The sequence below is a fragment of the Allobosea sp. LC85 genome, assembly GCF_000735605.1.
Classification (GTDB): Bacteria; Pseudomonadota; Alphaproteobacteria; order Rhizobiales; family Beijerinckiaceae; genus Allobosea.
In genome coordinates this window covers 114,244-168,752 of the sequence record NZ_JPKG01000028.1, presented here as the reverse complement: position 1 = coordinate 168,752, position 54,509 = coordinate 114,244, and the positions used below count along the sequence as shown (strand labels likewise).

At 65.7% G+C, this 54,509-nt stretch carries 59 protein-coding genes, 2 tRNA genes and 1 pseudogene (2 of these 62 only partly in view); 35 read left to right on the top strand and 27 right to left on the bottom strand.

Annotated elements, in window-relative coordinates:
- From FG93_RS14395 to FG93_RS14365, 7 genes are all read right to left on the bottom strand, one after another.
- Positions 1-1,207: the 5' portion of a tripartite tricarboxylate transporter permease gene (locus FG93_RS14395; protein WP_043235409.1), read on the bottom strand. The gene continues 311 nt to the left of window position 1, outside the view; 1,207 of the gene's 1,518 nt are visible here — the first part of the coding sequence; it begins with the start codon at positions 1,205-1,207; its stop codon lies off the left edge, out of view.
- Positions 1,204-1,701: a tripartite tricarboxylate transporter TctB family protein gene (locus FG93_RS31230; RefSeq protein WP_052513761.1), complete on the bottom strand. Its 498-nt coding sequence runs from the start codon at positions 1,699-1,701 to the stop codon at positions 1,204-1,206. Before FG93_RS31230 ends, FG93_RS14395 begins: the two co-directional genes overlap by 4 nt.
- Positions 1,692-2,660: a tripartite tricarboxylate transporter substrate binding protein gene (locus FG93_RS14385; protein ID WP_043235611.1), complete on the bottom strand. Its 969-nt coding sequence runs from the start codon at positions 2,658-2,660 to the stop codon at positions 1,692-1,694. Before FG93_RS14385 ends, FG93_RS31230 begins: the two co-directional genes overlap by 10 nt.
- Positions 2,661-2,671: 11 nt before the next feature.
- Entirely contained in the window at positions 2,672-3,316 is a 645-nt protein-coding gene (locus FG93_RS14380; RefSeq protein ID WP_052513760.1) for a 2-hydroxychromene-2-carboxylate isomerase, read from the bottom strand.
- On the bottom strand, positions 3,303-4,772 hold the full coding sequence (locus tag FG93_RS14375) for an NAD(P)-binding domain-containing protein (protein WP_043235407.1): 1,470 nt from the start codon (positions 4,770-4,772) through the stop codon (positions 3,303-3,305). Before FG93_RS14375 ends, FG93_RS14380 begins: the two co-directional genes overlap by 14 nt.
- On the bottom strand, positions 4,769-5,755 hold the full coding sequence (locus FG93_RS14370; RefSeq protein ID WP_052513759.1) for a LysR family transcriptional regulator: 987 nt from the start codon (positions 5,753-5,755) through the stop codon (positions 4,769-4,771). Before FG93_RS14370 ends, FG93_RS14375 begins: the two co-directional genes overlap by 4 nt.
- 120 nt (positions 5,756-5,875) lie before the next feature.
- Positions 5,876-6,592 carry a FadR/GntR family transcriptional regulator gene (locus tag FG93_RS14365; protein ID WP_043235406.1) on the bottom strand — a complete coding sequence of 239 codons (717 nt, stop codon included), beginning with the start codon at positions 6,590-6,592 and terminating at the stop codon, positions 5,876-5,878.
- Between the two features lie 231 nt (positions 6,593-6,823).
- Here FG93_RS14365 and FG93_RS14360 point away from each other — a divergent pair, with 231 nt between their 5' ends.
- The 12 genes from FG93_RS14360 to FG93_RS14305 all read left to right on the top strand — a co-directional run bounded on the left by FG93_RS14360 (position 6,824) and on the right by FG93_RS14305 (position 18,677).
- The gene (locus FG93_RS14360) at positions 6,824-8,341 is read left to right on the top strand and encodes an ABC transporter substrate-binding protein (protein ID WP_043235404.1); all 1,518 of its coding nucleotides are present in this window, start codon (positions 6,824-6,826) and stop codon (positions 8,339-8,341) included.
- Positions 8,338-9,294: an ABC transporter permease gene (locus tag FG93_RS14355; RefSeq protein ID WP_043235401.1), complete on the top strand. Its 957-nt coding sequence runs from the start codon at positions 8,338-8,340 to the stop codon at positions 9,292-9,294. The genes FG93_RS14360 and FG93_RS14355 overlap by 4 nt, the downstream gene beginning before the upstream one ends.
- Positions 9,291-10,094 (top strand): ABC transporter permease, encoded by an 804-nt coding sequence (locus FG93_RS14350; protein WP_043235400.1) that lies wholly within the window; start codon positions 9,291-9,293, stop codon positions 10,092-10,094. Before FG93_RS14355 ends, FG93_RS14350 begins: the two co-directional genes overlap by 4 nt.
- Positions 10,095-10,159: 65 nt before the next feature.
- Positions 10,160-10,984 carry a creatininase family protein gene (locus FG93_RS14345; protein ID WP_043235399.1) on the top strand — a complete coding sequence of 275 codons (825 nt, stop codon included), beginning with the start codon at positions 10,160-10,162 and terminating at the stop codon, positions 10,982-10,984.
- A 129-nt stretch (positions 10,985-11,113) separates the two neighbouring features.
- Positions 11,114-12,175 carry an extracellular solute-binding protein gene (locus FG93_RS14340; protein ID WP_043235396.1) on the top strand — a complete coding sequence of 354 codons (1,062 nt, stop codon included), beginning with the start codon at positions 11,114-11,116 and terminating at the stop codon, positions 12,173-12,175.
- A gap of 19 nt (positions 12,176-12,194) precedes the next feature.
- The gene (locus tag FG93_RS14335) at positions 12,195-13,250 is read left to right on the top strand and encodes an ABC transporter ATP-binding protein (RefSeq protein WP_043235394.1); all 1,056 of its coding nucleotides are present in this window, start codon (positions 12,195-12,197) and stop codon (positions 13,248-13,250) included.
- Entirely contained in the window at positions 13,247-14,089 is an 843-nt protein-coding gene (locus FG93_RS14330; RefSeq protein ID WP_052513756.1) for an ABC transporter permease, read from the top strand. The genes FG93_RS14335 and FG93_RS14330 overlap by 4 nt, the downstream gene beginning before the upstream one ends.
- Positions 14,086-14,874, top strand: a complete 789-nt coding sequence (locus FG93_RS14325) for an ABC transporter permease (protein WP_043235393.1) — start codon at positions 14,086-14,088, stop codon at positions 14,872-14,874. Before FG93_RS14330 ends, FG93_RS14325 begins: the two co-directional genes overlap by 4 nt.
- A gap of 9 nt (positions 14,875-14,883) precedes the next feature.
- On the top strand, positions 14,884-15,561 hold the full coding sequence (locus FG93_RS14320) for an RraA family protein (protein ID WP_043235392.1): 678 nt from the start codon (positions 14,884-14,886) through the stop codon (positions 15,559-15,561).
- Between the two features lie 11 nt (positions 15,562-15,572).
- The gene (gene ggt / locus FG93_RS14315; protein WP_043235390.1) at positions 15,573-17,252 is read left to right on the top strand and encodes a gamma-glutamyltransferase; all 1,680 of its coding nucleotides are present in this window, start codon (positions 15,573-15,575) and stop codon (positions 17,250-17,252) included.
- Between the two features lie 28 nt (positions 17,253-17,280).
- On the top strand, positions 17,281-18,246 hold the full coding sequence (locus FG93_RS14310) for a 2-hydroxyacid dehydrogenase (protein ID WP_043235387.1): 966 nt from the start codon (positions 17,281-17,283) through the stop codon (positions 18,244-18,246).
- Positions 18,247-18,278: 32 nt separating this feature from the next.
- Positions 18,279-18,677: a methylglyoxal synthase gene (locus FG93_RS14305; protein WP_043235386.1), complete on the top strand. Its 399-nt coding sequence runs from the start codon at positions 18,279-18,281 to the stop codon at positions 18,675-18,677.
- Positions 18,678-18,871: 194 nt separating this feature from the next.
- Here the strand turns inward: FG93_RS14305 and FG93_RS31840 are convergent, their stop codons facing one another.
- Both FG93_RS31840 and FG93_RS32895 read right to left on the bottom strand, forming a co-directional pair.
- Positions 18,872-19,192 carry a hypothetical protein gene (locus FG93_RS31840; RefSeq protein ID WP_081881546.1) on the bottom strand — a complete coding sequence of 107 codons (321 nt, stop codon included), beginning with the start codon at positions 19,190-19,192 and terminating at the stop codon, positions 18,872-18,874.
- Positions 19,193-19,388: 196 nt separating this feature from the next.
- Positions 19,389-19,550, bottom strand: coding sequence for a hypothetical protein (locus tag FG93_RS32895; RefSeq protein WP_161783821.1), 162 nt, complete (start codon positions 19,548-19,550; stop codon positions 19,389-19,391).
- A 490-nt stretch (positions 19,551-20,040) separates the two neighbouring features.
- On the opposite strand from FG93_RS32895, the gene FG93_RS14300 reads away from it, so the two are divergent.
- The 6 genes from FG93_RS14300 to FG93_RS14275 all read left to right on the top strand — a co-directional run bounded on the left by FG93_RS14300 (position 20,041) and on the right by FG93_RS14275 (position 25,971).
- A complete protein-coding gene (locus FG93_RS14300; RefSeq protein WP_043235384.1) occupies positions 20,041-20,643 on the top strand; it encodes a nitroreductase family protein in 603 nt (200 codons plus the stop codon).
- A 9-nt stretch (positions 20,644-20,652) separates the two neighbouring features.
- A complete protein-coding gene (locus FG93_RS14295) occupies positions 20,653-21,519 on the top strand; it encodes an ABC transporter substrate-binding protein (protein ID WP_043235382.1) in 867 nt (288 codons plus the stop codon).
- A gap of 130 nt (positions 21,520-21,649) precedes the next feature.
- Positions 21,650-22,780: an LLM class flavin-dependent oxidoreductase gene (locus FG93_RS14290; RefSeq protein WP_043235379.1), complete on the top strand. Its 1,131-nt coding sequence runs from the start codon at positions 21,650-21,652 to the stop codon at positions 22,778-22,780.
- 3 nt (positions 22,781-22,783) lie between these two features.
- Positions 22,784-23,098, top strand: coding sequence for an NIPSNAP family protein (locus FG93_RS14285; protein ID WP_043235378.1), 315 nt, complete (start codon positions 22,784-22,786; stop codon positions 23,096-23,098).
- A gap of 18 nt (positions 23,099-23,116) precedes the next feature.
- Positions 23,117-24,985 carry a TRAP transporter large permease subunit gene (locus FG93_RS14280; RefSeq protein ID WP_052513755.1) on the top strand — a complete coding sequence of 623 codons (1,869 nt, stop codon included), beginning with the start codon at positions 23,117-23,119 and terminating at the stop codon, positions 24,983-24,985.
- Positions 24,985-25,971: a TRAP transporter substrate-binding protein gene (locus FG93_RS14275; RefSeq protein ID WP_043235376.1), complete on the top strand. Its 987-nt coding sequence runs from the start codon at positions 24,985-24,987 to the stop codon at positions 25,969-25,971. Before FG93_RS14280 ends, FG93_RS14275 begins: the two co-directional genes overlap by 1 nt.
- A 19-nt stretch (positions 25,972-25,990) precedes the next feature.
- On the opposite strand, the gene FG93_RS14270 is transcribed toward FG93_RS14275, so the two are convergent.
- Positions 25,991-26,818 carry an IclR family transcriptional regulator gene (locus FG93_RS14270; RefSeq protein ID WP_043235374.1) on the bottom strand — a complete coding sequence of 276 codons (828 nt, stop codon included), beginning with the start codon at positions 26,816-26,818 and terminating at the stop codon, positions 25,991-25,993.
- 176 nt (positions 26,819-26,994) lie between these two features.
- Between FG93_RS14270 and FG93_RS14265 the strand changes: the two genes are divergently transcribed.
- From FG93_RS14265 to FG93_RS14235, 7 genes are read left to right on the top strand one after another with little or no spacing between them, the layout of a single operon-like run.
- On the top strand, positions 26,995-28,068 hold the full coding sequence (locus FG93_RS14265; RefSeq protein WP_043235603.1) for an ABC transporter ATP-binding protein: 1,074 nt from the start codon (positions 26,995-26,997) through the stop codon (positions 28,066-28,068).
- Complete coding sequence (locus FG93_RS14260) at positions 28,065-28,922, top strand: ABC transporter permease (protein WP_043235372.1); 858 nt, start codon at positions 28,065-28,067, stop codon at positions 28,920-28,922. The genes FG93_RS14265 and FG93_RS14260 overlap by 4 nt, the downstream gene beginning before the upstream one ends.
- Positions 28,923-28,927: 5 nt before the next feature.
- Positions 28,928-29,722, top strand: a complete 795-nt coding sequence (locus tag FG93_RS14255) for an ABC transporter permease (RefSeq protein ID WP_043235370.1) — start codon at positions 28,928-28,930, stop codon at positions 29,720-29,722.
- Positions 29,723-29,732: 10 nt separating this feature from the next.
- Entirely contained in the window at positions 29,733-30,023 is a 291-nt protein-coding gene (locus FG93_RS14250) for a (2Fe-2S)-binding protein (protein WP_043235369.1), read from the top strand.
- Positions 30,020-31,408, top strand: a complete 1,389-nt coding sequence (locus tag FG93_RS14245; protein ID WP_043235367.1) for an NAD(P)/FAD-dependent oxidoreductase — start codon at positions 30,020-30,022, stop codon at positions 31,406-31,408. The genes FG93_RS14250 and FG93_RS14245 overlap by 4 nt, the downstream gene beginning before the upstream one ends.
- Positions 31,405-32,601, top strand: coding sequence for an FAD-binding oxidoreductase (locus FG93_RS14240; protein WP_043235365.1), 1,197 nt, complete (start codon positions 31,405-31,407; stop codon positions 32,599-32,601). The genes FG93_RS14245 and FG93_RS14240 overlap by 4 nt, the downstream gene beginning before the upstream one ends.
- Positions 32,598-33,650 (top strand): ABC transporter substrate-binding protein, encoded by a 1,053-nt coding sequence (locus FG93_RS14235; RefSeq protein WP_043235363.1) that lies wholly within the window; start codon positions 32,598-32,600, stop codon positions 33,648-33,650. The genes FG93_RS14240 and FG93_RS14235 overlap by 4 nt, the downstream gene beginning before the upstream one ends.
- A 73-nt stretch (positions 33,651-33,723) precedes the next feature.
- Here the strand turns inward: FG93_RS14235 and FG93_RS14230 are convergent, their stop codons facing one another.
- From FG93_RS14230 to FG93_RS14185, 9 genes are all read right to left on the bottom strand, one after another.
- Positions 33,724-34,101: a winged helix-turn-helix domain-containing protein gene (locus tag FG93_RS14230; protein WP_043235361.1), complete on the bottom strand. Its 378-nt coding sequence runs from the start codon at positions 34,099-34,101 to the stop codon at positions 33,724-33,726.
- 134 nt (positions 34,102-34,235) lie between these two features.
- A complete protein-coding gene (gene modC, locus FG93_RS14225) occupies positions 34,236-35,330 on the bottom strand; it encodes a molybdenum ABC transporter ATP-binding protein (protein WP_043235359.1) in 1,095 nt (364 codons plus the stop codon).
- Positions 35,327-36,025 carry a molybdate ABC transporter permease subunit gene (gene modB / locus FG93_RS14220; RefSeq protein WP_043235357.1) on the bottom strand — a complete coding sequence of 233 codons (699 nt, stop codon included), beginning with the start codon at positions 36,023-36,025 and terminating at the stop codon, positions 35,327-35,329. Before modB ends, modC begins: the two co-directional genes overlap by 4 nt.
- Complete coding sequence (modA, locus tag FG93_RS14215; protein ID WP_052513786.1) at positions 36,022-36,774, bottom strand: molybdate ABC transporter substrate-binding protein; 753 nt, start codon at positions 36,772-36,774, stop codon at positions 36,022-36,024. Before modA ends, modB begins: the two co-directional genes overlap by 4 nt.
- A gap of 321 nt (positions 36,775-37,095) precedes the next feature.
- Positions 37,096-37,614 carry a cupin domain-containing protein gene (locus FG93_RS14205; RefSeq protein WP_043235351.1) on the bottom strand — a complete coding sequence of 173 codons (519 nt, stop codon included), beginning with the start codon at positions 37,612-37,614 and terminating at the stop codon, positions 37,096-37,098.
- 52 nt (positions 37,615-37,666) lie between these two features.
- Positions 37,667-38,458 (bottom strand): ABC transporter ATP-binding protein, encoded by a 792-nt coding sequence (locus FG93_RS14200; RefSeq protein ID WP_043235349.1) that lies wholly within the window; start codon positions 38,456-38,458, stop codon positions 37,667-37,669.
- A gap of 7 nt (positions 38,459-38,465) precedes the next feature.
- Complete coding sequence (locus FG93_RS14195) at positions 38,466-39,458, bottom strand: ABC transporter substrate-binding protein (RefSeq protein WP_043235346.1); 993 nt, start codon at positions 39,456-39,458, stop codon at positions 38,466-38,468.
- Positions 39,459-39,526: 68 nt separating this feature from the next.
- A complete protein-coding gene (locus FG93_RS14190) occupies positions 39,527-40,351 on the bottom strand; it encodes an ABC transporter permease (RefSeq protein ID WP_081881543.1) in 825 nt (274 codons plus the stop codon).
- On the bottom strand, positions 40,348-41,199 hold the full coding sequence (locus FG93_RS14185) for an IclR family transcriptional regulator (RefSeq protein WP_052513784.1): 852 nt from the start codon (positions 41,197-41,199) through the stop codon (positions 40,348-40,350). The genes FG93_RS14190 and FG93_RS14185 overlap by 4 nt, the downstream gene beginning before the upstream one ends.
- A gap of 117 nt (positions 41,200-41,316) precedes the next feature.
- Here FG93_RS14185 and FG93_RS14180 point away from each other — a divergent pair, with 117 nt between their 5' ends.
- Both FG93_RS14180 and FG93_RS14175 read left to right on the top strand, forming a co-directional pair.
- Positions 41,317-42,015, top strand: a complete 699-nt coding sequence (locus FG93_RS14180) for a hypothetical protein (RefSeq protein ID WP_043235596.1) — start codon at positions 41,317-41,319, stop codon at positions 42,013-42,015.
- Positions 42,015-42,794, top strand: coding sequence for an SDR family NAD(P)-dependent oxidoreductase (locus FG93_RS14175; protein ID WP_043235344.1), 780 nt, complete (start codon positions 42,015-42,017; stop codon positions 42,792-42,794). Before FG93_RS14180 ends, FG93_RS14175 begins: the two co-directional genes overlap by 1 nt.
- A 121-nt stretch (positions 42,795-42,915) precedes the next feature.
- Here the strand turns inward: FG93_RS14175 and sseA are convergent, their stop codons facing one another.
- The gene (sseA, locus tag FG93_RS14170) at positions 42,916-43,773 is read right to left on the bottom strand and encodes a 3-mercaptopyruvate sulfurtransferase (RefSeq protein ID WP_043235342.1); all 858 of its coding nucleotides are present in this window, start codon (positions 43,771-43,773) and stop codon (positions 42,916-42,918) included.
- A gap of 39 nt (positions 43,774-43,812) precedes the next feature.
- Positions 43,813-44,529 (bottom strand): alanyl-tRNA editing protein, encoded by a 717-nt coding sequence (locus FG93_RS14165; protein ID WP_043235340.1) that lies wholly within the window; start codon positions 44,527-44,529, stop codon positions 43,813-43,815.
- A gap of 199 nt (positions 44,530-44,728) precedes the next feature.
- On the opposite strand from FG93_RS14165, the gene FG93_RS14160 reads away from it, so the two are divergent.
- A complete protein-coding gene (locus FG93_RS14160; protein WP_043235339.1) occupies positions 44,729-45,526 on the top strand; it encodes an SDR family NAD(P)-dependent oxidoreductase in 798 nt (265 codons plus the stop codon).
- Here FG93_RS14160 and aac(3) read toward each other — a convergent pair.
- Both aac(3) and FG93_RS14150 read right to left on the bottom strand, forming a co-directional pair.
- Positions 45,495-46,343 (bottom strand): aminoglycoside 3-N-acetyltransferase, encoded by an 849-nt coding sequence (aac(3), locus tag FG93_RS14155; RefSeq protein ID WP_052513754.1) that lies wholly within the window; start codon positions 46,341-46,343, stop codon positions 45,495-45,497. The two genes, FG93_RS14160 and aac(3), sit on opposite strands and share 32 nt — an antisense overlap.
- A 59-nt stretch (positions 46,344-46,402) precedes the next feature.
- Positions 46,403-46,603 (bottom strand): hypothetical protein, encoded by a 201-nt coding sequence (locus FG93_RS14150; protein ID WP_152579438.1) that lies wholly within the window; start codon positions 46,601-46,603, stop codon positions 46,403-46,405.
- A 72-nt stretch (positions 46,604-46,675) separates the two neighbouring features.
- Between FG93_RS14150 and FG93_RS14145 the strand changes: the two genes are divergently transcribed.
- Together FG93_RS14145 and FG93_RS14140 are read left to right on the top strand one after the other, a co-directional pair.
- Positions 46,676-46,936 carry a hypothetical protein gene (locus tag FG93_RS14145; RefSeq protein ID WP_152579437.1) on the top strand — a complete coding sequence of 87 codons (261 nt, stop codon included), beginning with the start codon at positions 46,676-46,678 and terminating at the stop codon, positions 46,934-46,936.
- Positions 46,923-47,930 (top strand): DUF2891 domain-containing protein, encoded by a 1,008-nt coding sequence (locus FG93_RS14140; protein WP_043235334.1) that lies wholly within the window; start codon positions 46,923-46,925, stop codon positions 47,928-47,930. Before FG93_RS14145 ends, FG93_RS14140 begins: the two co-directional genes overlap by 14 nt.
- Positions 47,931-47,978: 48 nt before the next feature.
- On the opposite strand, the pseudogene FG93_RS14135 reads toward FG93_RS14140, so the two are convergent.
- The 3 genes and pseudogenes from FG93_RS14135 to FG93_RS14125 form a co-directional block, all read right to left on the bottom strand.
- Positions 47,979-49,227: pseudogene (locus FG93_RS14135) on the bottom strand (class I SAM-dependent methyltransferase).
- Between the two features lie 279 nt (positions 49,228-49,506).
- Positions 49,507-49,803, bottom strand: coding sequence for a hypothetical protein (locus FG93_RS14130; protein WP_043235333.1), 297 nt, complete (start codon positions 49,801-49,803; stop codon positions 49,507-49,509).
- 156 nt (positions 49,804-49,959) lie between these two features.
- Positions 49,960-50,033, bottom strand: a tRNA-Cys gene (locus FG93_RS14125).
- Positions 50,034-50,223: 190 nt separating this feature from the next.
- Between FG93_RS14125 and FG93_RS14120 the strand changes: the two genes are divergently transcribed.
- From FG93_RS14120 to FG93_RS14105, 4 genes are all read left to right on the top strand, one after another.
- Positions 50,224-50,298: transfer RNA gene (locus FG93_RS14120), tRNA-Asn, on the top strand.
- A 347-nt stretch (positions 50,299-50,645) separates the two neighbouring features.
- Positions 50,646-51,287, top strand: coding sequence for a protein-L-isoaspartate O-methyltransferase (locus tag FG93_RS14115; protein WP_043235331.1), 642 nt, complete (start codon positions 50,646-50,648; stop codon positions 51,285-51,287).
- Positions 51,288-51,447: 160 nt separating this feature from the next.
- On the top strand, positions 51,448-52,848 hold the full coding sequence (locus tag FG93_RS14110) for a TolC family outer membrane protein (protein WP_052513753.1): 1,401 nt from the start codon (positions 51,448-51,450) through the stop codon (positions 52,846-52,848).
- A 241-nt stretch (positions 52,849-53,089) separates the two neighbouring features.
- Positions 53,090-53,698 (top strand): PopZ family protein, encoded by a 609-nt coding sequence (locus FG93_RS14105; RefSeq protein WP_244448617.1) that lies wholly within the window; start codon positions 53,090-53,092, stop codon positions 53,696-53,698.
- Positions 53,699-53,833: 135 nt separating this feature from the next.
- Here the strand turns inward: FG93_RS14105 and FG93_RS14100 are convergent, their stop codons facing one another.
- The gene (locus tag FG93_RS14100) at positions 53,834-54,061 is read right to left on the bottom strand and encodes a hypothetical protein (RefSeq protein WP_043235330.1); all 228 of its coding nucleotides are present in this window, start codon (positions 54,059-54,061) and stop codon (positions 53,834-53,836) included.
- A 209-nt stretch (positions 54,062-54,270) separates the two neighbouring features.
- Between FG93_RS14100 and dps the strand changes: the two genes are divergently transcribed.
- Positions 54,271-54,509, top strand: partial view of a DNA starvation/stationary phase protection protein Dps gene (dps, locus tag FG93_RS14095; protein WP_043235328.1) — the 5' portion only. 241 nt of this gene lie beyond the right edge of the window; 239 of the gene's 480 nt are visible here — the first part of the coding sequence; its start codon is at positions 54,271-54,273; its stop codon lies beyond the right edge, outside the window.

Genomic DNA, 54,509 nt, shown 5'->3' with positions numbered 1-54,509 from the left:
CGACGGTGACGAAAAGCAGGATCACCGGCGCGAGCACGATGCGCGGCAGCCGCAGCACCTGGCCGAAGATCCGCGTTGCCGCGAGACCGCCGACGATGGCGAGCAGCAACGACGTCACCAGGAATTGCAGCATGAAGCCGTAGACGATGTCCGGATGCTCGCGAAAGAGCTGCGGGCCCGGCCTAAGGCCGTGCACGAGCAGGCCGCCGAGGATGACCGCGGCGACGCCCGAGCCCGGAATGCCAAGCGCCAGCGCCGGGATCAGGGACGCGGCGTTGTCAGCGCCGTTGCCGCATTCGGAGGCTGCGACGCCTTCCGGATTGCCATGGCCAAAGGTCTCCGGATTGCGGGCGACGCGCTTGGCCTCGTTATAGGCGAGGAAGGACGACATGCTGCCACCCGCGCCCGGCAGGATGCCGATGATGATGCCGATGATCGAGCTGCGGATCCAGACCGGCGTGAAGAAGCGCCATTGGCTGAGCGCCGAGCCCTGGCGGTGCAGTTTGAGCTTGTCGCCGCTCATGCCGGTCTTCACCGCTTCTTCGACAATCTGCAGCACGGGCGGGACAGCGAAAAGCCCGGTGAGCAGCACAATGGCGCTGAAGCCGTCGAGCAGGTCGAGCTGGCCGAAGGTGAAGCGCTCGGTGCCATTCGAGATATCCTGGCCGACGGCGCCGATCAGCAGGCCGATGCCGCACGCGATGAGCCCCTTGGGCAGATCGTCGCCGAGCAGCGAGGAGACCGTCGCAAGGCCAAGGATGCCGAGCCAGAAATACTCGATCGGCCCGAACATCAGGCTGAAGGAGACCAGCGGCGGCGAGAGCAGGATGAGCGAGATCGAGGACAGGACGCTGCCGATGACGCCGGACAGAAGCGCCACCTGAAGCGCGTAGGCTGCCTGGCCCTTCTGGGTCATCTTGTAGCCGTCGAGCACGGTCGCGACAGAAGCCGGCGTGCCCGGTACCCGCATCAGGATGGCCGGAATGGCGCCGCCATAGGAACCGCCATTATACATGCCGGCCATCATGCCGAGTGCGAACATCGGATCGAGCCCGAAGGTGAGCGGGATCAGCACCGCAAGGCCGGTGACGACGGTCAGACCCGGCAGGCAGCCGACGATCAGACCGGCGATCAGGCCGATGAACATCGCAAGGATGTTCATCGGAGCGAAGACAAGCGGAACGGCGTGGAGGAGGGCGTCGATCATTTGAGCCGTCCCAGATATGGGGAGAGGACGTCCGGCGGGATCGGGCGTTCAAGCGCGTAGACGAAGATCGCCAGGATCGAGATCACGCAGACCACGGCGACGACGACCGAGAGGCGCCAGCGCTGGAAACCGACGGCGGCCGGCAGCAACACGCAAAGTGCGAGGCTCGGCAGGATGAAGCCGATGAGGCTGACCGCCGCGAAATAGGCGACAAGCGCCGCGACACCGATGGCGAGGCGAGGGGCGTGCTCGGCGAAACTGCCTTGCATCGGATTGCCCCGCTGCCGTCGCAGGATTTCGCGTAACGCGATCCAGCAGCCGATCACGGCCATGCCGATGCCGATCGCGACCGGGTAGGCCGCGCTCTCCGCCGGGTAGGTCGAGGCAGTCGTGATCACCGCGACGGAGGTCGCCACCAGAATGGTGGCGAATCCGATTTCCGCGAGGCTTCGCGACCGCCCCTGTGGGGCGGATGCCTCGGGCGTCACTTCCATGGCGTTGCCTTCCAGGTGGCCTCGAGATCGGTCGAGGCGCGGTCGAGGAAGGCCTTGAAGTCTGACGAGGCGAGATATTGCAGCGGAATCTCGGCCTTCTTGGCGGCATCGAGATATTCGGGATCCTTCAGCGCCTGGTCGATCGCCTTTTCCAGCTTGGCGATGACATCGGCCGGGATGCCCTTCGGGGCTGCGATGCCGCGCGAGGCGCCGACGACAACGTCATAGCCGCCTTCGCGGAAGGTCGGTGCCTCCGGCAAATAGGACGAGCGCTCGGCGCTCATCACGCCGATGACCTTGATGGTGCCTTCGCGTGCGATCTGCAGCGCCTCGCTGAGATTCATCGTCGCGGCCGGGACATGGCCTCCGAGCACGGCCTGACGCACCGGCGCCGTGCCACCAAAGAAGGCCGGGGTGAATTTGGCATCGGCGAGGCGCTGGAAGTTCAGGAGCGCGATATGCTCCGAGGAGCCGCTCGCGCCCGAGGTGCCGATGACGACTGCGCCCGAAGCCTTCTTGGCTGCGTCGACCAGGTCCTTCAGCGAGGAATAGGGGCTATTTTTCGGCACGACCAGGACGCCGGGATCGTAGACGAGATTGGCGACGGGCTGGAAGTCGCTCATCCTGAACTTCGCCTTGCCCTCGACGACGAGGGCGTTGATCGCCGGCGCGTTGATGAAGCCGATGGTGTAGCCGTCGGCCTTGCCCTGGGCGACCGAGGTCCAGCCGATCTCGCCGCCGGCGCCGGGCTTGTTGACGACGCCGATACGGGCGCCCGGCCCGAGATATTTCTCCATGTAGCGGGCAATCGAGCGGGCGGCGACGTCGGTGCCGCCGCCGGGGGCGAAGGCAACGATCATCTCGATCGGTTTGTCGGGATAGTCGGCACGGGCCGGGGCGCCCGCTGCGGTGACGAGGAGCACGGTTCCTAGGGCGGCAACGATCGACAACGACTTCATGGTCGACTCCTTCAAGGGGCGGGGGCAAGGGGCGGGGCAGGCATTGGAGAGACGGTCAGCAATGCGCGTTCGACGAAATCGAGCCTGTCCTGGCCCCAGAACAGTTCGCCGTTCACGACGTAGGTGGGGGTGCCGAAGATGCCGAGACGCTCGGCCTCGTCGAGATTGTCGTTCCAGGCAGCGACAATCGCTGGCTGCTGGGGTTTGGAGACGAGCGGTACCGCGTCGTCGCCAAGCGTATTGCGGGCGATCGCCTTCAGCGTATCGAGATCGGCAATGTCCCGCTCTTCGGCCCAGAGGGCGCGCTGGATGGCAAAGGAGAAGCTGCGCGCATCGAGGCCGGCACGGTCGATGGCGATCACGGCCTGCGCTGCCGGTTCGATCGTCCGGCACGGGTAGAAGCGCGGCTTCAGGTTGAGTTCCATGCCGAGCTGCCGGCGCCAGCGGTCGAGCTCGACTGCATGATAGGCCTGACGCGGATCGGGGCGGGTCCGCAGCGGAATGCCGCCATTCGCTTCGATGATCCGGATCGGCCGGAGCCGGAGACGTGCGCCTGTGCGTTCGACGATGTCGTAAAGCCTGGGCGCGCCGAAATAGGCCCAGGGCGAGGAGATGCCGTAGAAGGCCTCGACCAGCGGGCGCTCACGTGCCGGCATGGCTGGCCTCCAGTTCGGCATCTGCATCCTGCCACTCGTCGCCAAGCAGCTCGGGCGTATCATAGGCCATCAAGGCCCGGTAATGCGTCTCGCGATCGGCGACGAAAAGTGCGCGGGCGATGCCGCGGGCCAGCCGCTCCGCGCCGTCGCTGACCGCCGGGATGTCGCCCGAAAGCTTTCCGTGGCTCAGCATCGCGGGATAGTTGAAGCAGTGTATGCGCGAGAGGGCCGGGCAGGTGCCCGCTGCTTTCTCCTGGAATTCGAAGGCGGGGCCGAGATCGGGTGCGTGCAGCAACTCGGCGCTGTCGTGCCCTGGCGGCGGCGCATAGCGGTCCTTCCAGAAGCGGATGAAGGGGGCGACCGCCGTGAGCTCCGGCCGCAGGTCGGAATCGACCGAGAAGCCTGTCGCGAAAATCAGAAAGTCGAGATGATGCACGCCCTTCGGCGTGGTCAGCACGAGATGGCCATCCTGTTCCGCGAGATCGAGCAACGGGCTGCCGAGATGGAAGCGTGAATTGGCATGGCGCGAGACGCGCAAAGTGCTGTCGCGCGGCGGCGGTGTCTGCGCCTTCAGCGCGTAGTCGAGGAAGCGCCATTTCCAGTCATCGGGCAACCCCGCGAAGCCGTGCACAACGCCCTGGCTGCCGATGCCGGTGAATTTGTTGATCCGCGGCAGATCCTTGCGGCGCACGATCAGATCGAGACTGGCAACCCCATGCTCCAGCGCCGTCGCAGCATTGTCCATGGCGGAGGCTCCGGCACCGATCACGCCGACCCGCAGGCCCTTCAACGCCGCAAAGTCGATATCGTCCGCGCTATGGGCCCAGAATTTGCGGTCGATGCCATGCACGATCGGTGGCACCCAGGGGCCGCCCAACCCGTCGCGGCCGGTGGCAAGCACCAGATGCCGCGTGAGGATGGTGCGTGCTCCTTCTGCATCCGAGATGTCGAGGGCCAGGATGTCATCGGCCAGCGGCCTCACCGCGTCGAGCGAGGTTCCGTTCGTGATCGGGAGGCTCAGCACGCGGCGATACCAGATGAGGTAATCCATCCACATGGGGCGCGGAATCTTGCCGAGGGCGTTCCAGGCCGCGCGGCCGAACTGCGCCTCATACCAGGCGCGGAAGGTCAGCGCCGGCAGGCCGAGCGCGGGGCCGGTGAGCTGCTTGGGCGAGCGCAGGGTTTCCATCCGCGCATAGGTCATCCACGGGCCTTCCTGGCCGGCGGGAGCGCGATCGAGAATGGTCATGTTCGAAAGGCCGAGCCCCTTGAGCGCAGCTGAGGCTGCCAGACCGCACATGCCTGCTCCGATCACGACGACGTCGCGAACACGCATGCCATCGAACTCGCGCCGCGGCACCCAATCCTTCGCCGGCCATTCCAGCCATTCAAGGTCCTGACGGAGGCGCTGCTCCAATGCGGGGAGGCCCATCGGGGCCGGCAATGCGGCATTCATGCCGTTCTTCCGATCGTTCTGGCAGCGGCTGGCGCCGGGCCGAAGATATCGGCCAGCAGGCGGTCACGCGCCGTGGGAGGGTGTTTGACGAAGCCGGGCAGCGTCTCGCGCGCGACGGCCTCCAGCGCGCCGACCAGCCCTTCGACGAGGGGCGTCAGTGGCCGGCCGTAGGGTGTGACCACGCCCCAGAAGAAGGCGATCGGCACGTCGAGCTTGCGGATAGCGACGCCCTCGAGCGGCATGCCATAGGCGATCACCGGTTCGAGGATGGCGATGCCGAGCCCGGCACGCGCCGCCATCAGCGCCGTGTTCGAGGTGTTGGCGTCGAGGACCGAGGCCGGCCGGACGCCAACCTGTTCGAGCGCGATGTCGACGCGCCTGCGCCAGCGGAACGGGTTGGCCATCGTGATCAGGCGGCGTCCCTCGACCGAGGCCAGTGGAATCGTGTCGGAAGCCGCAAGGGGATCGTCGGCGCGGACAGCGGCAACACATGGCGCTTCGCCGATCCAGTGGATTTCGAGGGCGGGATGATCGACCGGCAGGCTGGTCACACCGATCTCGGCGACATGGGTCGCGACCGACTGGACGACCTGCTCGGCCAGCGCTGCACGGATATGGACTTGTTCCGGCAGAGCATTCTGGCCGAGCCGCGCCAGGGCTGCGGGCAGCATGCCGGCGGCGAAGGAGGCGATCGCTGCGATCTCGAGCGAGCGCGGCTTGTCGGCGGCGATGGCCTCTGCCCGCTCGCGCAGGTGACGAAGCCAGGTGATGACAGGCTCGACTTCCTGGTGAAAGCGCAGCCCGCGCTCCGTGGGAGTGACGCGCGGGCCGCTGCGATGAAGCACGCTGAAACCCAGTGTCTCCTCGAGCTCCTGGATCAGGCGGGTCAGGGCAGGTTGCGAGCGGCCGAGCAGCCGCGCTGCGCCGGTGATGCTCCCGGCGGACATGACGGCGGCAAACGCTTCAAGCTGGCGCAGATCCATCTGACGGTACCATTCCCATTTTGAATGCTAACTATGCCATGATGCGCGTCAAGCATGAAAGCGAGCGCGAGAATGCGATCCCCAGCTTGAGTGAGCCCGAGGCTCCTTCCTGGTGGATCTTCAGAACTGGATGCCGTCGAACACCCGTTCCTGGGCATTGCGGATATGGGCCTGCATGGCCTCGCGCGCCCGGACGCCGTCGCCGTCACGGATGGCCTCGAAGACAGCCGTATGCTCGCGCTGAACCATGGCGAGGTGCTCGGCCGATTGCAGGACGGAGAAGCTGCGCGCCAGGTCGATGACGAAATCGACCTGCGGCCTCACCGCGGCCAGGGCGGCCTCGAAATAGGGGTTCTGGGTTGCCCGTGCGATCGCCGCGTGGAAATCGCTGTCCTGCTGCACGCCGATTCTGCCCGTCTTGATCGCGAGGTGGATCGCGTCGAGCTCCCTCTGGATCGCGACGATATCCGCCTCGCTGCGATGCAGCGCGGCTGCATAGGCAACCTCGCCTTCGAGCGCGATCCGGAACTGATAGACACGCCTCACATCCGAGATGGTTCGAATGCCTTCGTCCTTGCTCACGGGAGGGCGGGGCGGCGGTGAGGGCTGCTGCGGCTGTACTGCCGCGACGAAGCTGCCGGCACCTTGCCTGGAATGGATCAGGCCGTCATCGCGCAGGCGCCGCAAGGCCTCGCGCACGGTCGGGCGCGAGACGCCAAACTCCTGGCTCAGTTCATTCTCGGAGGGCAGCTTGCCGTCGGCGAAGACTTGGCCGCGTCGAAGGCGCTCCAGCATGTCCGCATAGAGAACGTCGCTCAGTTTCGGGCGGGGAGACACGGGCGCCTTCTGTTCCTGGCCATCACGAACTTGGCAAGTTCACTTGTAAACAGATTTACATACTTTGCTGCACCTGCAAAGCGACCTTGTGCTACGACTATCGGATCGCGCTATTTTTGAGCGTGACAGGGCGCATAATCACGCAGGGCGCGCGTTGACAGACAAGTTTTCAACTCGCTACTTGTAAAGAGACCGGCGACCTTCGAAGGCCCGGTTCGGGGAGATCGTTTCATGACCACGACGCGTCGTGCCATCCTCCAGGCCGGGCTTGCCCTGCCGTTCATGTCGATGCCGGGGCGCGCGCAGCGTGCGAGCGGTATCCTCCGCTACGGGCTTTCCGCCTTTCCGCCCAATCTTCAGCCCTGGGTCAGCACGGGAGCCTCCGCCGGTACGGTGAAGATGCTCACGAATCGCAGCCTCGTCTCCTATAGCAGCAAGGGCGAGTTGCGAGGCGAGCTCGCCGATTCCTGGTCGCTGGACGGCGATGGCGCCTGGGTCTTCAAGCTGCGGCAGGGCTGCGTCTTCCACAATGGCGAGCCGGTCACGGCCGAGGACGTGAAGTGGTCGATCGAGCAGATCGCCGGCGAGAAGTCGACCGCCTATATGCGCACCCAGTTCCAGGGTATCGAGCGCGTCGAGATTCCCGATCCGAAGACCATCCGGCTCGTCACCAAACTGCCGCAGGCGACGTTGCCGAGCTGGTTCGGCAACTACAACACCTTCGTGATCTGGCGGAAATCGGCGCCGAACGAGCCGGTCGGAGCAGGTCCCTTCAAGCTGATCGGGCAGGAGCGCGGGACCTCGCTCGATCTCGTCGCCTTCGACAAGTTCTACAAGCCGGGCTTTCCGAAGCTGAAGGGCATCAAGTTCGTCGTCTATGCCGACGAGAACCTGCGCTTCGCCGCGCTGCAATCCGGCGATGTCGACATGATCGAGTATGTGCCGTGGCAGTCGATGTCCGCGGTCGAGGCCGACCCCAGGCTGAAGCTCGATTCCGTCGAGGGGCCGTTCATGGACATCCTCTTCAACGGCACCAAGCCGCCCTTCAACGATCCGCGCGTGCGCCGGGCCATCGCCCATGCCGTGAAGCGCGACGATATCGTCAAGGCCGCCTTCTTCGGGCGCGGCAAGCCGCTTGAGGGCCTGCCCATCGTCGAGGGCACGCCCTGGTATGACAAGGAACTGGCGCATGGCTGGAACTATGATCCAGCCCGCGCCAAGGCCCTGCTCGCCGAGGCGGGGTTCGCCAATGGCTTCCAGTCGACGCTGCTCGCGACCTCGCAGTTCGGCATGCACAAGGACACGGCCGAGGTGGTGCAGCAGCATCTCGCCGCCATCGGCATCCAGTGCGAGCTGCAATTGCCGGACTGGTCGACCCGGGTGAGCCGTGGCACGCGCGGCCAGTACGACATGGCAATCCACGGCGTCTCGTCGGACAATAACGACCCTGACGGCCTCACCGTGGTGCTCGACACCTCGTTGTCACCGACCCATGGCCGCTCCTTCAAGGTCGACGCGCCGCGCACGATTGCCGCGCTCGCCAAGGGGCGTTCCGAGTTCGATCAGGCCAAGCGGGTCGAGATCTACAAGGAGATGCAGCGCGCGGCGCTCGAGGAGGTGCCCCTGGTCGGCCTCGCCTGGCGCTCGCAGGGCTATGGCATGGACAAGCGTGTGATGGGCTTCACCAACCTGCCGGGCGCCCTCACCACCTCGTCCGGAGCGACGCTCGAAGAGACCTATTTCGGATGAGCGCGACCTGGTTCGCGCGCCGCCTCGCGGTCTCGCTCGGCCTGGCCTGGGTCGTTGCAACGATCGTCTTCCTCGCCCTGCACATGGTGCCGGGCGACCCTGCCGAACTGCTGCTTTCGACGGGTGGGATCTCGCCCGATCCGGCGGCTGTCGCCGAGTTGCGTGAAAAGCTTGGACTCGAGCGGCCGTTGCTCGCGCAGTACGGCGCATTCCTCGCTGGCCTCATGCAAGGAAATCTCGGACATTCCCTGGTCGATGATTATCCGGTGCTGAGCGAGATCGCGCTACGCCTGCCGCGGACGCTGGAGCTCATTCTCGCCGGTACCTTGATCGGCATCGCCGTCGGTGTGCCCTCCGGCGTCTATGCGGCCCTTCATCGGGGCGGGCGCTTCGATCGCATCGCCTCGGGCGTCACGGCGCTGCTGCTGGCCGTGCCGGTTTTCGTGGTGGGCACGCTGCTCGTGCTGCTGATGGCGCAGACCTTGCGGCTGATGCCCGCCGGCGGGTTCGTGCCGTTCACGCAGGACCCGGCCCAGCATCTCAAGCTGCTCACGCTGCCGGCCCTCGCGGTCGGCAAGGGCCTGGCCGCGATCCTGTTCCGCATGACGCGCGCCTCGATGCTGGATGCTCTGGCCAATGACTATGTCCGCACCGCCCGCGCAAAGGGCCTGTCGCAGGCGCGCATCCTCGTCGTCCATGTGCTGCGCAATGCGCTCAATCCGGTCCTGACCGTGCTCGGCCTGCAAATGGGAACCTTGCTGGGCGGCACCGTACTCGTCGAATACGTCTTCAACTGGCCGGGCCTGTCGACGCCGCTGCTGCGCGCCGTCGAGGCGCGCGACTATCCGATGGTGGTCGGAATCATTCTCACCATCTCGGTGTTGTTCTTGCTGATCAACCTTGTGGTCGAGATTCTTCATGCGATCGTTGATCCGAGGGTGCAGGCGGGATGAAACGGCTCTGGCTTCCCGGCGCCTTTGTCGCGCTGATCATCCTCGTCGCTCTCGCCGCCCCGCTTCTCGGCCTGCCGGACCCGGTCCGGCAGGACATCGTCCAGCGACTCGCTCCGCCGACCACAGGGTCCTGGCTCGGCCGTGACGAATTCGGCCGCGATGTGCTGTCGCGCTTGATCTGGGGGGCGCGCACAAGTCTGGGCGTCGCCTTCGTTGCGGCGTTGGTTGCGGGGGCGGTGGGCACCGCGATCGGCCTGATCGGCGGCTGGGGCAAGGGGCTTGGTGCGTTCCTGACCGTGCGCAGCGTCGAGATCATCATGTGCTTCCCGCCGGTGCTGCTCGCCCTGCTCGTCGTCACCTTGCTCGGGCCGGGCGCGGCGACGCTGATCCTCGTCCTGTCGGTCCTCTATCTGCCGGGCTTTGCGCGCGTCGCCTATGCCGAAGTGCTTGCGGTGCGGTCGCGCGAATATGTCGAGGCGGCGCGGGCGTTCGGCGCCACGCCCCGCCGCATCCTGCTCCGCACCGTGCTTCCCAATATTGCCGGTCCGCTCCTGGTGCAGCTGTCGCTGACGGTTGCGGCCGCGGTCGTCATCGAAAGCGGCCTGTCCTTCCTCGGGCTTGGTGTCGTTCCGCCGGCGCCGTCCTGGGGGCTGATGATCAGGGGCGCGCGCGCCACGATGGAGCAGGCGCCGCTCCTGCTGCTCTGGCCTTGCGCGGCGCTGACGCTGACCATCCTCGCCATCAATCTGCTCTGCGATGCCCTGCGCGACGCGGTCGATCCCCGAACCGCCGACCGCTGAGATGCGGGGCGCCTTTCAATGACTATCCTCACCGCGAACTTCCTCGCATATCCAGGATGAAGCCAATGGCCACCAAGACAACTCCCCTCGTTCACATGGGCACGATCACCGGCGGAGAGGCACGGGAGATCCTCGAAGAGAACCCCGTCATCCTGCTGCCGATGGGCAGCCATGAGGATCAGGGCCCGCACGCGCCGATGGGCGACTATCTCCTCGCCGAGAAGATCGCCGAGCTCGCGGCCATCCGCGCCTCGGAACGCGGCGTGCGCACGCTGGTTGCTCCGGTCCTGCCCTTCGGCGGCGCCGACTGGTTCGGTGCGATGGTCGGCGGCATCGCCATCTCGCAGTCGACCTTGACGGCCGTGATCGCCGAGATGGTGGATTCGCTGCATCGCAATGGCCTGACCCGCATCATCGTGATCAACGGCCATGGCGGCAATGTCGGCCCGATCTCCGATGTCGCGCGCGAGCTTTACCAGCGCGAGCAGATCGTCCTGCCGAGCCTCTATCTCTGGCGTATCGCCTACGGGCTGCTGCCGGGCATTCTCGGGGCGGAGAAGGCGGCGGCGGTGGCCGGACATGGTGCCGATCCGCTGACCAGCCTCGGGCTGCACCTGTTCCCGGAGCTGATGCGCAAGGACCTGATCCCGGCCGGCCAGCCGCTGAAGCGCGATCCGGTGCTCGACCTGCAGTTCACCGGGCTTGGCACGGCGAGTTTCGAGGGCGCCGAGGTGGCGATGCCCAACGAGTATGACGAGGTCTACAATCTCGGCGTCGCCAAGGGCGATCCGAAGCTGTGCTCGGCCGAGACGGGGGCTGCGCTCTCCGAGAAGCTCACCGAGATCTGCGCCCGCTTCGTGGCTCATTTTGCCAGCAAGGTCGACGGCTGAGCCTGACTCGATAATGTCCAGACGGCGGCGCATGGGTCTCCAGCGCCGCCGCGCCATGACAAGCCAGCGGGTGCTGGCTACGACAGTGCGGCCGCCTCGAATGTGGCCATGACAAGAGGGGAAGCTTCCATGCCGACACGTCGTCTTGTTCTCCAGACCGGGCTTGCGACGCTTGCTGCCCCGGCTCTCGTCAGGGCCCAGGGTCTCAGCGGCCCGATCACGCTGATGTCCTATGCCGGCATCTTCCAGGACAATTATGTGAAGGCGGTGGTCGAGCCGTTCCAGCAGGCCTTTCCGGGCGTGAAGGTGAACTATGTGCCCGGCGGCACCTCGGCCCAGATGGTCGGCAGCGTCCGAGCCCAGAAGGCTGATCCGCAGGTCGATGTCGCGATCATGGACGTCACCACGTCCAGCATCGGCAATATCGAGGGGCTGTTCGAGAAGCTGACCCCCGCCGAAGTACCATCGCTGAACGAACTCCACCCGGAGGCCCGCGCGGCCGGAGGCGATTACGGCCCGGCCGTGACCTTCGACCATCTCGTGCTCGTCTATGATACGCAGAATCTGAAGCCGCCGATCGAGAAGCTCGCCGACCTCTGGCGGCCGGACCTCAAGGGGCAGCTCGCGATATCGGCGCCGCCGAACATCCAGGGCCTCGCGCTCACCGCGATGGTCGAGAAAATGGAAGGCGGCGACTACCGCAAGTCGATCGATGCGGCGATCAAGAAGCTGCGTGCCCTGGCGCCTTCGGTGAACACCTTTGAGCCCAACCCGGATGGCTATTCATTGATCCTGAACGGGGTGGTGAAGGTCGCGACCGGCTGGAACGCGCGTGCGCAGCTCTATGGCGATCAGACCGGCGGCAAGATCGGCGCGTTGTTGCCGCCCGAAGGATCGGTCTTCCAGATCAACACCATCAATCTGACTGCCGGTTCGAAGAACCGGGCCGCCGCGATCGCCTTCGTCAATTTCGCGTTGGCGCAAGGCGCGCAGAAGGCCTTCACCGAGCGGATGTTCTATGCGCCGACCAACGCCAAGGCGGCGGTCGACGCCAAGGCGCTGGCGCGCACCGCCGCAGCCCCCGAAAGCCGGGGCCGCATGATCGGCGTCGACTGGAACGAGGTCCTGAAGATGCGCGACCAGTGGAACAATCGCTGGCGGCGCGAAGTCATCGCGGCGGCAGGTCGCTGAGCCGGGATCGCAGCCTGCCATGAGCTATCTCGAACTCGCCGGCCTGCAGAAGCGCTATCGCGATTCCGTCGCCGTCGACGATGTCGCGCTTTCGGTCGAGAAGGGCGAGGCCGTCGCTCTCCTCGGCCCCTCCGGCTGCGGCAAGACCACGACGCTGCGCATGCTTGCCGGCCTGATCGATCCCGACGCAGGTTCGATCCGCCTCGACGGCGCCGAGATCACGCGCCAGCCGGCGCACAAGCGCAACATGGGCTATGTCTTCCAGTCCTATGCGCTGTTTCCGCATCTGAACGTTGCCCGCAATGTCGGATTCGGCCTCGAGGAAAGGCGGGTGCCGCGCGCTGAGACGTCCCGCCGTGTTGACGAGGCGCTCGGCATGGTGCGCCTTGCCGGCCTCGAGGGCAGGCGCCCACGCGAATTGTCCGGGGGGCAGCAGCAGCGTGTGGCGTTGGCGCGGGCGCTCGTCATTCGTCCGTCCGTGCTGCTGCTCGACGAATCCCTGTCCAATCTCGATGCCAAGCTGCGCGACGCGATGCGCCACGAGATCCGTGACATCCAGCGCTCGCTCGGCATCACCACGCTCTTCGTCACTCACGACCAGGTCGAGGCGCTGACGATGTGCGATCGGATCGCGGTGATGAAGCGCGGGCGGATCGAACAGATCGGCACGCCGGAGGATATCTACGAGCGGCCTGCGACCCGCTTCGTCGCCGATTTCGTCGGGCGCGCCAATGTGCTGCCGGCCATGCGGGATGGGGCAGGCGCCGTCAGCGTCTGGGGCGTGCCGCTGCCGGCCAAAGCTCCGGCCGGCGGCGACGTCGACGTCTTCGTACGGCCGCAGCGCATCCGGCTGGCCGCAACCGGCGAGCCGGCGGGCGAGGGCATGGTTCGGCTGACCGGCCGGGTCCTGCGCAGCGTCTTCGTCGGGGATCATGTCGAAATCATCGTCGAGGGGGCAGGGGGGCAGCTCAGCGTCGAGATGCAATCCGGCACGAAGCCCCCAGCGGATGGCACCGAGGTCGCCGTGCTCTGGCAGGCCGGAGACACGCTGCTCTTCCCGCGCGAGGCAGCATGACCGCCGGCATGCGCCTGCCACTGCTGGTTATCCCGGCGGCGCTCTTTCTTCTCGCCGTCTATCTGTGGCCGACGCTGGGTCTGTTCCGCACCGCCTTCAACGAGGTTGGGCCGACGGGGGCGATGATCGAGGCCTGGTCGCTCAAGACGACCGGTGAAGTCCTCGCCGATTCCTTCACGATCGAACTCACGCTCAACTCGCTCTGGCTCTCGCTGAGCGCGACGCTGATCGCGCTGTGCCTAGCCTATCCGGTCTCTCTGTTCTTGTTCCGAACGCAGTCACGCTTTCGCGGTCTGCTAGCCGTGATCGCGATCATGCCGATGCTGGTCTCCGGCGTGGTGCGCGTCTTCGGCTGGCTCGCCATCCTGGGGGATCGCGGGCTCGTCAACTCATTTGCTCAGTGGTTGGGGCTGATCTCGGCGCCGATGCGCCTCGTCTTCAACTGGACGGGCGTCACCATCGGTCTCGCCGAGAGCATCATGCCCTATATGATCCTCGCGCTCCTCGCCGGTTTCGGCCGGCTGGACCGCACGCTGGAGGAGGCCGCGCGCAGCCTGGGCTGCACGCCGCTCCGCACTTTCCTGCGGGTCACCTTGCCGCTGAGCCTGCCGGCGCTCGCGCTCGCGGCGGGCCTGGGCTTTGTGCTCTCGATGTCGGCCTATATCACGCCGAAACTGCTTGGCGGCGGTCGCGTCTTCGTGCTGGCGACGGAGATCTTCGAGCAGGCCACGACGAACACCAACTGGCCTGTCGCCGCCGTGTTGGCGATCTATACGCTCATGCTGCTGCTGGCGCTGCTCGTGCTCACCAATGTCGCGGCACGGAGACTGCAGGGATGAATGGCGCCGGCCCCGTCCTCTCGACCCTTGCGGGCATCGTCTACGCCCTGATCCTGGCGCCGATCGTTGTTGTCGTGGCACTCGCCTTCTCGGCGGACAATTTCATCCTGTTCCCGCCGTCCGGCTATTCGCTGCGCTGGTTCCGGCAACTCGCCTCGAACACCCCGCTCCTGAACGCCGTCGTCCTCAGCGCGCAGATCGCCTGTGTGGTCACGGCACTGTCGCTGCTGCTTGGCGTGCCGGCGGCGCTGGCGTTGGACAAGGGGCGGTTCCGTGGCCAGGAGGCGCTGAAGAACTTCTTCCTCGCGCCGTTGCTGCTGCCCACCTTGATTGTCGGCCTCGCGCTTCTGCTGTTCTTCACGCCGCTCAGGCTGACTGCGACCTTGCCCGGACTTGTGCTCGGCCACATGACCGTGACGCTGCCCTTCGTGATCCGGATGATGACGACGGCGTTCTCGACGTTGCCGGATGATATCGAGGCGGCTGCCGCGACATTGGGGGCCAAGCCCTGGCGCGTGATCTGGCGCGTGACGTTGCCGCTTGCCACGCCCGGCCTGATTGCCTGCGGCGCCCTGTCCTTCCTGCTCTCCTTCGACGAGACCGTGATCTCGCTCTTCCTCTCTGGTCCGCGCGCTTCGACGCTGCCGGTCGAGATGGTGCGCTATGTCGAGGGACGCACCGATCCACTCGTCGCGGCCCTGTCGGTGATCCTGATCGTCGCGACCCTCATCATCGTCGTTCTGGTCGAACGTCTCGTCGGCGTCGCGCGCGCCGTCGGCCAATAGGAGAAAGCCATGCCCGACTACCGCATCGAACCCATGCCGCCGCAGATCTCGCCGGCACTCGCGGAGAAGCTCAGCCGAGTCGAAACCGCCACCATCGGCCATTCCCAGCACTGGGGGTTCATGGACCGCGGCATCCAGCCCTTGCTGCGCAACAAGCGCATCGCCGGCGCGGCCGTGACGCTCGCCATTCCCGGCCAGGATTCGACGCTGCTGCATCACACGCTCGGGCTTCTGCGCCCTGGGGACATTCTCGTGGTCGACCGGCTCGGCGATGACAAGCATGCCTGCTGGGGCGGTGGCGTCACCGTGGCGGCCAAGGCGGCCGGCGCGATCGGTGGCATCGTCGATGGTCCCTGCACGGATCTGACCGAGATCGAAGACAGCGATTTCCCGATGTGGTGCCGCGGCATGTCGCCGATCACGACCCGGCTCTACAATCTCGGCGGCACGCTGAACCTGCCGATCTCCTGCGGCAATGTCGCGGTGAAGGCCGGAGACATCATCCTCGCGGACGAGTCCGGCGTGCTGGTGCTGCCGGCAGGAGAGGCCGAAGCGATTGCCGATGCGGCATTGGCCCGGCAGGAGCGCGGCGAGCGCAGCCAGGCGCGCGTCAAGGCCGGCGAGAAGCTCGGCGACATCTCCGGCGCCACCAGGATGGTGCTCGAGGCGCTGAAGCAGAACGGCTGAGGACAAGCACGATGAACGCCCAGCTGCGCGCCCCGCGCGTCGCCAATTTCACCTGCGAGAAGCTGTCGGCCACCGGCTCGCGCGGCATGGTCGTCACCAATCACCCGCTCGCCTCGGCAGCGGGATCGCAGATGCTGCTCGCGGGCGGCAATGCCATCGACGCGGCCATCGCCTCGCTGTTCGCGTTGACCGTCGTCGAACCGATGATGGTCGGCGTGCTCGGTGGCGGCGTTGCCCATATCCGGCTGGCTGATGGTCGCCATCTCGTGCTTGACGGGCTCTCGACGGCGCCCGGCAAAGCCAGCGCCGACATGTATGAGGCGCTGTCGCACGAGGTCGGCAAGGCGCGCGATACGCGTGACCGCGAGAACCTCGTTGGCCCCAAGGCCGTCGCGGTTCCCGGTGCGCTCGCCGGCTGGTGCGAGGCTTTGGCGCGCTTCGGCACGCTGCCGCTCGCCGATGTGCTCCAGCCCGCGATCCGACTGGCCGAACGCGGCTTCGTGGTTAGCCCCTATCTCTCCGATTGCATCGCGGACTGCGCGCCGGATCTCGCACGCGATCCAGGCCTCGCGAAACTGTTCCTGCCCGGCGGCAAGGCGCTGCCGGCGGGTGAGCGCCTGGTTCAGGGCGATTATGCCGCAAGCCTGCGGCTGATCGCCGAGACCGGTCCCTCCGCGCTCTATGACGGCCCGCTCGGCTCGGCGCTGACCTCCTTCATGGCGGCCAATGGCGGGTTGATCGACCAGGCAGACCTCGCCGCCTTCAAGGTGATCGAGCGCGAGCCGGTGCGCGGTCGTTATCGCGGCTTCGAGATCCTCGGTCCGCCGCCGCCATCCTCGTCCGGCGTCCATGTCGTGCAGATGCTGAACATCCTCGAGGGCTACGATATCGGTGCGCTCGGCTTCGGCTCGAGCGATGCCGTGCATCTGGTCGCCGAGGCCTTGAAGATCGCCTTCGCCGATCGGGCGGTGGCGACCGCAGACCCGGCCTTCGTCAAGGTGCCGATCGAGCGCCTGACGGCCAAGGCCTATGCCGATGAGCGCCGCGCCGATATCGACATGGCCCATACCAAGGCCTGGGCGGCCGGTCTGAGCGCTGGGGAATCCGCCAACACCACCCATGTCACCGTGGCGGATGCGGCTGGCAACGTGGTTGCGACCACTCAGACGATCAACGGCCTGTTCGGCGCCTGCACCCAGATCCCCGGCACCGGGATGCTGACCAACAACTACATGTATAATTTCGATCCGCATCCCGGCCGCGCGCTCTCGATCGCGCCAGGCAAGCGGGTCTTCACATCGATGGCGCCGATGATGGTCCTGCGCGACGGCAAGCTTGCCTTCGCGCTCGGCCTGCCGGGCGGCTTGCGCATCTTCCCCTCGGCACTGCAGGCGATCGTCAACCTGATCGACCACGGCATGAGCCTGCAGGAAGCCGTCGAGGCGCCGCGCGTCTGGACCGAGGGTGGGGCGCTCGAGCTCGAGAGCGCCATTCCGGATTCTGTGGCCGGCGAACTTGCGGCGCGCGGCCACCAGATCGCTCGTGTGCAGCGTGTCGCTGGCGGCATGAATGCCATCGGCTTCAATTCCGACGGAACGCTCACCGGCGCTGCCTGCTGGCGTGCCGACGGCACACCCGTCGCGATCTCCGGCGGACTGGCGCGCGCCGGCGTCCGCTTCACCATCGCCTGAATTAGTTCAAGCCAATCGGACCATCATCATGTCAGAAACCATCGTCGTCCTCGATCCCATGGCGCCCGAACGGGCCGACAAGCTCAGGGCGCTGCTGCCGCCCGGCTTCGTCCTCACGCACGGCACGGCGCGCGGCGACGATCACATGAAGGAGATCATCGCCGAGGCCGATTACGCGATCGCGGGACAGGTCGGCGTCAATGCCGAGGTGCTGAAGGCGGCGAAGAAGCTCAAGCTGCTGCATAAATGGGGCGTCGGCGTCGATAATCTCGACACCCAGACCGCGCAGCAGCTCGGCATCAAGGTCGCTCGCACCACGGGCAGCAATGCCGTGCCGGTTGCCGAGTTCACGCTCGGCCTGATGCTCTCGGCCCTGCGTCACATTTCCTTCGGGCATGCCGAACTCAAGAAGGGCGATTGGCGTGGCGGGCGCCTGCCCGGCGATACGTTCACCCTGTCCGGCAAGACGGTCGGGATCGTCGGCTTCGGCGCCATCGGGCAGAATGTCGCGAAGTTGCTGAAGGGTTTTGGCTGCACGATCCTGTATTCGAAGCGCCAGCCGCTCTCCGCGGCCGAGGAAGCCGAGCTCGGCGTGAAGCACGCGTCGCTGGCAGAACTGCTGGCGAAGTCCGACGTGGTCTCACTGCATTGCCCGCTGACACCGGAGACGGCGAACATGATCGACAAGGCCGCCTTCGCTGCGATGAAGAAGACGGCGGTCCTCGTCAATGTCGCGCGCGGCGGCGTCGTTGCCGAGAACGACCTGATCGAGGCTCTGCGCGCGCGGGAAATCGCCGGCGCCGCGATGGACGTGTTCGAGATCGAGCCGCTGCCGGCCGACAGCCCGTTGCTCGGGCTGGACAATCTCGTGGTGACGCCGCATCTGGCAGCGATCGCTTCCGACAATTTCGCACCGACGGTGAAGCGGATGTTCGACAACATTGCTCGCGTCGCGCGCGGCGAGCCCGTGCCCGAGCGCGACAGCGTCGTCTGAGCGCGAGCGAGGCTGGAGCAGGGAAGGCTGACATGACGAAACGGCTCGGCATCGGCCTGATCGCCCATGACCGCAAGAAGCCCGATCTTGCGGCCTGGGTGACGCGCAACATCCAGGTGCTGAGCGCGCATCGGCTTGTCGCCACGGCGACGACGGGCTCCGTGCTGAAGCAGAGCCACCCGGATGCCAGCGTCGAGACGGTGAAGAGCGGCCCGCTGGGCGGCGATCAGCAAATCGGCGCGATGATCGCCGAGGGCAAGATCGACGTTCTGATCTTCTTTCCCGATCCGCTCGCCGCCATGCCCCATGACGTCGACGTCAAGGCGCTGCTTCGCCTTGTCCTCGTCTACGATATCCCGGCCGCGTTCAGCCCGAGCACGGCCGATGCGTTGATCATGTCGGACGTGTTCTCTCCGGCACGGCAGCGGTAGCGGGTTTGGGGTTCGCCCATCTTGCGATAGTCAGGGCCTTCGACAGCCGCTCCATGTAGAGAAACAGCACCGGCGTGATGAAGAGCGTCACACCTGCGAGACCGCTGACCACCGCGATGCCGAGCGGCTGACGCAGCCCGGCGCCGGCGGCATTTCAACGTTGCGGTCGTGGAGATTTGAAGCCGAGGCCGATGTCAGGGAGCAGGATGGGGAGGCTGCGGCGCCCGGGTCGGCTTCGACTGCCCGACATGACATGCCAACTCCGAGAAGGAGAGCGGGGCGTCCCCGGTATTTCTCAGGGCGGCGCTGAGAAAGCGTACCGGGAAAGTGACGGCGTCGGCATTGCTGTCCCGGAGTTGGCCCATGCGTCGATGGTCGGAGCGGAGGCTCGCTTCCGCGCGGTCCAGCGCCCACTCGACCTCGGCTTCCTCGACAAGCCCCTTGCGAACAAGCAGGCGCGTGAGTTCTGCTACGGCGACGAGCAGGCCTTCTAGCTGCAGATTGGCTGTATTCATCGCGAACTCCCATCTGAACAGTGGGGCGCGAGGCCGACGGCGCGCCGCCACCTCAGTCCGGTCGAGATCCGCCGCATGCCGGCGACAAGGCTCGGACAGCGCAGACAACACTACGCTCAACTCTGGCCCGTGCGAAGCCGTAAGCTGCGAGAGCCCTCGTAGGAGAGGGTTTTCTCACGCCAGAACAGGAGAGGATTCAGCTGGAGGCTTCGGTGCCGGCGATGGTGATCAGCCCTGCCAGCGCGAGTCCTGACCAGACAAGTTCCGCGATGAAGCCATGGGTGGGAATACTGCCGGTGAGGATCGAGACCATGCCTCCGCACAGGAAGACTGCCGAGGCGAACACCACGCCATTCATGACCGCACCCTCCCACAATTGGCCGCAAACGCCGCAGCGACACAAAGGTTCCGCCTGCCGTCGGAATTTTCCGCGGGCCGGTCGGCGTGAAACCTGGCTGGAGGGTCAGGGGAGGGGAAAGCGAAATCGCATTCGTTCGGCATGGCGGATTCTTGAGTGGTGATCGCGCGGCTGATTTTGGATTCTTGGAGGCTTTCCTCGACGGCAGACGGCAATCGGGAATTGGTTGCTCGCTTCTAGGGCCTGTTCGTAAAGAATCTTCCAAATCGATCGTTCGTTCAAACAGACAATTCTATTGACCGGAACCGATGCAAGTCGGATGCTTTACGCGTGGTCTCTGGCGGTCTTCGCATGTGGTGGAAGGCTCTCTCGACCTGTCACGATAGCATTCCCTCGGCGGTGCCTGCCCGAAAGTTCGCAACTTCGCGGCGAGCCCGCCGCAGTGCTTTGACGCCATACTTATCAATACTGCCCTACGGACATCAGGACTATGCCGACGACCGTCAATGACCGAGCCGCCGACCATGCGATCGATCCGCTTTTTCTCGAACGGTGGTCCCCACGCGCGTTCAGTGACGAGCAGATCAGCGAAGCCGAGCTGCTCTCTCTGTTCGAGGCCGCGCGCTGGGCGCCGTCCTCCTACAATTCCCAGCCCTGGCGTTTCATCTATGCCCGGCGCGGCACCGCGCATTGGCATCGATTGCTAGGCCTGCTGAACGCGTTCAACGCGTCATGGGCCAAGGACGCGGCGGCGCTCGTCGTGGTCGTCTCGAAGCCGACGCTCGTCGTTCCCGGCAAGGCCGAGGAAATCGCCTCCCACACCCATTCCTTCGACGCCGGCGCGGCCTGGGCCCACCTCGCATTGCAGGCGACTCGTTCGGGCTGGCAGGCGCATGGCATGGCGGGGCTCGATCTCGAACGGGCTGCGGAGGAGTTGAATGTTCCCGGCGGCTATCGGGTCGAGGCTGCCGTCGCCATCGGCAAGGTCGGCGACAAGGCGCAATTGCCCGAGGCACTGCAGGCCCGCGAGGTTCCGAGCCAGCGCCATCCGCTTTCGGCAAGTGTCTTCGAAGGCGCCTTCCCGGCTGGCTGAGGGGATGAGATGAGCAGTCTTCTTACGCCCCATCGCCTTCGCGTCGGGGTCCATGCCAACAACCTGCATCTGCGCCTTGCGCGTCTGCTCGCGGAGCGCGAGGGCGACCAGCGCTGGGCCTTCGTCGAGTATGCCGATGGCCGCGCGACCGGGGAAATGCTCGTCAGCGGCGAGATCGAACTCGGCGGCACCGGCTCGACGCCGCCGCTGACCGCGCAGGATCTGGGGCTCGATGTGGTCTATCTCGCGGCCTCTCAACCGCGCCCAGCCAATGGCGCCATCCTAAGGCGGAAGGATGATGCCGAGGTCGCATTGGCCGGCCTCGCGGGCTGTCGGATCGCGCTCGTCGAAGGCTCGTTCCATACCTATCTGCTGGCGCATCTCGCCGAACAGGCTGGCTTGGGCATTGCGGATTTTAACCGCATCGATCTTTCACCTGCCGCTTCGGCAAGGGCTCTGCGGCAGCGCGAGGTCGCGGCCTGGATCGTGATGGATCCTCACCTCCATGCGGAGCTGGGGGAGGGCGGACTTGCCGCCATGGCGGACACGCAAGGCGTCATCCCCAATCGCTCCCTGTTCTGGACGCATCGTCCGGTCCTCGATCGCCGGGCGAACGAGATCGCTGCCTTCCGCAAGCTCCTCGCGCGCGTCGCAAGCTTCGTGGAGGAGCATGCAGAGATGGCTGCTCGCCAGCTCTCGGCATCCGGGGATGTCGATGAAGCGCGCTGGCTCGCGGTTCTGCGCTCGCGCGACTGGCGCATCGCTCCGATCGACGCTGCTATTCTGGCCGAGCAGCAGCAGGAGGCCGCTTGCCTCGCCCGCCATGGCATTCTTCGTCGAGCGTTCGACCTCTCCCGGTCCGAAGATGCCGCTTAGATCGTCGGACTGGATATCGTATCCGGTCCGATGATCTAACCTTCTGGTTTTGCATCGGCTTTCCCGAAAACCGCAATCCACTTTTCGGGCCGATGCTTTAGGCATCACTGCAAATAACGAGACAAAACCCATGAAGGTGCTCTGGTATTTGACCGCCCCCGACGGCCGCTATCCCTGGAAGAAGGATGGCGCCCGCAAGATGGATCATGCCTATCTGCAACAATTGGCACGGGCCTATGACCATCTCGGCTTCACTGGCGCGCTGCTGGCGACCGGTGCGCATGACGTCTGGGTTCTCGGCGCCTCCTTGCTGCCCTTCACCGAGCGGATGCGTTTCCTCGCGGCGATCCACCCTGGGCTGATCCCGCCGGTGCTTCTGGCCAAGATGGCCGCGACTTTCCAGGAGTTTTCCAAGGGACGGTTGCTGCTCAATATCGTCTCGGGCGATGCCAAGATGCTCGGCGCCTACGGCATGACGCTGCCCCATGACGAGCGTTATGTGATGGCGGACGAGTATCTCACCGTCTTCCGGCGCATCCTCGCCGGCGAAACCGTGACCTTCAAGGGACGTCATGTCGAGACGATCGAGGCGAAGCTCGCGCTCTCGGGCGATACTCCGATCGTGCAGCCCGATCTCTGGTTCGGGGGCTCTTCCGAGGCTGCGATCGAGGTCGCGGCCAAGCATGTCGATACGTATCTTTCCTGGGGCGAAACCCCCGATGAGATGGCTGCGAAGGTCGAGCGCGTGCGGGCGCGTGCCAAAGCCCATGGCCGTGCGCTCGGTTATGGCATTCGGCTCTATGTGGTCGTCCGCGAGACCGACGAGGAGGCCTGGGCGGCGGCCCAGGATCTCCACGATCACATGGACGATGCCGCCATCGCCGCCAATGCCCGCTTCGTTGCCGGCACGGATTCCGTCGGGCAGCAGAAGATGACGGCACTGCATGGCGGGTTGAAGCCCAAATTCGCGCGTGACCTCGAGATTGCTCCGGGGCTTTGGGCTGGGTTGGGTCTCGTGCGTCCTGGGCCCGGCACCGCAATCGTCGGCTCGCCCGAGACCGTGATCCGGACGTTGCGCGCCTATCAGGGGGCGGGCATCGAGACCTTCATTCTGTCCGGCATGCCGTTGCTCGAGGAAGCCTACCGCTTCGGCGAACTGGTCTTGCCGCATCTCGACGTGGCAAGAACTGCGCGGGCAGGATCAGCCTTCACCTGGTCCAACCTGTTCGACCGCGACCTCTCAGCGAAAGCCGCAGGCTAAGTCATGATCCTCGACGAACGTACCTATGCCATCAAACCCGCCCATGTGCGCGATTATCTCGACCTTTATGTCCGCGAAGGCATGGAGCTGCAGGTCTCGCATCTCGGCCATCTGATCGGCTGGTTCACCACCGATACCGGCGTGGTCAACGAGGTCGTCCATATGTGGCGGTTCGAGGATGCCGGCGACCGCGAACGCCGGCGTGCCGCGATGGAAGCCGACCCCGCCTGGCAGGCCTTTCGCGCCAAGGCCGCGCCCTATGTTCTCGAGATGCGAAGCCGTATCCTGCGGCCGACCGCTTTCTCGCCCCTGCGCTAGGCCCTTGGCGACCGCGTGATGACAACTCTGACTGATCTGACGGCGGAAACGCCCGTGCTGCTGCGCCGCCCTGCCGAGCGCGCCTTGTCGCGGCTCGTCTCGGGCCTCGAGATTGCAGGCGCGGCGTTGCTCGCCATCCTGTTCAGCGTCGTCATTGCGGCTGTCATTCGTCGATACGTATTCGGTGGCGGCTTTGTCTGGTCGGACGAGCTGGCGATCTGGCTTCATGCCGCGCTGATCGCCATCGGAGCGCCGCTGGCCGCGACCAGCGCGCTTGCCATGCGGCTTGACGTCATCGTGAGCCTGCTGCCGGCCCCGGGGCAGCGCATGTCGGCGATCCTTGCCGATGGTTTTGCCGTGCATGGCTCACTCGTGCTCGCGCTTGGCGGAGCCGGCGTCGCGGCGCAGGTCGGTGGCGTCTCGACCGTGCTGGGCCTGCCGGAGTCGCTCCGCTTCGGCGTCTTCGCGATCGGAGGCGGGCTGACGCTGCTGGTCGTTCTGGCGCGCGCCGCGTTCGACCGCTCCTGGCTCTCGTCGGCGCTTTCGCTTGCCGTAGGTACCGGCTCCTATCTGCTGGCGCAGCAGGCCACCGGGCTCTTCGTCGAGCCGCCGAGCCTCATCGCCGCCGGATTTGCCGGGCTTGGCCTGATCCTTGGCGCGCCGCTGCCATTCGCCCTGCTGGCCGGCGTCTCGCTGACAGGGGCCTTTGGCGGGCTGCTCCCGGAGCCGGCGATCGTGCAGAACACGGTCTCCGGGATCAGCAAGTTCCTGCTGCTCGCTGTCCCCTTTTTCCTGTTGGCTGGCGAGTTGCTGACCGAGGGCGGCCTTGCCGAACGGCTCGTGCGCTTTGCCGGTGGGCTCGTCGGGCACCTGCGGGCGGGCCTTGCCCAGACGGTGCTCGTCGCGAGTGTGCTGTTCTCCGGTGCGTCGGGCTCGTCGGTGGCAAATGCCGCCTTCGGGGCCAAGGTGATGGCGCCGACGCTGATCGCGCGGGGCTATCCGCCGGCGCAGGCGGGCGCGATCGTCGCCGGCGTCTCGATGCTCGACAACATCATCCCGCCCTCGATCGCCTTTCTGCTGCTGGCGACAGCGACAAATCTCTCGGTCGGCTCGCTTCTGGTGGGAGGTTTCATCGCCGGTGCCGTGTTGGCGCTGGCTCTCGCCATCGGCATTCATCTCAGCGTGCGCAATGTCGTCGATGCTGCGCCGAAGGCGACCGGTGCCGAGCGAGCACGGAGCTTTGTCGGAGCGTTGCCCGCTATTGGACTCGGGATCGTCGTGGTCGTCGGCATTCGCTTCGGCCTGGTGACCGTGACGGAAGCGTCGGCGCTCGCCGTGGCCTATTCGCTTGTCACCTGCCTCGCGCTGCGCAGCCTGAACGGCCGCACCGTCTTCACCGCCTTGCGGAAATCAGCGACGGAGGCAGCCGCCGTCGGCCTGCTGATCGGAGCCTCCGCGCCGTTTGCCTTCATGCTCGCGGTCGACCGGGTCTCCGACCAGATGGCAGCGCTGGTGACCGCTTTCGGCGCCGGTCCCTATGCCGTGATCCTGCTCGCCAATCTCGTGCTGCTGGTTGCGGGGCTCTTTCTCGATATCGGCGCTGCGATCCTGCTGCTCGGTCCGCTGCTGTTGCCGGTCGCCGTCGCGGCCGGACTCGACCCGATCCAGTTCGGCGTCATTCTGGTCGTCAACCTGATGATCCATGGGCTGACGCCGCCGCTCGGCATCCTCGTCTATGTCGTCAGCGGCATCTTGCGTATTCCCGCGGGCCCGGTCTTCCGCGCCGTGCTGCCGCTGCTTGGCGCGCTGCTGGTGGCGCTCGCCGTTCTCTCACTCGGTGCAGCCGTCTGGCCGTCGCTCCCGCTTTCCTTCAAGGAGTTCCTCTGATGTCGTTGACCCGCCGCCATGTCGCCGCAGGCCTGCTTGCCGCGCCGGCGCTTCTCTCTGCTCGTACTGCCGATGCCGCTGGCCGGCCTGTGACCGTCGCTTCGCTCTTCGGCGAGGACAAGCCAGAGACGAAGATCTGGCGCAGGATCGCCGAGACGCTGAACAGGACCGCGCCCGGCCGCTTCGATCTGCGCATCGTCGGCAACGCGGCGCTCGGCGGCGAGAAAGAGGTTGCGGAAGGGATCAGGCTCGGTTCGGTCCAGGCCTCGCTCTCGACGATCTCTGCGCTCTCTTCCTGGGTGCCAGACGGCCAGATCCTCGATCTGCCTTTCCTGTTCCGCGATCGTGGCCATCTCAAACGCGTGCTTGATGGTGCGCTTGGCACCGAGCTCAAGGCGAAATACGAGGCTCAGGGCTTTGTCGTGCTCGGTTTCATCAATTACGGCGCGCGCCACCTGTTGGCGAAGGAACCGCTGACCAAGCCTGAATCGGTCAAGGGCAAGCGCATCCGCGTGATCCAGAGCCCGCTTCATACCGAGCTCTGGTCGGGACTCGGCGCTTACCCGACGCCCATTCCGATCCCCGAAACCTATAATGCGCTGAAAACCGGCGTCGTCGATGCCATGGACCTCACCAAATCGGCCTATGTCGGCTTCAAGCTGTATGAGGTCGTGCCCTATCTGATCGAGACCGGGCATATCTGGGCGAGCGGCGTCGTCTATGTCTCGGCGTCTTTCTGGAAGGGGCTTAACGCGGATGATCGCAAGGCGCTGGCCGAGGCGGCTGCCGAAGGAACGTCCTATTTCGACGACCTCATCCTTGCCGACGAGGACGCATCGATGGCCAAGGCGCAATCCGAAGGTGGCAAGCTCGTCCAGCCAGAGGATCGTCCAGGCTGGGAGGCCGGTGCCCGCAAGGTCTGGATCTCATTCGCCCCGAAGCTCGGCGGCATCGAGAAGATCGAGGCGATCACCAAGGTGGAGTGATCGCGCCCGCATCGTTTGCTCAGGGATACTGGCGCGCCGTGCTGCTGAGGCTGCGTGAGGGATAGCGCAGCGAAATATCGAACGGATTGAGGCTCGCGCCGAGCACGGCGGCCTCCCGCTGCAGGATACGCGCGACATTCGGGCCCCGCTCGTCGCTGAGGCGCTCTGCCAGAGTGCCGATGCTGAGCGCTGCGACGGCCCGGCCTTCTGCATCGAAGACCGGCACGCCGAGGCCGGCCATGCCCGGGATCAGCCCGGTGTTGAGGCTGACCCAACCGAGCTCGCGTGCCTCGGCCAGCGCGATGCGCAGGCCCGCCTCGTCAAGAAAGCCGCGATCGAGCAGGCGCGGGATGTTGAAGCGGATCACGGCCTCGCGCTCGTCCTCGGGCAGATGCGCGAGAATGGCGAGACTGCCCTGTCCAATGCCGAGCGGCACCTTGCCGCCGATATCGCCCGTGAAGGAGCGGATCGGGAACGGGCCTTCGACCCGATCGAGGCAGACGGCATCATAGCCGTTGCGGACCAGCAGGAAGATGGTGTCGTGCAGCGTCGCCGAGAGGCGTAGCAGCACCGGCCGTGCAAGATCGCGTAATCCGCTGGCCTGGCCGGCGCGGGCCGCCAGTACGAAGAAGTCGAGAGCCAGCCGGTAACGCTTTCCTCCGGCGACCTGCTCGGCAAATCCCTCGGCAATCAGGTCCTGCAAGGCGCGATGCGCCGTCGGCTGGCTGCAACCGGCCGCCTCGGAAAGGTCCTTCAGGCGTATGCCTGCCGGATCCGCGGCCGCCAGGATACGCAGGAGACCGAGCGCGCGACGCAGGCTTGATGTCGCTTCGGCTGACTCGTTCATTCGACTGCCCGAATTTGCAATTCGCTACTTTTCAAAAAAATTCCATATATAGAAATTATGTCAATTAAAATTCTTTTCTATGGAATTAAAAATTGACGAACGAATGCAGCTGCCACCTCCTTGCGCCGTTGCAGATCAGCGCCCCGCTCGCGGGGTGCCTACCAGGCGAGGTGGAGATGGGCTTCCTGACGCTGGCGTCGCTGAGCAAGGTCTATGGCGATCACGCCGCGGTGCGCGATGTCGACCTCAGCGTCGCCAAGGGCGAGTTCGTTTCGCTGCTCGGCCCGTCCGGCTGCGGCAAGACCACGACGCTTCAGATGATCGCCGGTCTCGTCGAACCGACGCGCGGAAAGATCACGCTCGACGAGCGCGACATCACGCATGAGAAGCCGAACACGCGCGGGCTCGGCATCGTCTTCCAGAGCTATGCGCTGTTTCCGCACATGACTGTGGCGCAGAACGTCTCCTTCGGCCTGGAGATGCGCAAGGTCACCAGGCCTGAGCGCGACGAGCGCGTCAAGACGATGCTCGGGCTGGTGCATCTGGCCCAGCTTGCTGACCGTTATCCGCGCCAGCTTTCGGGCGGCCAGCGCCAGCGCGTCGCGATCGCGCGCGCGCTGGTGATCGTACCGCCGGTGCTGCTGCTCGACGAGCCGCTTTCCAACCTCGACGCCAAGCTGCGCGAGGAAATGCAGTTCGAACTGCGCCGAATCCAGCAGAGGGTCGGTACGACGACGATCATGGTCACGCATGACCAGGCCGAAGCCTTGTCGATCAGCGACCGGGTGGTCGTGATGGAGCAGGGGCGAATGACCCAGATCGATGCGCCTTACCGGCTCTATGAGCGTCCGGCGACGGCCTTCATCTCCTCCTTCGTCGGCAAGATGAACCGCCTGGACGGCATCTGGCGGGGGCAGGGCGCTTCCGGAACAGCGCAGATCAACGGAATGTCCCTGCCTTGCGAGGATGCGAGCTTCCCGGACGGCCAGGCGGTCGCGCTCTCGCTGCGTCCTGAAAAGATCCTGTTGCGGGCGCAGGGCCAGGGCCGACTCGACGGGACCATCGTCAATCGCTTCTTCCTTGGAAGCTACTGGCTCTTCACCGTCGGGACGCCGGTTGGAGCGCTCTCCGTCTCGGTTCCCAACCATGGCAAGGAGCCGGCAGGCGAGGGTGATGCCGTTGCACTGGACTGGATGCCAGCGAGCCTCCGGGTGGAGGCCGTTACCGCGACGGCCGGAGCCGCGGCATGAGCCGGGCCCGTCCGGCGCTGACGCCCTGGCTGCTGGTCTCGCCCGGCGCCCTGCTATTCCTGGCTCTGGTCATCGTCCCGCTGGTGCTGACGGTGATCCTGTCATTCCACGTCTATGACCACGGCACGGGGATCAAGAACGAGTTCACGCTCGCGCATTACCTCGCGGTGGTCACCGACGATTATTATCTCGGCATCTTCTGGCGGACGCTGCGTCTGGCGGCGCTGACGACGCTGATCTGCGCGCTGATCGGTGTACCCGAGGCCTATATCCTGGCGCGGATGCGCGATCCCTGGCGCTCCGTCTTCCTGCTGGTGATCATTGGGCCGCTGCTCGTCTCCGTCGTGGTGCGCGCCTTTGGCTGGAGCATGCTGCTTGGCTCGACCGGGCTGGTGAACCAGGCGCTGCAGGCGCTTGGGCTTGGCACGGTCAAGCTGCTCTACACCGAGAGCGCGATCGTGATCGCGCTTGTCCACGTCATGCTGCCCTTCATGGTCATCCCGGTCTGGACGTCGCTGCAGAAGCTCGATCCCTCGGTCGAAGCCGCCGCCTGGACGCTTGGCGCCTCGCGTTTCACGGCGCTGCGACGGGTGGTGATGCCGCAGGTCAGCATGGGCATGCTGTCGGGCAGCCTGATCGTCTTCGGGCTTTCGGCCAGCGCCTTCGCCATCCCTGGCCTGCTCGGCGGCCGCAGGCTCAAGATGGCGGCGACGCTCGTCTATGACGAGTTCATGCACGAGCTGAACTGGCCGCTTGGCGCCACGATTGCGATCATCGTGCTCGTCGCGAACCTCATCATCATGCTGGCCTATAACCGCATGGTCGAAGCCCGCGCTCGCCGGACCTTGGGATAAGCGCCATGCAGAAGAATGGTCCGCTCGCGCTCGCCTTCCACACGCTCGTCGTCGCCTTCGTGCTGGCGCCGCTGCTGGTCATCTGCCTCGTCGCCTTCACGCCCGAGAACACGCTCTCGATTCCGACCACCAGCTTCTCGCTGCGCTGGTTCCGCGAGATCTTCGTGCACCCGGATTTCGTCGCCTCCTTCGTCAACAGCCTGTCGCTGGCGACGCTGTCGGCGACGATCGCGATCGCACTCGCCGTCCCGGCCGGGCTCGCCATCGACCGCTACGACTTCCCCGGCCGCGATGGGCTGAACGCGCTCTTCCTGTCGCCACTGATCATCCCGCATCTCGTGCTGGGCGTCGCGTTCCTGCGGCTCTTCGCCCTGATCGGCGCGACCGGAAGCTTCACCTGGCTGGTCGTCAGCCATGTCATCATCGTCACGCCCTATGTGCTGCGGCTGGTCCTGGCGGCGCTTTCGGGCATGGATCGCAGCGCCGAACAGGCGGCCATGACGCTTGGCGCCTCGCACTGGACGGTGTTTCGCCGCGTCACGGCGCCGATGATCCTGCCGGGCATCACCGGCGGTTGGCTGCTCGCCTTCATCAACAGCTTCGACGAGTTGACCATGTCGATCTTCGTCACCTCGCCGGCGACCGTGACCCTGCCGGTCCGGATGTACATGTACGCGACCGAATCCATCGACCCGATGATGGCGGCGGTCTCGGCGCTGATGATCGCGCTGACGGCCGGCGCGATGCTGGTGCTCGACCGCGCGTTCGGGCTCGACAAGATCCTCGTCGGGCAGAAGTGAGCGCGAGCCGATGCCACTGCTTCACCGCATCGCACGCAAGAGCCACCCGGTCATTGCCTTCATCCTCGATGGCGAGCCTTGCGAGGGGCGGGCCGGAGACACCGTGCTGACCGCCATCCTCAATCGCACCGAGGCGCTGCGCGTAAGCGAGTTCTCGGCTTCGCCGCGTGCCGGCTTCTGCCAGATGGGCGCCTGCCAGGATTGCTGGGTACGCCTCGAAGGCGGGGAACGCCTGCGCGCCTGCACCACGGCGCTCGCCGCCGGCATGCGGATCGTGACGGCCAAGGGGAGGGCGGCGTGACGGCGCGTGCGCAACCGCTCATCGTTGGCGCGGGACCCGCCGGCGTCCGGGCCGCCGAGACCCTGGTTAAGGCCGGCCTGCGTCCACTCGTGGTCGACGAGGCGCCCGCCTGCGGCGGCCAGATCTATCGCCAGCGGCTCGTTGCCGACGAACGCAGCAGCACGGCGCTCTATGGCTCCGAAGCGTCAAAGGCCGAGAAACTCCATCGCGACTTCGCGGCACTCGCAGGGCGGGTCGACTATTGGCCCCAAGCGCTGCTCTGGAACCTGCGCGACAGCAAGGCCGATGTCGCGATGGCCGGAACCAGCCGCCAAGTCGCCTATGACGGGCTGATCCTGGCAACCGGCGCGACCGATCGCATCCTGCCGATTCCGGGCTGGACCTTGCCAGGCGTCTTCACCCTCGGTGGTGCCCAGATCGCGCTGAAGGCGCAGGGCTGCGCCATTGGCTCGCGCGTCGTCTTGCTTGGCTCCGGGCCGCTGCTCTATCTCGTCGCCTGGCAATATCTGAAGGCCGGTGTCGACGTCGCTGCGGTGCTGGATACCGCGCCCTTCGACGCGAAGCTCAACCTGCTGCGCGGCCTTGCGCTCGAGCCCGCGGTCATCTTGCGCGGCATGCGGATGACGGCCGAACTCAGGCTGCGCGGTGTCGCGCTGCATTATGGCGTGGAGCATGTCCGCGTCGACGGGGCGAGGCGCGTCGAGGCGATCACGTGGCGCCAGGGCACGCGGACACGGACACTCTCCTGCGATGGCATCGGCTATGGCCTGGCGCTGCGCTCGGAAACCCAACTCGCCGATCTCGCGGGCTGCCGCTTCCGGTTCGATCAGCGTGACCGTGCCTGGCTCCCTGAACGCGATGCGGCCGGCCGGGGCAGCGTAGCAGGCGTCTATCTCGCGGGTGACGGCGCCGCCATTGCGGGCGCGGATGCGGCGGAGCTCACCGGCGAGCGCGCCGCGCTGGCCCTGCTCGAGGATCGCGGCTTGCCGCATGCTCCGGAGCGCGGCGAAGCCATTGGGCGCGAGCTTTCCCGCATCGGCCGCTTCCGCGATGTTCTCGAAGCTGCATTCCCGTTCCCGGCGCATTGGGCGAAGGACATTGCCGACGAGACACCCGTCTGCCGCTGCGAGGAGATCAGCGCCGGCGAGGTTCGCCGCGCCGTCGGCCATTTCGAGATCAGCGAGCTCAACCGGCTGAAGGCCGTCAGCCGGATCGGCATGGGCCGCTGCCAGGGACGGATCTGCGGCAGCGTGGCGGCTGAGCTTCTCGGCGGAGCGACGGGCCGGCGGATCGACGCCGTCGGCCGGCTGCGGAGCCAGGCGCCGGTCAAGCCGATCCCGCTCGCGCTGACGATGGCCGAGACGGGTGCGGAGGCGCCGGAATGAGCCGGCGTCTCGATGTCGATGTCGCCATCATTGGCGGCGGCCTGGTCGGCAGTTCGGCGGCTCTTGCGCTACGCGGCATGGGCATGTCGGTGGCGCTGCTCGACAAGGGCTTTTGTGGCGCGCAGGCGAGCGGCGTAAATTACGGCGGCGTGCGCCGCCAGGGGCGGCCGCTCGAGCAATTGCCGCTGTCGCAGCGCGCGCATGCCATCTGGCCGCGGCTGCAGGCGCTGATCGGCATCGATGGCGAGTTCCTGCGCTCCGGCCATCTCAAGCTCGCGCGCGACGAGGCCGACATGGCCGCACTCGAAGCCTATGCCGAGGCGGTTGCCGGACAGGGGCTCGGTCTGGAGCTGATTGGCCATAACGGCCTGCGCGAGCGGTTCGGCTGGGTCGGCGGCGACGTGTTCGGCGCCTCCTTCTGCGCCGGCGACGGCCACGCCAACCCGCGACTGGTCTCGACCGGTTTTGCCAGCGCAGCGCGCCGTGCCGGTGTCCATGTGCTGGAGAACACGCTGGTCAAGGGCGTAACGCGCAACGGCGCGGGCTTCGCGCTGGAAGCGGGCGATGATCTTTCGCTGAGCGCGCGTTTCGTCATCAACAGCGCGGGCGCCTGGGCGGACAGCTTCGCTGCGGCATTCGGCGAGACGGTGCCGCTTGCGCGCATTTATCCCTCGATGGTGGTGACCGAGCCGCTCGAGGCCGTCATGACCGCCAATATCGGCATGGAGGGCGGCGGCATCTATGCCCGGCAGGTCGAGCGCGGCAATTGCGTCGTCGGCGGTGAGCGCGCCTTGCCCCTGGATGATCGCGATTTCTCGCGCCCCCGCGGGGAGGACGCGCTTGCCATCATGAACCGTGCGGCCGAACTCTTCCCCGGCCTGCGCCATGCCCACGCCATCCGCTTCTGGAGCGGCACCGAGGGTGCGATGCCCGATCGCAACCCGGTGATCGGGCCGAGCCTGACGACGCCCGGCCTGATCCACGCCTTCGGCTTCACCGGCGCCGGCTTCCAGATCGCGCCCGGCGTCGGCGAGGTCCTGGCCGAACTCGTCCGCGACGGGCACAGCACGACCCCCATCGACGCCTTCACGGTCGGACGCTTCACGCCCGCACCGAATTCGACCCGCACCGACCGAGGCTCGGGTGCGGGAGAAGCATCAGAGCCGCAACACCCAAGGGAGACATTTTCATGATCAACCGCCGTACCGCTCTGGCGAGCACTGTCGCCGCCTTCGCCGTCGTCGCCTCCGGCGCTGCCATGGCGCAGTCCAAGACGCTCTATGTCGGCATGAATGGCGGCAATTTCGAACGCACCTTTACTCAAGGCGTCTTCCCCGAGTTCGAGAAGGCGAATGACGTCAAGATCGTCGTGGTGCCCGGCACCTCCTCGGACATCCTGGCCAAGGCGACTGCGGCCAAGGGCAAGCCGCAGATGCACATCATGTTCCTCGATGACGGCGTCATGGTGCGCGCGACCGGCGCTGGCCTCTGCGAGAAGCTGAGGCCCGGCCCGGAGCTTGAAGAACTCGTCCCGGGCGTCCGCATGAAGGACGACCTGGCGGTCGGCGTTGACCTCGGCATGACCGGGCTCGCCTATAACAAGAAGATGTTCGACGAGAAGGGCTGGGCCGCGCCCACCTCCTGGATGGATCTCGCTGATCCGAAGTTCAAGGGCAAGGTCGTGTTCCAATCGGCCTCAGCCTCCTCCTTCGGCCTGCATGGCTTCCTGATGTTCAACCGGATCCAGGGCGGCAACGAGAGCAATGTCGAGCCCGGCTTCAGCAAGTTCCGCGAGACCATCGGCAAGAACGTGCTCGAGTTCATCCCGAACTCCGCGAAGATCTCCGAGATGGTCCAGACCGGCGAAGCCGCGATCTTCCCGTTGACGCCGACCGCTGTCGCCAATCTCAAGGACAAGGGCATCCCGGTGGAGTATGCCCAGCCGAAGGAGGGGGCCGTCGTCCTGATGGTGGCACAGTGCGTCATCGCCAACAATTCCGAGCCGGATCTGGCCCAGAAGCTCGCCGCCTATGTGCTCTCGGCGGATGCTCAGAGCCGGATGATGGCCACTGGTAGTGGCGTTCCATCGAACACCAAGGCGAGGACCGCGACACCCGAGGCTGAGGCGAAGCTCAAGGCCTTCCATTCCAACATGAAGTCGGCGGTGACGCTGGACTGGGATGCGATCAACGCCAAGCGCCCGGAATGGAACAGCCGCTGGAACAAGATGATCGAACGCTGAGCCCTGAGCCCGGCTTCCACGGCGCGCGGTCGGTTCGACCGTGCGCTGTTCTCATTTCAGGACTTGTCTCGTTTCAAGACTTGCCGACCCGCCCCTCGATGAGCCCGCGAAGCGCCTCGATATGAAGATTGCCGGCCTTCATCGCCTTGCTCTCGACGGCGCGGTAATGCGCCACGACCTCGCGGCCAAGCGGAGTCAGATGCGCTCCGCCGCCCTTGCTGCCGCCGGGTTGGGCTTCCACAAGCGGTTGCCGGAACATCCTGTTGAGTTCATCGACCAGCAGCCAGGCTCGCCGGTAGGACATGGTCATCGCCCGTCCCGCAGCAGAAATCGAGCCCGTCTGCTCGACGGCTTCCAGCAACTCGACCTTGCCCGGGCCGAGCCGGCCGCCGGGCGAGAAGTCGAGCCGGAGGCTGAGTTCGACGGCGGGAGGCGGTGGCGTTTCGGGCATTCAGGCGTCCTTGTTGCGCGACCAGTCTAGCCGGCTTCGGTCAGGCCTGCATCGTCGTTTCCCGTCGCCCCGCCATATATGCCGAACGACAGCGCAATGGCACGAGCAGCTTCCGTCCCGTGGCCTGGACAGGGTCAGGGCGCGTCGACCGAGACGCTCTTGATGACCGCATAGACCGAGCTGCCTGGTTTCAGCTCAAGCCGGGCCACCGATTTCGCGGTCAGCCGGGCAACCAGCATGGCGCCATTGCAATCGATGCGCAGGTCGATCGCGGCTCTGTCCGTTCCGCCCCCCAAGCCGATCTCGACAATGGTACCCTGCAGCACGTTGAGCGCACTGATGCCTTCAAGCGGATGGAGGCTGAGGAACACGTCGCTGGCGAGGATGCGGGCGCGCAGCCGCGCTCCCGGACGCAGGCCAGGGCGTGTAACAAGGAGCTGGCCTGCCTGCGTCGACAACGTTGCCAGGTGATGGACGGGGTCGAGGCTCGTGACTTCGGCGTCCAGCACGGCGCTCGCCTCCGGCGCTCCGGGCAACATCGCGACATCGAGCCGCGACATCACCTCTGCCGTCGAACCCGACGCCTTGACCACGCCCTGGTCGACGATGACCAGGTTCGTCGCCAGGCGCGCGACCTCGGTCGCCGAATGCGAGACATAGACGATCGGCAGGCCCATCTCGTCACGCAACCGCTCGATATAGGGCAGAATCTCGGACTTGCGTGCTTCGTCGAGCGAGGCGAGCGGCTCATCCATCAGGAGCAGGCGCGGCCTGGCCAGCAGGGCACGGCCGATTGCCACGCGCTGCTTCTCGCCGCCCGACAGCCCCGCGGGGCGCCGCTCCAGCAAATGGCCGATGCCGAGCAGTTCGAGCACGTTCGCAATCTCGGTGCCGTCATGGCCCTGGTGCCTGGCGAACCAGCGGCCGAAGAGCAGGTTCTGGCGGACGGTGAGATGCGGGAACAGCCGCGCTTCCTGGAAGACATAGCCGATACGGCGACGATGTTTCGGGACGAAGATGCCATGGGCGGTGTCGACCAGGGTTTCACCCGCGATGACGACCCGGCCACGTGTCGGACGGATCAAGCCGCCGATGACATTGACCAGCGAGGTCTTGCCCGAGCCGGAGCGCCCGAAGAGAGCCGTCAGACCGCCATTGGCGGTGAAGCGGGCGTCGAGCAGGAAGTTCCCGAGCCGATGCTCGATCGCGATATCGAGAGCCGGGCTCATTCGATCTCGATCCGGCGCCCGACAAACCGTGCCATCGCCTCGGAGGCGAACAGTGCGATGACGGAGATGGCAATCGAGATCAGGGTCAGCCGCATGGCCCCGGCCTCGCCGCCGGGCACTTGCGTGAAGGTATAGATCGCCGAGGGCAGGGTCTGGGTCTCGCCGGGAATGTTCGAGACGAAGGTGATGGTTGCGCCGAACTCGCCCATCGCCTTGGCGAAGCTCAGGATCATGCCGACGACGATGCCGGGTAGGCACAGCGGCAATGTCACGGCCAGGAAGACCCAGAGCGGACTGGCGCCAAGGGTGCCGGCGGCATCCTCGAGCTTGCGGTCGACGGCCTCGATCGAAAGCCGGATCGCCCGCACCATCAGCGGGAAACCCATCACGGCGGCCGCAAGCGCGGCCCCGGTCCAGCGGAAGGAGAGGACGATGCCGAACCAGTCATAGAGAAATTGTCCGATGGGGCCGCGCCGCCCGAAACCGATCAGCAGCAGATACCCGGTCACGACCGGCGGCATGATCAGCGGCAGATGCACGACGGCGTCCAGCAGCGACTTGCCCCAGAAGCGGCCTCGTGCCAGCAGGAACGCGACCGCGACGCCGATCGGCAGGCTCGCGATCGTGGCAGTCGTCGCGACAAGCAGGCTGAGCCTGACCGCCGTCCATTCCTCGGGTGAAAGCCAGTCGCTCACGAAGAGCTGGCAGCCTTGTTCAGCACCGTGAAGCCCTGCTTCTCGAAGGCGCCCTTGGCGGCCGGACCGCGCAGATAGCTCATGAAGGCCCGCGCGTCTGTGTTGGCCGAGTCCTTGGTCACCGCAACCGGATAGATGATCGGCGGGTGCGTGTCCTCGGGGAAGGTGGCGACAATCTTGACCTGCGGGTCGGCGGCGGCGTCGGTGGTGTAGACGATGCCGAGCGGCGCCTCGCCGCGCGAGACCAGCAACAGGGCGGCACGAACGTTGTCGGCCTGTGCCGCCTTGTCCTTGATCTTGTCCCAGCCACCGAGCTTCTCGAGTGCCGCCTTGCCGTATTTACCGGCCGGCACGGAATCGACATTGCCCATGGCGAGCCGGCCGGAGCCGAGCACGGTGGCCAGATCGACGCCCGGTTTCAGCTCGACCTTGGCAGTCGAATCCTTCGCGGCGATGAGCGCGATCCGGTTGGCCAGCAGGCTGACGCGGGTGTCGGGCTTGATCAGGTTCTTCGACGCGGCGTAATCCATCCAGTCGAGATCGGCCGACATGAAGATATCCGCCGGTGCACCCTGTGCGATCTGCTTGGCCAGCGCGTTGCTCGCCGCATAGGAAATTTTTGGCGCCGGCTTGCCGCTTTCCCTGACCCAGTTGGCCGCGGCCTCGTCGAGCGCATTCTTGAGGCTCGCGGCCGCGAAAATGACGAGCTCCTTGCTCTGCGCCTGGGCCGGACCTGAGACGGTGGCCATTCCCAACAGGAAGGCTGCGGCAAGTCCGAGTGCGTGGCGGCGGGTTGTCATGGGCGCGTCCCCTCGAAATCGCTATCGCTGTGTACCATGGAATATAGCGATCGTTGCGTGGCGTCGAGAGCCGTGGCAATCACCATGCATGAGGGGATGGCCCTTCGGGACATGCGCTGATCGCGCCTGATCAGTCTGGCGATGTCGAGGTCGGCTGTTAGAGCATGCTGCGAAAAAGTGGCAACGGTTTTTCGCATCAAGCATGCTCTAAACGATGAGAGTCGATCACGTTTTCTGCGTTTGGACGATGTCGTCCAAACGCAGCGTGATCTAGTCTCGGGGGCTGCCACCCGGTGGGTGCTTGTGGATCGGGTCGACCCAGTAGACCTCTTCAGGCGCTTCGACCGGGTCGACATCGGTGATGTTGACCACCACGGCCTCGTTATCGGAACGCACCAGCACGCATTCGAGCGGCTCGTCCGGATTGGCGTTGATCTCCTGGTGCGGCACGAAGGGCGGCACATAGATGAAGTCGCCCGGTCCGGCCTCCGCGACGAATTCGAGTCGCTCGCCCCAGCGCATGCGGGCCTTGCCGCGCACGACATAGATCACGCTTTCCAGTTCGCCATGATGATGCACGCCGGTCTTGGCGTTGGGCTGGATCGAGACCGTGCCCGCCCAGATCTTTTGCGCGCCGACCCGGGCGTGGTTGATCGCGGCCTGACGGAACATGCCAGGGGTCTGGGCGGTGTTGGGATCGAGCTTGTCGCCGGTGATGACGCGCACGCCGTCATGCTTCCAGCGCGGCTCGTCATGGTCGTGCGAATGTGGGTGATCGTGATCGGCCATCGGAGGCTCCTTCCATCCGGGAGGCTAATCCGATGGGCGCCGCTGGCAAGCCTCAATACCGGATCACGCCAAAACGCCTGAAGGCGTCGTGGATGCGGTCGGCATAGGCGTTGAAGCTGGGATAGTCGCCGAGATGGGCGGGGCGTGGCCGCGGTAGCTCGATCGCGATCTCGTCGACAATCCGGCCGGGCGTCGGTGACATCACCAGCACACGGTCGGAAAGGCCGATCGCCTCGTCGATGCTGTGGGTGATGAACACGACCGTCTTGCCGGTCTCCAGCCAGAGCATTTCGAGGTCGTGCCGGATCTGCGTCCGGGTGATGGCGTCGAGCGCGCCGAAGGGCTCGTCCATCATCAGTACCGACGGGTTGTGGATCAGCGCCCGGGCGATCGAGACGCGCTGGCGCATGCCGCCGGAGAGCTGCTTCGGATAGCGATCGACGGCATGGGAGATGCCGAGCTTGGCGAACAGATCGAGTGCCCGCTCGCGTGCCGGTGCCAATGGCAGGCCCCGGATTTCGGCCTGGAGCATAACGTTCTCCAGTGCAGTCCGGAACTCCAGCAGCAGGTGGTCCTGGAAGACGATGCCGATATCGGTGAGCGGCTCGGTTAGCTTCCGGCCGTCAACCAGCAGTTCGCCGGCGCTGACCGGCATCAGACCGGCCGCCATGAGCATGAAGGTGCTCTTGCCGCAGCCGGAAGGACCGATCAGGCTGACGAATTCGCCACTCCGGATATCGAGGGTGAGACCGTCGACGGCGGTGAAGCCGCCGAAGGTCTTGATGACGCCGCGCCCCTGGATGGAGGCGGCGCCGGAACCCGAGGCTTGGGTCGCGAGGCTCATGGAAACCTCAGGAACAGGCCGGCGCCGAGGCCGGCAGCAGCTCGGTCGAGTAATAGTCGGTGATCGGCTTGTCCTTGGGCAGGCCGAGAAATTGCGTCAGCAGGTCGAAGCTGACGGTCCAGTTCTTCTCCGGCACCTTGCCGAGCGACGTCGCGCCCGGCGCGCAGAGCAGCTTGTTGACGACGTCGAACTGCGCGAGCACCTGTGCCTTCTTCACGGAAGGGAACTGAGCCACCACGGCATCGGCCGCAGCGTCGGGGTTCTTGCGGGCGGCATCCCAGCCCTGAAGGCTCGCCTCGACGAATTTCTTGAACAGATCGGCATCGGCCTTGATCCGGTCGTCGCGGGCGATGATCGAGAGGCCCACGGTCGGCACGCCAACATCGCGATAGAAGATGTCGCGCACCTTGAAGCCGCGCTCGCGGATCTGAATCGAATGGAAATCGGCGCCGCCAAGGATGGCGTCGACCTTCTTTTCCAGCAACGCGCCGACGAAGGCGCCAGGATCGATATTGATGATGTCGAGCTTGGTCTTGTCGATCTGGTTGCTGGCCAGGATCGCATCGAGCAGCGTCGTCTGGGCCGTGCCGGGCTGGACCGCGACCTTCTTGCCGATCAGGTCCTTGGGCGAGGCGATATTGCTCTCCTCGAGCGAGATGATGGCAAAGCCGTTGGTCTGCAGCACCGGGGCGATGATCTTCACCGGCGCGCCCTTGGTGCGCAGCTGCATCGCGGCCGGTGCGTCGGCGAAGCCGATATCGGTCTGGCCGGTCGCGACCATCTGCGCGGTGGTGCCCGAGCCCTTGCCTTCCTCGATCGTCAGGTTGATGCCGGCCTTCTCGTAGAGACCGAGCTGCTTGGCCATCATGAAGCCGGCATTGGGTGCTGCGGCAAGGAAGTTGAGCGTGATCTTCATTGGCTTGCCGGCGCCCTGCGCGAAGGCCGTCGTGGTGCTGAGCGCGATCAGAGTTGCGGCGGCGATGAGACTGCGGCGGTTCATGTTGGTTCCTCCCATGATCATTGTCCCGTGCCCCGGTTCGAGCCGGGTATTTCTTGGTCTTGGAGTGGTCAGCCCTTCCGCTGCCAGGGCATCAGCAGCACTTCGAGCCCGTCGACGAGATAGCTGAAGACGATGCCGACGAGGCTCAGCGCAACGAGGCAGGCGAAGATCAACGGCATGTCGAGGAAGCTGGTGCCGCGCAGCAGGAGATAGCCGAGGCCGGCATTGGCGCCGACGAATTCGCCGACGATGGCGCCGGTGGCAGCGAAGACGGCAGAGACCTTCAGGCCTGAGAAGATATAGGTCAGCGCTGCCGGTACCCGGACATAGCGGAAGGTCTGCCAGGCTGAGGCGCCCATCGAGCGCGTGAGGTAGAGCACGCGTTCGTCGAGCGCCCTGAAGCCGGTCATGCTGGCGACCAGTGTCGGGAAGAAGCAGAGCAGGAAGGTCAGCAGCACCTTCGGGAACAGGCCGAAGCCGAACCAGACGACGAAAAGCGGCGCGATCGCGATTTTCGGTACAAGCTGGAAGAAGACGATGACTGGATAGATCGCCTTCTCCAGGATCTTCACGGAGACGATGATGTAGCCGAGCGGGATCGAGATCACCGCCGCCATCAGGAAGCCGAGGATGATCTCATTGGCGGTCACCAGCGTATGCTGGGCGATCAGGGCCCGGTCGATCCAGAGCCGCTCGAAGAAGGCGCTCGGCACCGGCAGGATGTATTCCGGGATGCCGGCCATCGGCACGAACCACTGCCAGGCGAGCAGCAGCACGGCAAAGCTGGCGAGGGGCCAGGCGATGGCGGAGACCCAGGCGCGCGCATGACTGGTGGCGGGAACAGGTCTCGTGGAGGACGCCGCGGCAGGCGCGATAGCGCCATCATTGCTCATGCCTGGGTTCCTGTCTGGAGAAGGGGGCTCGGCCGGCCATTCAGCGTAGGGTTCTGCAGCGCGGAACTCTGGCGGCGGCGCAACGGCCAGATCTCTGCCATCTCGGCCGCGGCCCTCTGCAGGGCATCGGCAATCGAACCATGGCGCTCGGCCTGCATCCGGGCCGCGGGGCCGGCGACGCTCAACGTGCCGGCGATCGGCGCCTCTGCGCCTGGCGCGGAGCGGAAGGTCGTCGCCATCGCCACGGTGCCGATCTCGCCTTCCTCCGTCGCGAGCGCAAAGCCGCGCCGGCGCGTCTCAGTGAGATGGCTGCGCAAGGCCTCGACGCCGGTGACGGCATTCGGACCGGTGCGCCCCTCTGCCTGGAAGCCGCGAGCACAAACGATGCGAAGCGCCCGGTCCTCGGGCAGGGAGGCGAGCCAGGCCTTGCCGGTCGCCGTGGCATGCAGAACGATCTCCGAGCCCATCGGCGGTTCGTAGCGAAGGCCGGCGGTCGCGCCCTGCGAACGCGCGATCCAGACCAGATTCTCCCCTTCGACCACGGCCAGGCGGCAATATTCGCCTGTCGCCTGGGCGAGCCGGTCGAGCACGATCTGACCGGCATCGGGCAGATGGCGGAGATCAAGATTGCGGAAGGCGAGGAGAGAGAGCTTCAGGGTCAGCGCGTAGGCGCCGCTCGCCGGATCCTGCGCAACAAAGCCGCGCTCGGCGAAGGTGGTCAACAGACGGTGGGTTGCGCTGGCCGGCAGGTCGAGCCGCTCGGCGAGGGCGCCGAGATCGATGCCGGCGGGTTCTCCCGACAGCATTTCCAGCATCTTCAGCGCGCGGTCCACCGCTGCGATCGTCACCGTTCCACCCTTGATTTCTTCTTTTTGGAATAGCATTCCATTTCAGAATTTGATTTCGTATATGAGCCGGGACAGGCCGAGTCAACGGGCCCTGCGATGGCGGGCGAGGGAGCGATCATGAGTTTGGCGGGAGAAGGGGCGGTCGCGATCTGGCACGACATCGCTCCGGAAGGGCGCGAGGTTTTCTATGCCTGGCACGGTCAGGAGCACATGCCGGAACGCGTCGGTATTCCCGGATTCCTGCGCGGCCGGCGTTATGTCGCCATCGAGGCCGATCTCGAGTTCTTCAATCTCTACGAGGCGCTGAGCGTCGAGGTTCTGAAGGGGCAGGATTACACCGCACGCGTGAACGCGCCGACGCCCTGGACCCTTGCTGCGGTCAAGCATTTTCGCTCGGTCGCCCGTTCGATCTGCCGGGTGGCGCATAGCGCCGGGCCGGCGCAGGGTGGGCTGATGGCGACGCTGCGCTATGATGTGCCGGAAGCGCGGACGGCGGAACACAAGGCTGCCCTGCTTCGCCAGTTCGTTCCCGATCTGCTGGCGCGAGCAGGCGTCGCCGGCGTGCATGTGCTCACCGCCGATGCCGAGGCCAGCGGTGTCGCCACCGCCGAGCAGAAGGCGCGCGGCGTTGCCAATGCCGTCCCACGCTGGGTGTTGCTGCTCGAAGGCTGGGGTGACGAGGCGGAATTCGCGAACCTGGCCAAGGTGGAACTGGCAGGCGAGAAACTCACGGCGCTTGGCGGCGAGGGACCATTCGATCTAGGGCTCTATCGTCACCAGATCACCCGAACCAAGACTGCCTGGAGTGCGGGCTAATGACTGCGACCTACGAATTCGGCGGGCGCCGTGCGATCATCACCGGTGGGGCTGGCGGGCTCGGGCGTGGCATGGCCAAGGCGCTGATGGATGCCGGTGCGGAAGTCGAACTCTGGGACATGAGCGCGTCGGCGCTGGCGCAGGCGAGGTCGGAACTCGGCCCGGCCGTGAGCGTCCGGGAGGTCGACATCACGAATGTGGCGGCGGTCGAACATGCCGCCGATACCACCTTCGCCGGTGGCCGGGTCGATATCCTCGTCAACAATGCCGGTGTACTCGGCGAGGTCAAGCCGGTCTGGGAAACCTCGCCCGAGAATTTTCAGCGCGTGCTGCAGGTGAACCTGTTCGGCGCCTATCTCGTGACGCGCGCCGTCGTCGGGCGCATGCGGGCACAAACTGCGCGGCACTCCGCACAGAACCCGCACCCGTTGCGCGGCCATATCGTCAACATCGCCTCGATCCAGGGCAAGGAAGGCATGGCGATGGCGGCCGCCTATAGCGCCTCCAAAGCGGGGTTGATCGCGCTGACCAAAAGCGTTGCCAAGGAAACCGCACGCGACGGCATCATCGTCACCGCGATCACGCCGGCCGCTGCCGAGACCGCGATGGCCAAGGAAATCTCGGCTGAACGTCGCGCTGACATCCTCGGCCGTATTCCGATGGGCCGCTTCGTCGAGATCGAGGAGGTGGCCAGAATGGTGCTCTGGCTCTCCTCCGACGAATGTTCCTTCTCGACCGGTGGGATTTTCGATCTGTCAGGCGGCAGAGCGACTTATTGAGGCAAGCTCCAGCGCTTTTTTAGATCATCGGAGCGGATCTCGTGTCCGGTCCGATGATCTAATCTTTCTGCATTTGCATCGGCTTTCCGGAAAACCGCATTCCGCTTTTCGGGCCGATGCCTTAGCCCTTCCTGGCCGGCCCGGTTGCGATCGGCCGGTCGCTCGCGCCCCATTCGGCCCAGGAGCCGTCATAGATGGCGCGCGCCGGCTTGCCGATGGTCTCGAGCGCGGTCGAGAGGATCGCGGCCGAGACGCCGGAGCCGCAGCTGGTGATCAGCGGCTTGTCCAGATCGACGCCCGCCTCGGTGAAGGCGGCGGCGATGGCTTCCGGCGAACGGAGCCTGCCATCGGCGATGATCGCGGGGAAGGGCAGGTTGAGCGAACCCGGCATATGGCCCGAGCGCACGCCGGCGCGCGGCTCCGGCGCCTCACCGCGGAAGCGGTCGGCCGGACGGGCGTCGACGACCTGGATCGCAGCGCCATTCAGCGCACGCTCGACATCGTCGGCATCGGCGACGGCGGAGTGGTCGAGCCGGGCGGTGAAGGTACGGGCGGCGCGGGCGCGCGGCGGGCCTTCCTCGATCGGGCGGCCTTCGGCCTGCCATTTCGGGAAGCCGCCTTCGAGGATGACGACGTCCTTCGCCCCGAAGGTCTTGAAGGTCCAGCGCACGCGCGCGGCCGAGAACAGGCCGAGCCCGTCATAGACGACGATGCGCATGCCGTCGCCGATGCCCATGGCGCCGACGGCGGCCGCGAAGGCATCCGGCCGCGGCAGCATATGCGGCAGGTCGGAATTGGCGTCCTTCACCGTATCGATGTCGAAGCGCACCGCTCCGGGAATGCGCCGTTCTGCGTATTCGGCGGCGGGATCGCGGGCGTGCATGGGGAGATACCAGGAGCCGTCGACCACCACGATATCGGGCGCGTTCAGGCGCTCGGCGAGCCATTCGGTGGAGACGAAAACATCATTGCTGGCCATGGTTGGCGTTTCCTGCTGATGAGGCGAAGTCTGGCGGGTTCAGGCGAGCGCGATGCGCACGCGCCTGTTCTGCTTGCCCTTCTTCTCGATATCGGTGATCGCGACAACACCGATCTCGGAGGTGTTGCGGACATGGGTTCCACCGCAGGGCTGGAGATCGATGCCGTCGATCGAAACCAGCCGCACACGTCCGGATCCCCGCGGCGGCTTGACCGACATGGTCTTGACCAGGCCGGGATTGGCATCGAGTTCCTCGTCGGTGATCCAACGCTCGGTGACGGCGGCATTGCGGGCAATCAGCGCGTTCAGCTTTTCGCCGATCTCCGCCTTGTCGAGCCCGCCTTCCGGGATGTCGAAATCGAGACGGCCGTCGCCATCGCCGATCGAACCGCCGGTGACGGGGAAGGGCAGCACGACGCTGAGCAGGTGCAAGGCGGTGTGGATGCGCATGCGCTTCAGGCGGCGCCCCCAGTCGAGCAACAGGGTGACAGTGTCGCCAGGCTGAGGTGCTGCCTGCCCCTCGAGCGGCACGTGGATGACGCGGCTCTTGTCCTCGGGGTCGTAGATCGTGGTGCCGATTGCGATCTCGCTGCCGTCGGTGAGGCGAATTCGCCCGGCATCGCCCGGCTGGCCGCCGCCGGTGGCGTAGAACACCGTGCGATCGAGAACGATGCCGCCGCGTTCGTTCAGCGCCTCTACCTTGGCCGGGGTCTCGGTGAGGTAGGCGTCCTGGCGGAAGAGCAATTCTGTCGGCATCGGTCGTGGTCCTGATTCATCGGCGGTTGGCGCCGCGGCCGGCAGACTGCACCGATTGTGTGGCGCGCGCCACATGCCACGACGCCGTGCGGGGATTGCAGCGATCGAGGCATTGCAGAAGCGGGACGGGAGGGGCGGCAAGGTTGCGCCGATCACTTGCGGGGCTGTATGTCCGGGATGCCTCTCGTCCGGAGAAACCATGTCATTGCCGCGCATGCAGCCGCAGGACGGCGTCGCCTGGGTCACCGGCGCGAGTTCCGGCATCGGCGAGGCCGTCGCACTCGAACTGGCCGCTCGCGGCTGGACGGTCGCGATCACGGCACGACGGCTGGAACAGCTCGAGGATCTCGCACAGCGTGCTACCGGATTGCCGGGCCGCATCGTTGCCCATGCCGGCGATGTGACGGATGCGGCTGCCATGCGTGTGGTGGTCGATGCCATCGAGAGCGTGCATGGGCCGATCGCGCTGGCCTTCCTGAATGCCGGCATCGCTCCAGCCACGCGACGTGGCGTGTTTGACATCGCGGCTCTCGAGGCTGCCCTGGCGGTCAATACCCTTGGAGCAGCCAAGGGGCTGGCCGCCGTGCTGGAGCGGATGAAGCCGCGGGGCCGTGGCCAGATCGCGGTCAACGCCTCGATCGCCGGTTTCGGCGGCCTGCCGAGAGCGGCCGCCTATGGCGCTTCCAAGGCTGCTACGATCTATATGTGCGAGGCGCTGAAATTCGACTGCGACAGGCTCGGCATTCGCCTTCAGGTCGTCAATCCGGGCTTCGTCGATACCCCCCTGACGCGCCGGCACGATTTCTCGATGCCGCTCCTGATGACCGAGGCCGTTGCAGCAAGACGCATCGTCGACGGCTTCGTGCGCGGCGGCTTCGAGATCAGCTTCCCACGCCGGTTGTCATGGGCGGTGAAGCTGATCAGCCTTTTGCCCTACCCAGTCTATTTCTGGGCAGTCGGGCGCTTTACCGGCCAGGCGAAGCGAGAGCGGGCCTGAGCTGTCCGCCGAAGCGGTTTTCCAGCCAGGCGACGCCGAAACGGGTGATCGCGCCAGCGTCGACGAGGATGCTTGCTGCTGCGCCAATCTGTCCCTGCCGCCCCTGTCCGGCGGCGAGGAATTCACCGACGATCTCGGCAAAGTAATCCTCATCGAGTCCGGCAACGATGGGATCGCCTGTGTCGAATTCCTCGATCATGCGCCAGAGCGTCCCGGATGCGGTCGCGAAGGGGACCTCGCGGCGCAGGATGCGCTTGCCCGGGATCTGCGCGAGATGTTCGGCATGATGCAGCAGGGTCAGCGTATCGCGGGGCGCGCCGACCATGAGAACTTTACCGCCAATGGCGACGAGCTTCGCCAGTGGAGAACCCTCGCCATAGCCATAGTCGAGCGGGTGATCCTGCGTGATCCAGTCCGCCCTGGCACCGAGTGCTGCAACCGAAGCACCGGGATTGCCACTGCGTTTCGCGCCGGGGGTGGTGCGCAGGAATTCGGGCAGCACGCCATTGTCGCGAATGGCGCGCGACGCCGCCGGATCGAAGGGTGGGAGATGCGGGCGCCAGGTTTCGGGAACGCGGCCCTCATCGTCGAGCAGGTCGTCATAGGCACCGTCCCAGTCGGTATAGGCCAGCAGCGTTCCCTGAGCGCCGATTGCGTCGAGCAGGGCGCCGATCAAGGCATCGGGACCGTTCAGCAACCGCCCGACGCGTTTCATCGCGGCATGGACCATCACGCTGTCGCCTGGCTGAAGGCCGAGGCGCTCGAGGTCCGTACGCAGGGCTGCGCGGGTGAGGAAGGCGGGGCTTGCATCCGACATGCGAAGGTCGTCCGGGGCTGACTAAACGTCATGGCCGTGGCTGACGATTGTGGCGTGTTTCAGATCGTCCGGCAGGTTTTGACGATGAGATCGACAAACCATTGCATCACCGGGTTCGAAGTCGCGCGCAGTCCGTGCACGAGATCGATCGCGAAGGCCGGAACCTCGTAGGGAAGGGGAAGGACCGCCACGCCTGCCACGTCGGCAAAGCGCCGGGCGATCCGCTCCGCCATGGTCGCGACGAGATCGGTCCCTGCCAACACAAAGGGCACCGCCACGACTGCCCGGCGCTTGCCTTCGCCTGTAATCTCGGCATGCAGCTTGGCGGGGCCTTGGCACTGCTGGGGTCCTTGCGCGAACGCCTGACTGTTGGCCTGATTTTCGGAAACCGCAATGTCGGTCTGGTCTGGTCGGTGCTTGGTGCCGCCGCAACTCCCCGCATGGCGCTTTACTTCGCAGCGACTCAGCTGCCGATCTACATCATGCCGCGCCTGCTCGAGGCGCTGCTCGCAAGGTCGCGTAAGGATTGTCCGGTCACGGGCGTCTCCGGTCGTGCCGTGACAACCGAAGGGAATGCCGATGACACGATCTGATCTTACGCCCGAACTGGCTGCGCGGTTTGCCGCGATTGCGCTGGGGCACGTCCGGCGCGAATATCCCAACAAGCCTGATCATGTCCTGGCCGGCCCCGAGGACGCCAGGACGCCGCGCGAACTCCATCCGGTCTTCTACGGCAGCTACGACTGGCATTCCTGCGTTCACAGCTACTGGATGCTGGCGCGTCTGCTGCGCCGATTCCCGAGCCTTCCGCATGCCGCAGAGATTCGCGCGCTGTTCGACGAGCAGTTCGCCGCCGACAAGATCGCGGTCGAGCGCGCCTATCTTGCGGCGCCGACGGCGCGCGGCTTCAAGCGGCCCTATGGCTGGGCATGGCTTCTGAAGCTGGCCGAGGAACTGCACCTGCATGACGACCAACGCTGGTCTCAGGTGCTCGCGCCGCTGGCGGAGGCTTTCGCTCAGCGCTTTCGTGACTTCCTGCCGCTCGCGACCTATCCGGTCCGCGTCGGCACGCATTTCAACACGGCCTTCGGCCTCAGGATGGCGGCTGACTATGCGGCGGTGACGCGCGACGATGCCTTCATGGGGCTGCTGCGCGATACCGCTAGGCGCTGGTTCGGCAGGGATACGGATTGCCCGGCTTGGGGCGAACCGAGCGGCGACGATTTCCTGTCCTCCGCGCTGATCGAGGCGGAATGCATGAGGCGTCTTCTGCCGGAGGACGAGTTTCTGCCCTGGTTCGACGGCTTCCTGCCCAGGCTTGCAGACAGCGGACCGGAAACCCTGTTCCGGCCGGCGACTGTCAGCGATCGCACGGATGGCAAGATCGCCCATCTCGACGGGCTGAACCTCAGCAGGGCGTGGTGCTGGCGCTCGCTCTCCGCCGTGCTGGCGCCTGACGACCCGCGTCGCACCCTGGCGGAGGATGCTGCCGCACGGCACCTGACGGCGGGGCTTCCCCATATCGCCGGCGACTATATGGGCGAACACTGGCTCGCGAGCTTTGCCGTGCTCGCGCTCGAAGCGTGAGGGCATGCGCCACAGAAGGCTCGCGCCGGCTGCTCAGGGCCGGCGCAGTCAGATGGATTTCGCAAACACCATCTGACGCACGTCGATATTGCCGGTGCGGAAACCCGCTTCGCAATAGGCGAGATAGTAGTCCCACATGCGCCGAAGCGCTCGTCGAAGCCCAGCGGAATCAGTTGTGGCCAGGCGGTGCGAAAGCGGTCGCGCCAGCTTGCCAGCGTGGTGGCGTAGTCGAGCCCAAAGATGCGCTCGTGCGCCAGCGACAGGCCGAAACGCTCACCCAGCGATCTCATGATCGTCGGCGTCGGCAACATGCCGCCGGGCAAGATATAGGCCCGGATGAAATCGAGTTCGCGCCGATAGATCCTGAAGCTCTCGTCGCGAATCGTGATGGCCTGGAGGCCCGCCGTGCGGCCGGGGCGCAGCCGATCGCGCAACTGCCCGAAATAGGCCGGCCAGAAGGCTTCGCCGACGGCCTCGATCATCTCGATCGAGGCGATACGGTCATAGGCTCCCGCCTCGTCGCGATAATCCTGGAGCTTGAAGGGGAGGCGGTCGGAGAGCCCCTGCCTTGTGGGTTCGCTCCCGCGCGAAGTCGAATTGCTCCCGGCTGATCGTCAGCCCCGTCACCTTGCAGCCAATCTCACGGGCGGCATATTCGGCAAAGCCACCCCAGCCGCTGCCGATCTCCAGCACCTCGTCACCGGGCTTGATGCCGGTCTGCTCGGCGAGGGCGCGATATTTGCGCGTCTGCGCGGCGGCAAGGTCGGTCTCGCCAGGGCTGAACAGCGCCGACGAATAGGTCATGGTCTGGTCGAGCCAGGCGCTATAGAAGCGATTGCCGAGATCGTAATGGGCATGGATGTTCCTGCGCGCCTGCACGCGGGTATTGCGGCGCAGAAAGTGCTGGAACATCTGCCAGAGCCGGACCAGCGGCTTGCCGGCGAGCAGGGGGGCTCGATCACCGGATAGCAGCGAAGAGTTCGAGGAACCCCGCGAGATCGGGTGTATCCCATTCGCGCCGGAGATAGGCTTCCGCGAATCCGAGGTCGCCGCTGCGGGCGAGACGCGCAGCGAAGCTGAAATCATGCACGACGAGCTCAGCTTGCGGCCCTGATTCTGAGCCCTTGAAGCGCAGCCTTCTGCCATCGGGGGGACCGATGACGAGTTCTCCGCACTGGATCCGCGTTGCGAGCCGCAGCGCCTGACGGGTCGCGGTGGGTAGGCCGTGTGTCGCAGTTGCGACGGTTTCGGGTGTGACCGGCACAACGGACGAGGTCGAATCGGAGGAGTTGCCCATCGGCATCTCGTCGGCTGTCCGCGAATATCGGCGCGGCAGGCACAGGCTCTCATATGGACGACGGTCAAGTCCCCCTAGCTGCCGCCGAGGATTGCGGGGATCGCGGGACGAGGGCTTTTGCTGGGTCGTCCCGCATGAGGCCGAGCCTGCCGTCGCGCGACCCCAGCTCTTCAGCGAGCGCGGCAAGAGAGCGTGACAGCCACCAGCGTGCTGCGCCCACCGGCTCGCACGAAATCGGCGCCGTCATGGCGCCGATCCCGGCATTGCTGCGGTGCGGCGCTACCAGCGGTAATAGGGGCGGCCGTAATAGTGGCGATGCCGCCAGTGACCGCGTGCATAGCCATAGGGCGGCGGGCCGTAATGGCGGCGGCCGTAATATCCACGCGGTGGGCCGTAGCGATAACCGTGGGAGTAGTGTCCCCGGCCATGGCGCCAGTCGCGATACTGAACCTGCTGAATATCGGACGTCCCGCTCAGCAGATCGCCTGCCGTCATCGGCGGCGCTGCGAGCGCGGCTGCGGGCAGGGCAGTCGTCAGACCCAGCATCACGGCCGAGGCGAGGAAAAAGTTTCGCATGATTCGTCTCCATGTGAATCGGATCGACAGCATGGAAGCCGATCGGGCTCGAACCCGTGATGAACGGGATTGTCCGGAACCGTTCATGTCGTGCAAAGCTCTGGTGCCCCTGCGTGCGCGAGGTTCAGGGCAGTCTGGGTACTGGTTTTGGGGAGGTGGAGGCCTCGCCCGGAATCGAACCGGGGTGCAAGGATTTGCAGTCCTCTGCGTAACCACTCCGCCACGAGGCCATCCGCGGACAATCACGCTGCGGTGATGTCCTAGGGCTGCCTATAACCACATGGCGCGCCGGGCCGCAACCGGGAACAGCAGCAATCGTTGAATTGATCTGTCATCTGGGGATGAACAGGATTCCTGCCATCGAAGTGTCGTAAAGGGCTTGCGCCCGGACAAAGGCGTCGCTATTACCCCGGCCATCGGTCCCGGATAGCTCAGCGGTAGAGCAATCGACTGTTAATCGATTGGTCGCAGGTTCGAATCCTGCTCCGGGAGCCAACTCTTCTCAGCTTGAGAATTCGCAGCCCGTGCGTCGGCCCCTTAGCCAGGGGCAGGGCGTTGGCTCGTGATTTCCGAATTTTATGCGCGCTTGCTGGTCTGAGTTCTCAGCATGATCGCGAGGGTGGCGCGCGTTCGCCATCGCGGGCTCACTCCACTGCAGTCCGCCGAGGTTCGCTGGTCGGGGCCCGACCATTCGTTCCGTCGATCCGCCACGGTCGCTCCTCAGACGTGGAATCCTGCTGCAGCTGAACCGGCGCGCTGCCGCGTCCGTCTTGCCTTTTGCGACCGCCTCGAACAAAAGCTGAGGACGGCGAACACGCGCCGCGCAGACGGAGATCGAGGATATGGACAGCTTCACCGAGCTGCGCCGGATGATGGTGGATTGCCAATTGCGGACCTATGACGTGACGGACCGTGCGGTTCTCGCGGCTGCCGACCGCGTCCCGCGCGAAGCTTTTGTTCCCGCCGAACTCTCCCACCTTGCCTATCTCGACCAGTCTGTCGCCTTGCCGGGCACGAGTCGGGCGCTGATGACGCCGATGGTGATCGTGCGGATGATCCAGATGCTCAGTATCCAGCCCGGCGAGCGCGTGCTCGAATATGGCGGTGGCACAGGGTATGGCGCGGCACTGATGGCGGATATGGGCGCGGTCGCAACGCTTTGGGAGCCTGACGCGGCTGCTCTCGATCAGGCGCGTGGGGCGCTGGCGCAAGCCGGCGCTGTCGGCGTGACGCTCAGCGCCACGCGGCCTGCCGAATCGCATTTCGATGCGATTCTCGTCAGCGGCGCCTGCGAGACCATTCCGGAGAGCCTTTTTGGCCTCGTCAGCGATAATGGCCGGCTGATCCTGGTCGAGGGGCAGGGGCGAGCCGCGCGGGTGCAGCTTTATCAAAAAAGCGCGCAATCCATGTCGGCGAGGCCGGTTTTCGATGCGGCGGCGCCTGTTTTGGAAGAATTCCGCCGCGTCCCGAGTTTTGAATTTTGATTCGGCAGTGTCGCATTTATGCGGCACTGCGCCATGGAAACGACCATTTGCGCCTGGGTGAGATTGGCGCGGGCTGCGGCTCCGGGTATGAATCACTCCAACTATGCCGAGGCTGGGGCGATGCCTGGGCGAGACTTGAGTCCGCACAAGAGGCGTCCACGTGAACGATAAAGAAATTAAGCGGAAGTCGGCCGGATACGGTCTCGCTGCGGTTCTGGCCACTGTTTTGGCCACCAGCCAGACCACATCGGCTTCTGCGCAGACGATGGATGCATCGCTGGCGCGGGCCTATAACGGCAATCCGACGCTGAACTCGCAGCGCGCCGCGGTGCGTGCGACCAACGAGAACGTGCCGCAGGCACTGTCCGGCTACCGGCCGCGCATCACCGCTTCGGCGGATATCGGTGCGAGCCTGATAGACGCCAATCAGCCCGGAGCCGGCAACAGCACGACCCGCCTGGCGCCGCGTGGCGCAGGCGTCCAGATCGACCAGAACATCTTCGACAGCGGCAAGACCCGCAGCTCGGTCAGCCAGGCGGAATCGCAGGTTCTGGGTGCGCGGGCGACACTGCGCAATACCGAGCAGAACGTGCTGCTCGATGCCGCCACGTCGTACATGAACGTGCTGCGCGACACCGCAATTCTCAATCTGAACCGCAACAACGTCGAGGTTCTCGAGGAGCAGCTGCGCCAGACGCGTGACCGATTTCAGGTCGGCGAGGTAACCCGAACCGACGTGGCGCAGGCGGAAGCCCGCTTGTCGCAGGCGCAGTCTGCGGAGATTTTGGCGGAATCGAACCTCAAGACCAGCATCGCGCGCTTTCGCCAGAATGTCGGCGTGGAGCCGAAGCAGCTCGCGCCGGGGCGGCCTATCGAGAACCTGCTGCCCAAATCGCTGCCGGTTGCGCTTGACGTCGCGCTGGTAGGGCATCCTGCGATCATCGCAGCCCTGCATGGCGTCGATGCGGCGGAGTTGCAGGTGAAGGTCACGGAAGCGGATCTCGGTCCGACCGTGGGTGTGCGTGGCCTGGTCGCGCAGCGCTACGACAGCCAGGTTTTTGGCGACAATCGCTTCTCGGCCAGTGCAGTGGCGACGCTGACGATCCCGATCTATGAGGGTGGCCAGGTCTATTCGCGGACTCGGCAGGCCAAGGAGACGGCCGGTCAGCGCCGGATCGACGTCGACACGTCGCGAGACACCGTGCGCGCTGCCGTCGTCTCCGCCTGGGGCAGTCTTGATGCTGCCAAGGCGCAGATCATCGCAGCTCAGGCGCAGGTTCAGGCGGCTGAAACCGCGCTTGCCGGTGTCCGCGAGGAAGCCAAGGTCGGCCAGCGCACCACGCTTGACGTGTTGAACGCGCAGCAGGAACTGGTGATTGCGCGGTCGACGCTGGTGACGGCGCAGCGTGACCGGGTCGTCGCATCCTATGCCGTGCTCTCGGCCGTCGGCAGGCTCTCGGCTGAGACGCTGAAGCTCAAGGCTGCGATCTACGACTCCCGCAAGCATTACGATCAGGTCAAGGGACTGCTCTGGGGCACCCAGGTTCCTGACGGGCGCTGAGGCACAGCTGAAGGTTGACCACGGGGGCTGCGGCCCCCGTTTCTGTTTTGCGCCACGCGAAGCGCTGCGCTGGCTGTGTTCGCCGTTCTGCGGTCCCTGGGCGACATTCCGGCAACAATCCGGATTTCTCCTGTGGGCGCGCCCGTACCCGCCTTGCTTGGCGCAGTTTGCGTGGAATACTCAGCGTTGGGGCTGCGTTTGATTCGGTTCGCGCGCCCGGTGTCGAGTGGTCGGACCCAGCATGAGCGCGCAACCCAAGCCCAACGAACCGTCGATGGAGGAGATTCTCGCCTCCATCCGCCGGATCATCGCGGATGACGAGGTCAAGCCCGCTGAGGCGAGCGCGCCGCCGCCGGCACCTGAGCCGCCACCGGCGGCACCGCAGTTGCAACTCGTCGAAGAGATCGATGACGACGTGCTCGATCTCGGAGCTGAGGCGAGCTTGGTGACACCGCCTGCGGAGGTTGAGTCTGAGCCTCCGGCAGTGGCGATGCAGCCCAGCCTGGATGTCGATTTCATCGAGCCGACCGAGCCCGAGATCAAGCCGGAGCCGCAACCGGAGCTGTCGGCGCAGATGTTCGTGCCGCCACCCTTCGTTCCAGTCCAGTCCGCGCTGCCGTCTCTCGATATGGCTGCCCTGATTTCGGAGCAGGCGGGTTCGGCGGTGAACAACGCCTTCGGTGCGCTCGCCCACACGGTCCTGACCAACAACGCGCGCACGCTCGAGGATCTGGTCAAGGATATGCTGAAGCCGATGCTCAAGACCTGGCTCGACGACAATCTGCCAACCATGGTGGAACGTCTGGTGCGCGCCGAGATCGAACGCGTCGCCCGCGGTAATCGGCACTGAGGCATTTCCAGCGCCAAGGCGAAACTGGCTGGCTAAAGTATCGGCCCGAAAAGTGGATTGCGGTTTTCGGGGCAAAGCCGATGCAAACACAGAAGGTTAGATGATCGGACCGGGTACGATATCCGGACCGATCATCTAACGGCCGCGCAGCCGTCGGTGGCGTCGTTGCGGCACCCTGATGTCGTCAAAGGCGCCGGCATCATGCAACTGCTTGAGGGCGAAACCGGCGAGGGTCAACGCGGCGGTTGGCCCACCCAGCCGTGAGACCAGCATGGCGAGGCCGACCGCGACAGGGCGTGAGAAACGTCCCGAAGCCGCTTCGACGGCCACCCATGCTCCGAGGCTGTGAACGAGGAGCTTCATCCGGTCATCCTGCTGTGCTTGAGGGGGCGGGCAATCCGATCGATGGAAGCCTAACCACCGAGACGGGACGTGGTTCCGTATCGTGTTGGTTTGACGATTGCACCGGGGCGTGCCTGTTTCGGACCCGAAGGAGTGCGAAGCCTCTCCGGGGGCAGACGGCTTCGCGAGCCTGATGCCACCTTCGGCGAGCCTTAACGCGAGGACCGATCATGAAGAAGCCCACGTCACGCATCGATCTGAAGTCCAACACCAAGACCGCAATGATCAGCCTGCTCAATGCCCGCTTGGCGGACGGCATCGATCTCGCCCTGGTCACCAAGCAGGCGCACTGGAATCTGAAGGGCCCGGGCTTCATCGCGATCCACGAGATGCTCGATGGCTTCCGCGCCGAGCTCGACACGCATGTCGATACGGTCGCAGAGCGCGTGGCGCAGCTTGGCGGGATCGC

Excerpts from the sequence above, each read along its gene's own strand:
- FG93_RS31230 (WP_052513761.1), bottom strand. The coding sequence starts at position 1,701 with ATGGAAGTGACGCCCGAGGCATCCGCCCCACAGGGGCGGTCGCGAAGC.
- FG93_RS14385 (WP_043235611.1), bottom strand. The coding sequence starts at position 2,660 with ATGAAGTCGTTGTCGATCGTTGCCGCCCTAGGAACCGTGCTCCTCGTC.
- FG93_RS14380 (WP_052513760.1), bottom strand. The coding sequence starts at position 3,316 with ATGCCGGCACGTGAGCGCCCGCTGGTCGAGGCCTTCTACGGCATCTCC.
- FG93_RS14375 (WP_043235407.1), bottom strand. The coding sequence starts at position 4,772 with ATGAATGCCGCATTGCCGGCCCCGATGGGCCTCCCCGCATTGGAGCAG.
- FG93_RS14370 (WP_052513759.1), bottom strand. The coding sequence starts at position 5,755 with ATGGATCTGCGCCAGCTTGAAGCGTTTGCCGCCGTCATGTCCGCCGGG.
- FG93_RS14360 (WP_043235404.1), top strand. The coding sequence starts at position 6,824 with ATGACCACGACGCGTCGTGCCATCCTCCAGGCCGGGCTTGCCCTGCCG.
- FG93_RS14355 (WP_043235401.1), top strand. The coding sequence starts at position 8,338 with ATGAGCGCGACCTGGTTCGCGCGCCGCCTCGCGGTCTCGCTCGGCCTG.
- FG93_RS14350 (WP_043235400.1), top strand. The coding sequence starts at position 9,291 with ATGAAACGGCTCTGGCTTCCCGGCGCCTTTGTCGCGCTGATCATCCTC.
- FG93_RS14345 (WP_043235399.1), top strand. The coding sequence starts at position 10,160 with ATGGCCACCAAGACAACTCCCCTCGTTCACATGGGCACGATCACCGGC.
- FG93_RS14340 (WP_043235396.1), top strand. The coding sequence starts at position 11,114 with ATGCCGACACGTCGTCTTGTTCTCCAGACCGGGCTTGCGACGCTTGCT.
- FG93_RS14335 (WP_043235394.1), top strand. The coding sequence starts at position 12,195 with ATGAGCTATCTCGAACTCGCCGGCCTGCAGAAGCGCTATCGCGATTCC.
- FG93_RS14330 (WP_052513756.1), top strand. The coding sequence starts at position 13,247 with ATGACCGCCGGCATGCGCCTGCCACTGCTGGTTATCCCGGCGGCGCTC.
- FG93_RS14325 (WP_043235393.1), top strand. The coding sequence starts at position 14,086 with ATGAATGGCGCCGGCCCCGTCCTCTCGACCCTTGCGGGCATCGTCTAC.
- FG93_RS14320 (WP_043235392.1), top strand. The coding sequence starts at position 14,884 with ATGCCCGACTACCGCATCGAACCCATGCCGCCGCAGATCTCGCCGGCA.
- ggt (WP_043235390.1), top strand. The coding sequence starts at position 15,573 with ATGAACGCCCAGCTGCGCGCCCCGCGCGTCGCCAATTTCACCTGCGAG.
- FG93_RS14310 (WP_043235387.1), top strand. The coding sequence starts at position 17,281 with ATGTCAGAAACCATCGTCGTCCTCGATCCCATGGCGCCCGAACGGGCC.
- FG93_RS14305 (WP_043235386.1), top strand. The coding sequence starts at position 18,279 with ATGACGAAACGGCTCGGCATCGGCCTGATCGCCCATGACCGCAAGAAG.
- FG93_RS31840 (WP_081881546.1), bottom strand. The coding sequence starts at position 19,192 with ATGAATACAGCCAATCTGCAGCTAGAAGGCCTGCTCGTCGCCGTAGCA.
- FG93_RS32895 (WP_161783821.1), bottom strand. The coding sequence starts at position 19,550 with ATGAATGGCGTGGTGTTCGCCTCGGCAGTCTTCCTGTGCGGAGGCATG.
- FG93_RS14300 (WP_043235384.1), top strand. The coding sequence starts at position 20,041 with ATGCCGACGACCGTCAATGACCGAGCCGCCGACCATGCGATCGATCCG.
- FG93_RS14295 (WP_043235382.1), top strand. The coding sequence starts at position 20,653 with ATGAGCAGTCTTCTTACGCCCCATCGCCTTCGCGTCGGGGTCCATGCC.
- FG93_RS14290 (WP_043235379.1), top strand. The coding sequence starts at position 21,650 with ATGAAGGTGCTCTGGTATTTGACCGCCCCCGACGGCCGCTATCCCTGG.
- FG93_RS14285 (WP_043235378.1), top strand. The coding sequence starts at position 22,784 with ATGATCCTCGACGAACGTACCTATGCCATCAAACCCGCCCATGTGCGC.
- FG93_RS14280 (WP_052513755.1), top strand. The coding sequence starts at position 23,117 with ATGACAACTCTGACTGATCTGACGGCGGAAACGCCCGTGCTGCTGCGC.
- FG93_RS14275 (WP_043235376.1), top strand. The coding sequence starts at position 24,985 with ATGTCGTTGACCCGCCGCCATGTCGCCGCAGGCCTGCTTGCCGCGCCG.
- FG93_RS14270 (WP_043235374.1), bottom strand. The coding sequence starts at position 26,818 with ATGAACGAGTCAGCCGAAGCGACATCAAGCCTGCGTCGCGCGCTCGGT.
- FG93_RS14265 (WP_043235603.1), top strand. The coding sequence starts at position 26,995 with ATGGGCTTCCTGACGCTGGCGTCGCTGAGCAAGGTCTATGGCGATCAC.
- FG93_RS14260 (WP_043235372.1), top strand. The coding sequence starts at position 28,065 with ATGAGCCGGGCCCGTCCGGCGCTGACGCCCTGGCTGCTGGTCTCGCCC.
- FG93_RS14255 (WP_043235370.1), top strand. The coding sequence starts at position 28,928 with ATGCAGAAGAATGGTCCGCTCGCGCTCGCCTTCCACACGCTCGTCGTC.
- FG93_RS14250 (WP_043235369.1), top strand. The coding sequence starts at position 29,733 with ATGCCACTGCTTCACCGCATCGCACGCAAGAGCCACCCGGTCATTGCC.
- FG93_RS14240 (WP_043235365.1), top strand. The coding sequence starts at position 31,405 with ATGAGCCGGCGTCTCGATGTCGATGTCGCCATCATTGGCGGCGGCCTG.
- FG93_RS14235 (WP_043235363.1), top strand. The coding sequence starts at position 32,598 with ATGATCAACCGCCGTACCGCTCTGGCGAGCACTGTCGCCGCCTTCGCC.
- FG93_RS14230 (WP_043235361.1), bottom strand. The coding sequence starts at position 34,101 with ATGCCCGAAACGCCACCGCCTCCCGCCGTCGAACTCAGCCTCCGGCTC.
- modC (WP_043235359.1), bottom strand. The coding sequence starts at position 35,330 with ATGAGCCCGGCTCTCGATATCGCGATCGAGCATCGGCTCGGGAACTTC.
- modA (WP_052513786.1), bottom strand. The coding sequence starts at position 36,774 with ATGGCCACCGTCTCAGGTCCGGCCCAGGCGCAGAGCAAGGAGCTCGTC.
- FG93_RS14205 (WP_043235351.1), bottom strand. The coding sequence starts at position 37,614 with ATGGCCGATCACGATCACCCACATTCGCACGACCATGACGAGCCGCGC.
- FG93_RS14200 (WP_043235349.1), bottom strand. The coding sequence starts at position 38,458 with ATGAGCCTCGCGACCCAAGCCTCGGGTTCCGGCGCCGCCTCCATCCAG.
- FG93_RS14195 (WP_043235346.1), bottom strand. The coding sequence starts at position 39,458 with ATGAACCGCCGCAGTCTCATCGCCGCCGCAACTCTGATCGCGCTCAGC.
- FG93_RS14190 (WP_081881543.1), bottom strand. The coding sequence starts at position 40,351 with ATGAGCAATGATGGCGCTATCGCGCCTGCCGCGGCGTCCTCCACGAGA.
- FG93_RS14180 (WP_043235596.1), top strand. The coding sequence starts at position 41,317 with ATGAGTTTGGCGGGAGAAGGGGCGGTCGCGATCTGGCACGACATCGCT.
- FG93_RS14175 (WP_043235344.1), top strand. The coding sequence starts at position 42,015 with ATGACTGCGACCTACGAATTCGGCGGGCGCCGTGCGATCATCACCGGT.
- sseA (WP_043235342.1), bottom strand. The coding sequence starts at position 43,773 with ATGGCCAGCAATGATGTTTTCGTCTCCACCGAATGGCTCGCCGAGCGC.
- FG93_RS14165 (WP_043235340.1), bottom strand. The coding sequence starts at position 44,529 with ATGCCGACAGAATTGCTCTTCCGCCAGGACGCCTACCTCACCGAGACC.
- FG93_RS14160 (WP_043235339.1), top strand. The coding sequence starts at position 44,729 with ATGTCATTGCCGCGCATGCAGCCGCAGGACGGCGTCGCCTGGGTCACC.
- FG93_RS14140 (WP_043235334.1), top strand. The coding sequence starts at position 46,923 with ATGACACGATCTGATCTTACGCCCGAACTGGCTGCGCGGTTTGCCGCG.
- FG93_RS14130 (WP_043235333.1), bottom strand. The coding sequence starts at position 49,803 with ATGCGAAACTTTTTCCTCGCCTCGGCCGTGATGCTGGGTCTGACGACT.
- FG93_RS14115 (WP_043235331.1), top strand. The coding sequence starts at position 50,646 with ATGGACAGCTTCACCGAGCTGCGCCGGATGATGGTGGATTGCCAATTG.
- FG93_RS14105 (WP_244448617.1), top strand. The coding sequence starts at position 53,090 with ATGAGCGCGCAACCCAAGCCCAACGAACCGTCGATGGAGGAGATTCTC.
- FG93_RS14100 (WP_043235330.1), bottom strand. The coding sequence starts at position 54,061 with ATGAAGCTCCTCGTTCACAGCCTCGGAGCATGGGTGGCCGTCGAAGCG.